The following is a 55,320-nucleotide window of genomic DNA, read 5'->3' on the forward strand; positions in this document are numbered from 1 at the left end:
CGTAGAACTCGGTCGCCTTCTGGCTGCCGACCGGCAGATAGTTCATCAGCACATCGGCCTTGCTCTCGCGCAGCGCGGCGACGACTTCGGCCTTGGTCGGTTGCGGCAGGTCGGCGACGATGAAGGTGCGGTCATCGGCATAATCGGCCATATGGTCGGCGACGCCGTCCAGGACATTGCCCATCTTCACCTTGACGCCGCTCGGCGGGACGTCCGCACAGAACACCGCGGTGCAATTCGGCTTGGCGAAGATCGCGTCGGACACGTCCACGCCGACCTTGCGCGTATCAACGTCCCATGCGGCGACGACCTTGATATCGCTCGGCTTGTAGCCGCCCAGATCCCAATGCATCAGACCGACATGGTCGTTCGATCCCTTGTGGTAGAAAGCGAGACCCTGGACCAGCGAGCTGGCGCAGTTGCCGATGCCGATCACTGCGACATTGATGGTTTTCATGGTTGAGGTAGCCCCTTCGATATTCAAATGATGGTGTGGCGGATGGCGACCATATAGGTGCCGATGGTCATGTATTCACGGGTGCGGCGCCGCCCGGATGCACCAGGTCAGCCTCGACGCGCCGATGCCAGACGAGCGTGGCAATGATCAAGAGGGTTAACGGCACGATCTCGAACCACCAGAACAGGCGGGGATTCCCCACCAGACAAGCGACGAAGATCGCCAGAACGCGCATATTGGCGCTTTCCAGCGCCATCAATTTCATCACCGGCGCGGCGCGCAGGCCATAATCCAGGCCGAAGCGTGCCGGATCGCGGCTTGAGCGGAGCGCCTGATCGAACCGGCCCGCGACCCGGTCGACTCCATGCGAGATCGCGTCATAGCAACGTTCGAGCAGGCCACCGGTCCGTGCCGGTGGCGACTCGCCCGAATCTCCCCGCACGCGGCGATGGAAACGGGCGCGTTCCGCCTCATACAGGCTCGACTGGACGATGTGCGCGGCGCCCGCGACGATCGCCAGCGCCCAGCCTTCGCCGGTGCCGATCGACGTCGCGATCACGATATAGATGAGGATGAAGACGCCATGGTCGCAAATGCCGTCGAGCAGGCGGCCAAAGGCGCTGGCGGTCTGAGTCGCGCGCGCCACCATGCCGTCCAGACCATCGGCGATCAGCCAGCCGATCGACAGGATCAGGCCGATGACCGCAGCGATCGGCGTATCCCAGTTCCAATAGGCGATGGCGGCGCCGATGCCGAGGGCAAGGCCAATGAATGACACCGCATTGGCGGACACGCGCCATGCAAGCGCTACCGGGAGGAGCCGCCGAGCGGTGGGATGGATCAGCCAGAGATTGGTTGGATCTTCTATCCGCCTGTCTCGGGTGCCGTCAGGCGTTGGGGGTGTCATCGGATCGCCGTCATGCCGACATGACAGTGTTTTTGCAAGAGACGACGCGACGAACGGTGACGTAGCCGGTACGCCACCGCCGTAACGTCTTTTTGCAGGACAGCGCTACAGGCTGCGTCCGATCAACTCTTTCATAATCTCGTTGGTTCCGCCGTAAATCCGGCTGACCCGCGCTGCGCGCCACATCCTGGCGATGGGATATTCGTTCATATAGCCGGCCCCGCCATGCAGCTGCAGGCATTTGTCCATCACCTCCCATTGCAGTTCGGTGTGCCATAATTTCGCGGCGGCGCCCTCGGTCGGCGTCAGCTCGCCCCTCAGGTGGCGCGCGATCGCCCAGTCGAGATGCGCCCAGCCGACCTGCAGCTTGGATTTCAGATCGGCGAGCACGAAGCGGGTGTTCTGGAAATCGAACACCATGCCGGCAAAGGCCTTGCGGGTCTTGGTGAATTCGACCGTCTCGTCGAACGCCTTTTGCGCCGATGACTGAGTCCCGACCGCGATCGACAGCCGTTCCTGCGGCAACTGGCTCATCAGGTAGATGAAGCCCTTGCCCTCCTCGCCCAGGCAATTGGTCATCGGCACCCGGACATCCTCGAAGAACAGTTCCGACGTGTCGGCGGCGTCCTGGCCGATCTTGTCGAGCTTGCGACCGCGCTTGAACCCCTCGCGATCGCTTTCGATCAGCAGGATCGACATGCCCTTATAGGCCGGCTTGGCATCGGGATCGGTCTTGGCGACGACCAGGATCAGGTCGGCATTCTGGCCATTGGTGATATAGGTCTTGGATCCGTTGACGACATAATGATTGCCGTCCTTCTTGGCCGAGGTGCGGATCGCCTGCAGGTCGGATCCGGTGCCCGGCTCGGTCATCGCGATCGCCGTGATCGTCTCGCCCGACACGAAGCGCGGCAGCCACTGCTTCTTCTGCTCCTCCGATCCGTAGGCGACGATATAGTCGCACACGATGTCGCTGTGCAGCGTGAAGCCGGCCGGCACGCCATTATAGGCGAGCTCTTCATTGACGATCGAATTATAGCCGAAATCGAGGCCCAGCCCGCCATATTCCTCCGGCACGGTCGGGCACAGCATGCCGATCTCGCCCGCCTTGCGCCAGAATTCCTTGGGGACGAGTCGCTTCTCCTCCCACTCGCCGACATTGGGCACGCCTTCCTTTTGCAGGAAGCTGCGCACCGTCTGGCGAAACGCTTCATGATCTTCGTTATAGGCGAAGCGGCCGGGGATGGCGTCGAGCATCGGTTAAGTCCTCTCTTGCAACCTTTTCCCCGGTTTGAGCGGCCTTGACGTTTAGGTCAAGGCGCGTTTGCCGTCTCCGGCGAAGCCGACAAAGACTCTCTAACGCTCGACAGCGCGGGTTAGGGGGGTATGCTTAGCCAAAACCTAGGAGACCCCATGAAACTGGCCAGCCTCAAGCACGGGCGCGACGGAAAACTCGTCATCGTCTCCAATGATCTCGCCTGGTATGCCGATGCCAGCCATATCGTCCCCACGCTGCAAGGGGCGCTCGATGACTGGGACCGGTTGCTGCCCGACCTGCAGAATCTCGCCACCGATCTCGAACATGAGATGATCCCGATGCGGCGCTTCCACGAAAAGGACGCCGCTTCGCCGCTGCCGCGCGCCTATCAATGGGCGGATGGCTCGGCTTATGTGAACCATGTCGCTTTGGTGCGTCAGGCGCGCAATGCCGAGATGCCGGAGACCTTCTGGCACGATCCGCTGATGTATCAGGGCGGCTCGGACGGCTTTCTCGGGCCGCGCGATCCGATCCCGCTCGCTGACGAAGCCTGGGGCTGCGACCTGGAAGGCGAAGTGGTGGTGGTGACCGGCGATGTGCCGCTCGGCGCGAGTCGCGACGAGGCACTGGCGGCGGTGCGGCTGGTCGGGCTGACCAACGACGTGTCGCTGCGCAATCTGATTCCGGGTGAACTCGCCAAGGGCTTCGGCTTCTTCCAGTCCAAGCCGGCCAGCGCCTTCTCGCCGGTGTTCGTCACCCCCGACGCGCTCGGTGACTGGTGGAAGGACGGCAAGCTCCACCGCAAGCTGATGGTCGATCTCAACGGCAAGCCGTTCGGCCGTGCCGAGGCGGGCGTGGACATGACATTCGATTTCGGCACGCTGATCGCGCATGCCGCCAAGTCGCGCGCTCTGGGTGCGGGCACGATCATCGGCTCGGGTACGGTGTCGAATCGCGACAGCGACGGCGGCCCGGGCAAGCCGATCGCCGAGGGCGGTGTGGGCTATTCCTGCCTCGCCGAAGTGCGCACGGTCGAAACGATCAAGGGCGGCAAGCCGGTCACGCCGTTCCTGACCAAGGGCGACACGGTGCGCATCTGGGCCGAGGACGACAAGCATCACGCGATCTTCGGCGTGATCGAACAGACCGTCGGCGGCTAACGCGTTCCTCCCCGGCACGGGGAGGGGGACCAGCGAAGCAGGTGGAGGGGGTGTGCCGGGAGTGCCGCCCGCGGCGAGCCCCCTCCACCATTCGCCGGAAGAGGCGAATGGTCCCCCTCCCCGTGCCGGGGAGGAGTGTCTTTGACTTCGGGTGACCCAATTGGTGAACCGAACGGTACGATGGGCACAGTCGGCCCCTCGCCAAGCGCGTTGAAATTTTATAACAAGGGGACGATCATCGATTCCACGCGTTTGCCCGGATTGGGGCGGCGCTGAAAAGACTGGAGAGGCCATGGCAAGCGACATTCCGCGCGCCAATCTGAAACCTTTGTCGCTGTACGTGCCGGAGCCCAAGTTCCGCCCCGGCGACGTGGTCGACTTTACCGAAGTGGCGATCCCTGCGGCCGGCTCGGTCCGCCGCCCCGACACTGCCGATCCCGCCGACAGCTTCATCGATCTCGCTTATGAGCTGGTCCGCGTGCTCGACCATGAAAATCAGGCGGTCGGCCCATGGAATCCGCGCCTGTCGCCCGACACGCTGCGCGCGATGCTTCGCAGCATGGCACTGGTTCGCGCGTTCGACGAACGCATGTTCCGGGCACAGCGCCAGGGCAAGACCAGCTTCTACATGAAATGCACCGGGGAGGAGGCGGTCGCCGTCTCCGCTGCCTATGCGCTCGATTATGAAGACATGTGCTTCCCGTCCTACCGTCAGCAGGGTCTGCTGATCGCGCGCGGCTGGGACATGGTCGACATGATGAACCAGATCTATTCGAACCGCGGCGACCGGCTGCAGGGCAAGCAGCTGCCGATCATGTATTCGGTCAAGGAAGCCGGCTTCTTCTCGATCTCTGGCAATCTCACCACGCAATATCCCCAGGCGGTGGGCTGGGCGATGGCGAGCGCCGCCAAGGGCGATACGCGCATCGCCGCGACCTGGTGCGGCGAGGGCTCGACCGCGGAGGGCGATTTCCACTCCGCCTGCACCTTCGCCAGCGTCTATCGCGCGCCGGTGATCTTCAACGTGGTCAACAATCAATGGGCGATTTCGAGCTTTTCCGGCTTTGCCGGCGCTGAATCGACCACCTTTGCGGCGCGCGCGGTCGGTTACGGCATTGCCGGCCTTCGGGTCGATGGTAACGACGCACTCGCCGTCTATGCCGCGACCGCCTGGGCGGCGGAGCGCGCGCGCACCAATCAGGGCCCGACCCTGATCGAGCATTTCACCTATCGCGCCGAGGGGCACTCGACCTCCGACGACCCCGGCCAGTACCGCTCCGAGGGCGAGCCGACCGCCTGGCCGCTCGGCGACCCGATCAAGCGGCTGAAGGACCATCTCATCGCGATCGGCGAATGGGATGAGGACCGCCATGCCGCACAGGACAAGGCGCTCGCGGAGGAGGTGAAGGCGGCACAGAAGGAAGCCGAAAAGAACGGCATTCTCGGCCACGGCCTGCATCAGCCGCTCGATTCGCTGTTCGACGGCGTGTTCGAGGAAATGCCGTGGCACCTGAGGGAGCAGCAGGCGCAGATGATCGCTGAAGAAACGGCCTCGGGACGCCCATGGGCACGCAAGTCATGAGTGAGACGATCGAAACCATCGCCGCGGACGCCGGCGAGCCTGCCCTTGGCGGTGAAACCACCCGCATGAACATGATCCAGGCGATCAACTCCGCGATGGAAGTGGTGATGGCGCGCGATCCGAACGTGATCGTGATGGGTGAGGATGTCGGCTATTTCGGCGGCGTGTTCCGCGCCACCGCCGGCCTGCAGGAAAAATTCGGCAAGACCCGCGTGTTCGACACGCCGATCACCGAATGCGGCATCATCGGCGTCGCGGTCGGCATGGGCGCCTATGGCCTGCGCCCGGTGCCGGAGATCCAGTTCGCCGACTATATCTATCCCGCGCTCGACCAGCTCGTGTCGGAAGCGGCGCGGCTGCGCTATCGCTCGGACGGCGAATTCACCGCGCCGATCACGGTGCGCTCGCCGTTCGGCGGCGGCATTTTCGGCGGCCAGACGCATTCGCAGAGCCCGGAGGGCATCTTCACGCACGTGTCGGGCATCAAGACGGTAATCCCGTCGACGCCCTATGACGCAAAGGGACTGCTGATCGCCGCGATCGAGGATAATGATCCGACGCTCTTCTTCGAACCCAAGCGCATCTATAACGGCCCGTTCGACGGTCATTGGGATCGCCCGTCGCAGAACTGGTCGAAACATCCTGCCGGCGAAGTGCCGACCGGCTATTACAAGATCGAACTGGGCAAGGCGAACATCGTCCGCGCCGGCGACGCGCTGACCATCCTCGCTTACGGCACCATGGTGCATGTCTGCATGGCGGTGGTGACCGATTCCGGCGTCGATGCCGAAATCATCGACCTGCGCACCCTGGTGCCGCTCGACATCGAGACGATCGAGGCGTCGGTGAAGAAGACCGGCCGCTGCATGATCGTGCATGAGGCGACGCGCACCGGCGGCTTTGGTGCGGAGCTGTCGGCGCTGGTGCAGGAACGCTGCTTCTATCATCTCGAAGCACCGATCGAGCGCGTGACCGGCTTCGACACGCCGTATCCGCACAGCCTGGAATGGGCGTATTTCCCAGGTCCTGTGCGGATTGGTGAGGCGCTGAAGAAAGTGATGCGGGACTAGCTTCCCGGACGACCCACCCCGCGCGCTGATGCCGCGAAGTCGAAAGGCGGGGCTGGATACAGGTTTTTCGACTTCGCTCGAAACGAACGGATGACTGGGATGGCACGCTTCGAATTCAAACTGCCCGATATCGGCGAAGGCATTTCCGAGGCGGAGATCGTCGCGTGGCACGTCAAGGTCGGCGACCGGGTCGAGGAAGACCAGGGCCTGGCCGACATGATGACCGACAAGGCGACGGTCGAGATGGAATCGCCCGTCTCCGGCACGGTGATCGCGCTGGCCGGCGAAGTCGGCGACCAGGTGTCGATCGGCTCGCCTCTGGTGGTGATCGAGACCGACGCGGCCGAGGATCACGCCCCGGCAAGCGATGCGGCGGCCCGCGCCGAACTGGCGCAGGATGTCGCCGAGCAGATGGGCGCGGAAAACCCCGGTGCGGAAGAAGTGCAGATCCTCCCCGGTACGGGGAGGGGCATCAGCGAAGCTGGTGGAGGGGGTGTGCCAAGCAGCGTTCCGCCTGCGGAAGCCCTCCTCCACCATTCGCCGGAAGAGGCGAATGGTCCCCCTCCCCGTGCCGGGGAGGAGCCTAAGGCCGTTCTCCACGCCCTCGCATCCCCCGCGGTCCGCGCCCGCGCGGTCGATCTCGGCATCGACCTCACGCAGGTGAAGACCGAGGGCGACCGCGTGCGCCATGCCGATCTCGACGCGTTCCTGCGCTATGGTGCGGGCCAGGGCTATCAAGCGCCGCACGCCAGCAATGCGCGCGCCGATGAGCCGATCAAGGTTATCGGCATGCGCCGCAAGATCGCGGAGAATATGGCCGCGTCGAAGCGCGCCATCCCGCACTTCACTTATGTCGACGAAATCGACGTGACGGCACTCGAGGAGATGCGCGCCGATCTCAACAATAATCGCGGCGGCCGGCCCAAGCTGACCATGTTGCCGCTGCTGATCGTCGCGATCTGCAAGACCATCCCCGATTTCCCGATGATCAACGCGCGCTATGACGACGAAGCGGGCGTGGTCACGCGCCACGGCCAGATCCATCTCGGCATGGCGACTCAGACTCCGGCCGGCCTGATGGTCCCGGTGATCCGCGATGCGCAGGACCGCAATGTCTGGCAGCTCGCGACCGAGATCGCTCGCCTTGCCGAGGCGGCGCGCGCCGGCAAGGCCAAGGTCGAGGAATTGTCGGGCTCGACCCTGACCATCACCTCGCTTGGCCCGCTCGGCGGCATTGCCACCACGCCGGTGATCAACCGCCCGGAAGTTGCGATCATCGGCCCCAACAAGATTGTCGAACGGCCGGTCTTCGACGGTGACGAGATTCGCCGTGCCAAGCTGATGAACCTGTCGATCAGCTGCGACCACCGCGTCGTCGATGGCTGGGACGCGGCAAGCTTCGTCCAGGGGCTGAAGAAATATCTCGAAACCCCGGTGCTGCTTTTCGCCAATTGATCCCGCGCAACGCGGAAACCGGCCGGGGATGAGGGGCGAGCCAGCTGTCTTCTACAGCCCGAGCTTTTTCTCCAGCCAGCGCGCAGCCTCTTCCGGTGACGCCTTGTCGGTATCGCGGTCGACCATATAGTTCGCCTCGCGCATCGCCTCGACCGGCACCTTGCCGATCAGCGGCTGCAGCGCGGCGGCGAAGCGCGCATCCTGCGCGCGGCGCGGCGCAAGCAGCAGGATCGCGTCATAACCGGGGATCGCGCCCTTGGGGTCGGTCAGCACGGTCAATTTGTCCGCCGCGATCCGCCCGTCCGAGGAAAAGGCGGGAATGACGTCGGCAGTGCCGCTGGCCAACGCGCGGTACATGAAGGTCGGCTGATAGGGCTGCGCCGAGGCGAAGCGCAGGCCGTACGCCTTGCGCACGGCCGTCCATTCGGGCCGTTCGAGGAACTCGATATCGGTGGCAAGCTTCAGTCTGGGCGCGATCGCGGTCAGGTCGGCAATGCTCGTCACGCTGCGCCGCGTCGCATCGGCGCCACGCATCGCAAAGGCATAGCTGTTCTCGAAGCCGAGGCTGCCGAGCAGCCGCACGCCATGCTGCTTCGTCGCCCAGGCGCTGACCCCGGCGATGATCGCGGCGCGCGGCGGCACGTCGCTGCGCTTCATCTCGTTGGTCCAGATCGTGCCTGAATAATCGACATAGACATCGACATCGCCGCCCGCGGTCGCGTTGAACGCGACCACCGATCCCAGCCCCTCGCGATACTCGACGCGGTATCCGGCCTGTTCCAGCCGGTGGCCGACCAGCCGGGCGAGGATATATTGCTCCGAAAAGCCCTTCGCCCCGACCACCACCGTCTCGCCGCCACGCGGCCACATCGGTGCCAGCGCCGCGATCACGCCAAGCGCGAGCACGCCGCCGGCGATCCATACGCGCAGCCGCTTGCGCACCGCGATGCCGTGCTCGATCACCCCGAGCAGCGCATCGACCGCCAGCGCCAGCGCTGCCGCGCTGAGACAACCGGCCAGCACCAGTGCCCAGTTCTGCGTCTGCAGCCCGGCAAAGATCATGTCGCCAAGGCTCGGCTGCCCGACCGTGGTCGACAGCGTGGCGGCGCCGATCGTCCACACCGCGGCAGTACGGATACCGGCCATCAGCACCGGCGCGACCAACGGCGCTTCGACCAGCCGCAATTTCTGCCACGCGGTCATACCGACCCCGTCCGCTGCCTCGATCACCGCCGGATCGAGTCCGATCAGCCCGGTGACGCCGTTCCGAAGGATCGGCAGCAGTGCATAAAGGGTGAGTGCAAGCAGCGAGGGCAGAAAGCCCAAGGCAGGAATGCCGCCGCCGATCAGCGTCGAGAGCGACAACAGCAAGGGATAGAAGAGCGCGAGCAGCGCCAGCGACGGGATCGTCTGGACCAGGCTGGCGAAGCCCAGCGCGACGCGCGCGACCAATGGACGGCGCGCCGACCAGATCGCCAGCGGCAGGCTGATCACCAGCCCGAGCGCAAGCGCGGATGCGGCGAGCAGCAGATGCGCGGCAAGCAGGTCGGGCACCCGCGCGAACGCCGCGAAGAACGGGCCGCTCAAGCGCCGCGCTCCAGTGCGATCAGCCGGCGGCTCTGCTCGCGCGGCACCGCGACCAGCGCATCGGCCGCCGCACCGCCCTGGCCGGCAAGCAGCTCACGCGGGCTTGCGTCAGCGACGATCTTCCCCGCCTCCATCACCAGCACTCGGTCAGCGAGCAGCAGTGCTTCGGCCATATCGTGCGTGACCATGATCGTGGTCAGCCCCAACCGGTCATGCAGCGCGCGGATCGCCGTGCCGAGCTGGTCGCGCGTCACCGGATCGAGCGCACCGAACGGTTCGTCCATCAGCATCAGCCCCGGCGCGGTGGCCAGCGCGCGCGCGACACCGACCCGCTGGCGCTGCCCGCCCGACAGTTCGTCGGGCATGCGTGCGGCAAAACCGGCGGGCAGGTCGACCAGGTCGAGCAGTTCGGCCACACGCGCCACCTGGCTTGCCTTGTCGCCCGCGTTCGACAGTTTCAGGCCGATCGCGATATTGTCCGCCACGCTCAGATGCGGGAACAGGCCGATATTCTGGAAGACATAGCCGATCCGGCGGCGCAGCGCGTGCGGCTCGACCGACAGCACCGCTTCACCAGCGATGGCGACGGTGCCCGCGCTTGGTTCGATCAGCCGGTTGATCATCTTGAGCAGAGTCGATTTGCCCGATCCCGATGCGCCGACCAGCGCGACGAAACTGCCCGCGGCGATCACCACCGACACCGAATCGACCGCGGTCGTTCCGCCCGGATAGGATTTGGTGACGCCGTCGAACGCGACCGAAGGACCTGGCTTGGTGTCTGGCATCGGCGGCAACTGTGCGGGAGGAGCGGCGGCGCGTCAACGAAGCGTGATTCAACCTCGGCGTCGATTGTGCCAGCACGATGACGGATGGTCGCGATTCGGCGGCCATTCACGCTCTTTCTCAGGAGGACCTGTCCGATGCTGTGGCGCTCGCTGTTCCGGCAAAACAGGGAGGACGATCTCCCTGTTACGCGGTCGTCGCTCCCTGTTATGCGAATAACAGGGAGATTGCCGATCAAGTGACGGAAAATGCTTCATTATTTTTCCGGAGATTTCCAACATAACAGGGAGAAAACCGGCAAAAAATATTATCCGGCGATAACAGGGAGGATCAGGGAGTAACAGGGAGACCCCCGGCACTGGTGAAGACCGGGCGGTGCAATCCCCGGCTTGTCCAACGCGCTCCCGTTCCGCATAGATCGCGGCGAAATTGACACGATGGGTGCCGGAACTGGCCCGACATCGACAGCGAAGAGGGAAACAGGATGGCGGACGGCGTGCAGCAGGCGATCTTCATCACTGGCGGCGGATCGGGAATCGGGCGGGCGACGGCGATCCTGTTCGCGTCGCGCGGCTGGCGGGTCGGGCTCGCCGACGTCAACACGACGGGCCTGTCCGATACCGCGGCGATGCTGCCGGCGGGCATGGTCTCGACTTATCAGATGGACGTGCGCGACCGTGATGCCTGGGTCGCCAGCCTCGATGCCTTCACCGCGACCAGTGGCGGGCGGCTCGATGTGCTGTTCAACAATGCCGGGATCGGCACCGGCGGGCCGATCGCGCAGATGAGCTTCGACGATATGGACCGCACCGTCTCGATCAACCTGATGGGGGTGCTGAACGGCGCGAAGATCGGCCATGCCTATCTCGCAAAGACACCCGGCTCCTGCCTGCTCAACACCGCATCGGCTTCGGCCATCTATGGCTCGGCCGGCCTCGCGCCCTATTCCGCGACCAAGTTCGGCGTGCGCGCACTGACTGAGGCGCTCGACGGCGAATGGGCGGCCGACGGGATCAAGGTCCGCGCGATCGTCCCGGCCTTTATCGAAACCCCGCTGCTCAACTCGCCCGCCGGCGGCTCGAACCGCTCGATCCGCGAAACCGTGACTGGCGCGGGTCTCGAACTGACCTCGGCCGATGTGGTGGCGCAGGCCGCCTGGGACGCGGTGCATGGCGACAAGGTCCACACCTATGTCGGCAAGACCGCCCACCGCATGGCCTTTGCCGCCCGCTGGATGCCCGGCAAGCTGCGCAAGATGATGCGCCGCGGCGTCGGCGCGGCAGCGGAGTAAAAGCTCCTCCCCGGTACGGGGAGGGGGACCAGCGCAGCTGGTGGAGGGGGCGTGCCGGCAGCGCTACGCTTGGGGAGGTTCCCCTCCACCATTCGCCTGAAGAAGGCGAACGGTCCCCCTCCCCGTTCCGGAGAGGATTAAGAAACCAATCCGTCGATCGCCTCGGCCATGTCCACGTCACGGTGCGACAAGCCGCCGGCGTCGTGCGTGGTCAGCAAGATCTCGACCCGGTTCCACACATTCGACCATTCGGGGTGATGGTCGGCCTTTTCGGCGAGCAGGGCGACGCGCGTCATGAACGCGAACGCCTCGCTGAAATCGGCGAAGGTGATGGTGCGCGTGATCGCGTCGCGCGCCTCGTCATAATCCCACTCGTCCAGCGCATCGAGCGCTTCGGCGCGGTCTTCTTCGCTGAGCGGTTCGATCGTCACGGCGTCCTCCTGCTGGCGCCACTTGCGCCTTGGCCTTATGGCATAGCCGATGGCCACACCCGATCAACCCAACCGAAGAGAATCCCGCGCACCCGACGCGCAAGCGATCGAAGACATCGCGCTGCGCACGCTGGAAAGCCTGCCGGCCGAGTTCCGCGCGCATCTCGGCGATGTCGTGCTGATCGTTGAGGATCTCGCCGATGAGGAGACGCTCGACGCGCTCGGCATCGAACATCCGCTTGACCTGACCGGCCTTTATCATGGCCGGCCGCTGGGCGAGAAATCGTCGATGGAATCGGGGTCGCTGCCCGACCGCATCCATCTCTATCGCCGCGCGATCCTGGAGGAATGGGTCGAGACCGGGGTCGGGCTCGACGCGCTGGTGAGCCATGTCATGATCCATGAGATCGGCCATCATTTCGGCCTGTCCGACGCGGACATGCATGCGCTGGAGGACGCGGCCAGTTGAGCCTGTCCGGCCAGGATGACGGGCTCGCCTTCCATGCTGTGGCGTGCGCGCGAGGCGGGCGGACCTTGTTCGAGGACCTCTCGTTCGCGCTGAAGCCGGGCGCGGCGCTGCTCGTCACCGGCCCCAATGGCGTGGGCAAGTCGAGCCTGGTGCGCGTCGCCGCGGGCCTGCTGCAACCGGCTTCGGGCCGGATCGATGTGCGTGGTGACCGGGCTTTGCTGACCGAGGCAAGCGCGCTCGATCAGGATCTGACATTGGGTCGGGCGCTGGGTTTCTGGGCGTCGATCGACGGACGGCCCCAGGCGGTGAGCGACGCGCTCGCGGCCTTTGATCTCGGCGCCCTGCACGATGTGCCGGTCCGCCTGCTCTCGACCGGCCAGCGCCGGCGCGCCGCACTGGCACGGGTCGCGGCGAGCGGGGCGGGGATCTGGCTGCTCGACGAGCCCGCCAATGGCCTCGATACCGCGGCAGTCGGCCTGCTCGAAGCGGCGATCGCCGCGCACCGAGCACAGGGCGGTCTCGCGCTGGTCGCAACGCATCTGCCGATCGCCGTGCCTGGTGCGCAGTCGATCGTGCTGGAGGGGCGGGTATGATCGGCGCGCTGGTCCGGCGCGACCTGCGCCGCGCCTGGGCCGGCGGCGGGGTGACGCTGGTGGTCGCGTTCTTCCTGCTCGTCGCGATCCTCTTTCCCTTTGCGGTCGGGCCCGATGCGGTGCTGCTCGCCAGGGTCGGCGGCGGAGTGATCTGGGCCGCGGCGCTGCTCGCGGCACTGCTGCCGGTCGAGCGGCTGGTCGGCCCCGACGCCGATGCCGGCGTGCTCGATCAGCTGGCGGTGCGCGGCGTGAGCATGGCGAGCGTCGCTGCGGCCAAGATCGCCGCGCACTGGCTGAGCTTCGGGCCGCCGCTGATGCTCGCCGCGATCATTGCCGCGGGCCTGCTTGGGCTGCCGCTCGACACATTGCTTGCGGTCGAGCTCGGGCTGCTGATCGGCACGCCCGGCCTCGCGGCGCTGGCGGTCGCGACCTCGGCGCTGGTCACCGGCGTGCGCGGCGCGAGCGCGGTCGCCGGGCTGGTGATGCTGCCGCTGGCCGTGCCGCTGCTGATCTTCGGCGCCGGGTCGATCGAGGGTGGCGCGGGCGCAGTGAAGCTGCTCGCCGCGGTCAGCCTGGTGTTGCTCGCCGGCGCGCCGTTCGTGGCCGGGGCGGCGATTCGCGCCGGAATGGACTGAGGCGAGCCTGTTACCGGCTCCACCGCGCAAAGATCGCGGTCGGCAGCAACAGCCCGCGCGCTTCCTCGCGCACCACCAGTTCGCCCGCCTCGACCGTACCGCCAAGATCGGCCAGGGCCTGGCGCAGCAGCTCGCCGATCGCCAGCGCCGACATGCGCACGGCATAGACGGTGAGGAACAGGAAGCGCGAATCCGCGTCGAGCAGTTTGCGGCAATCGGCGATCAGGCCGGGCAGGCCTTCCTCCAGCTTCCACATTTCGCCTTCCGGCCCGCGGCCATATTTGGGCGGGTCGAGCAGGATGCCGTCGTAACGCCGGCCACGCCGCACCTCGCGCGCGACGAATTTGGTGCAATCGTCGATCATCCAGCGCACCGGCTTGTCGCTCATTCCCGACAGCGCGGCATTGGCGCGTGCTGCCTCGACCGATTTCTTCGATGCATCGACATGGACCATCTTCACGCCCTTGTCGGCCATCGCCAGCGTGCCGACGCCGGTATAGCCGAACAGATTGAGGCACTCCGGCGCTTCGACACCGGCCACGCGCTCGCGCATCCAGCTCCACACCGGCGCCATGTCGGGGAAGAAGCCGAGATGGCGGAACGGCGTGTTCTGCGCGGTAAAGGTCACGCCATCCCATTTGAGCGGCCAGCCTTCGCGCGGTACCGGCTCATTATACTCCCAGCGTCCGCCGCCATCCTCGTCGGATCCGGGCACGAACTCGCCCTGCGCGCGCCAGTCGGGATTGGCCGGCGCCCACAGCGCCTGGCCTTCGGGCCGGATGAAGCGGAAGCGACCATAGCGCTCAAGCTTGCGGCCATGACCCGAATCGATCAGGCCATAATCCGCCCAGGGCTCGCCGATCAGGGTCTGGAGCTCCATGCGCCTAAACTGCCACCGCCCGCTCGGCGATATAGGCGGTCACGGCGTCGAACGTGCCGGGCAGGCTGTCATAGCGTTCCTGCCGCTCGAACAGATCGCCGATCCGCGCTGGCAGTGTCGGTCGCACGCCCGTCGCGCGCTCGACCGCATCGTCGAACTTGGCCGGATGCGCCGTCGCCAGCGTGACCACGGGGATCTCGCCAAGATCGGCACGCCGCGCGGCGGCCAGGCCGATCGCGGTATGCGGGTCGATCACTTCGCCCGACGTCTCGCACGCCCAGCGCATCGCCAGCGCCATGTCGTCCAGGTCGATCCGGTCGCTGCCGAACAGTCCTGCCGCACCCTCGCGCTGCGCATTGGTCAGGCGCATGGCCTTGCTCGATTCAAAGCCGGCCATCTGTGCGGCAAGAGCAATGCCGTCGCGACCGCCGAGATCGAACAGCAAGCGCTCGAAATTGCTCGAGACCTGGATGTCCATCGACGGGCTCGGCGTTGGCACCACGGTGCCTTGCGAATAATCGCCATCGGCGAGCGCGCGGTGGAGGATGTCGTTGACGTTGGTCGCGACGATCAGCTTCGCGACCGGCAGGCCCATCTTCGCCGCGACATAGCCGGCAAAGACATCGCCGAAATTGCCCGTCGGCACGGAGAAGGCAACGGGCCGCTCGGGCGCGCCGAGCCGGACGGCGGCGTAGAAATAATACACCACCTGCGCCATCAGTCGCGCCCAGTTGATCGAATTGACCGCCGACAGCGCGAAGCGGCCGGAGAAGTCGGAGGAGTTGAACATCGCCTTCACCAGCGCCTGGGCGTCGTCGAAGCTGCCGTCGATCGCGATATTGTGGATGTTGGGCGCCAGCACCGTGGTCATCTGGCGCCGCTGCACGTCGGACACGCGGCCCTTGGGATGGAGCATGAAGACATCGACGCCCTCGCGCCCGGCCAGCGCATCGATCGCCGCCGAGCCGGTATCGCCCGAGGTCGCGCCGACGATGGTGACATGCTTGCCCGACCCGCTGAGGAAGCGTTCGAACAGCAGCCCGAGCAGCTGCAGCGCGACATCCTTGAAGGCGAGCGTCGGCCCATGGAACAGTTCTAGCAACCAGTGGCGCTGGTCGAGCTGGACCAATGGGGTCACGGCGGCATGCGAGAAGCGGCCATAGGCTTCGGTGCACAGCGCGCGCAGCTCATCGTCGCTCAGCACCCCGGCAACGAACGGCGCCATAACCGTGACGGCAGTGTCGACATAGGACATGCCGCGCATCGCCGCGATCGTCTCGGTCGAGAGCGTCGGCCAGCTCTCGGGCAGATAGAGCCCACCATCGCTGGCGAGGCCGGCCAGGGTGACCTGCTGGAAATCGAGGATAGGCGCGGTGCCGCGGGTGCTGATGTAACGCATGGCCTTGGCGACTAGCGGCGTGGGCGCAGAGTCACAAGCCAGTCGTCTCGGTGCGCGTCCGCCGCCTGAGCGCGAGCGCATAGATGATCCCGGCAATGGTCGCGAACACGAACCATTGCACGGCATAAGCGAGATGATTGTTGGGCACCGCCGACAAATCGGGCTCGGGGTTGGCGTCGAGCCCGGCAAGCGGCGTATCGGTGACCAGCATCAGCGTCTTGGGATGTCCGAGACCGACCAGCGAGGCAATCAGCGGCTGATCGTCGGGCGCGTGCGTGATATAGCCATGCACGTCGCCACCGGTCCATGTCGGCTTGGCGTCGGGCGCCCGCGCCAGGCCGATCTGCACGGTCATGCCGGGACCTTCGGCGCCGGTGCGGCACTGCGCGATCTGCCGCCAGCCGGTCGCGCCCTTGGCGTTGCGCCCGGCGCGGTTGCTCCAGCCGACCGGCTGCAGGCAAAAGGCGCCGGCCTTGCGGAACAGCAGCGACTCATCGACCGGAATGGCGGGAAAGGCGATCGGCGGCAGCGTGCGGTTCGCGGCATATTGCGCGATCAGCGCTTCCTTCTCGCCCTTGCGCTGCAACTGCCAAATGCCGAGCGCGATCATGATCGCGATGGCGAGGCCGACGATGATCGTCGCAACGATCGGAATCCGCTTCACGCGTCTTCGCCCTTCAGCCGGCCCTCGCGCGCGGCATTGCGATATTCGAGCGCGATCAGCACGCCCTTGGCGGCACGCAGCGATCCGACCACGCCGGCCGCGGTCACCGGGATCCAGATCAGCATGTGCAGCCAGAGCGGCGGATGCAGCGTCAGCTCGGTGGTGATCGCCATCGCGACGACGATTGCGCCGAGGATCAGGGTCAGGAATGCGGCGGGGCCATCGCCGACGTTGAAGCTGTCGAAATCGAGGCCGCAACTGGGGCAATTCGGCGCGAAGGCGGCAAGGCCGGCGAACAGCGTCTTTGCGCCGCACCGCGGGCAAAGTCCCTTGATTGCGACCTGGGTCGGCGTCGGCGCCGTGGCAAGGTCAGGCGCGGCCGACACACCATGGATCGGGTTGATGGTCGACCGGAACGCCGGACTCGTCGGGCGCCGGGAAGCGCGCCTTGAAGGTGAAGGCCTGAGCCGTCGGGCCATAGCGGTCGAGCCGCCACAGCCGTCCCAGCGCTTCGTCGATCGTCGGGATATGGCCGGCGGGAATCCACCACAGCGCCTGATAGGCGCCGTCGAAGCGATCGAAGAATTCGCGCCGCCGCGCCATGATCGGCGTGTGTGCGCTGCGATAGACGAAGTCGAACAGCGCATCGGCATCGCGCCACACCGACATGTTGACCGCGAACAGCGGGTCGGATGTCGGCCGGATCGCGGTCGCGTTGCCGCTATCGTCCTGCAGCCGCCAGATGAAGCCCGGCGACGCGTCGGCAATGGTGTTGACCCGGTCGAGTGCGGCCATGAACGGCTCGACGCGCGGGTCGCCGGGCGGTGCAACGAACCGCCCGACATTGACCTGTGCGAGATGCCAGGCCTCGCTCACCCGCCGTGGACCGGCGCGCCCCAGCCGCCCCAGACATAGATGGTGACGAACAGGAACAGCCACACCACGTCGACGAAGTGCCAATACCAGGCGGCGGCTTCGAAGCCGAAATGCTGGCGAGGCGTGAAGTCGCCCTTATAGGCGCGCACCAGGCAGACGATCAGGAAGATCGTGCCGATCAGGACGTGGAAGCCGTGAAAGCCCGTCGCCATGAAGAACGATGCGCCATAGTTGATGCCCTTGAACGGGAACGGCGCGTGCATGTATTCATACGCCTGGATCGAGGTGAACAGCGAGCCGAGCAGGATGGTCAGCCACAGACCCTTGAGCACGCCGTCGCGGTCGCCCACGCCGAGCAGGCCCCACAGGCCGGTTTTCTCGCCGCCGCGCTGACCATGGATCAGTGCATGATGCGCCCAGGTCACGGTCGTACCCGAGGTTAGCAGGATGATCGTGTTGAGCAGCGGCAATTCGAAGGCGTTGATCACTTCGATGCCCTTGGGCGGCCATTGCGCGGCTCCCGCCACGGCATCGGCGATCACGCTCGTCGCACCATCCGCATACTGGATCGCGGCCGGGAAGAGCGAGAAGTCGAAGAACGCCCAGAACCAGCCGACGAAGAACATCACTTCCGAAGCGATGAACAGGATCATGCCGTAGCGCAGGTGAAGCTGCACCACCGGGGTATGGTCGCCGGCATGCGCTTCCTTGATCACGTTCGCCCACCAGCTGAACATGGTGGTCAGCACGCCCGCCACGCCGAGGAAGAAGACGATCCCGCCGCCGTTCGGCTTGCCGACATGGCCGCCATGCATCCACATGATGCCGCCTGCCGCCATCGCCAGCGCCGAAAAGGCGCCGATGATCGGCCAGATGTCCGGTGCGAGGATGTGGTAGTCGTGGTTCTTGGCGCCGGCCATGCGTCGGTCCCTTGTTGAGATAGGCTGTTCGTAGGTGCTCTAGCTTGCGACGTCGCCGGAATCCACCGGGTAAAATGTGTAGCTGAGCGTGATCGTCTTGATGTCCTTCGCGTCGGGATCATCGAGCATTTTCGGATCGACGAAGAAGATCACCGGCATGCGCGCGGTTTCGCCCGGCTTCAATGTCTGCTGGGTGAAGCAGAAGCACTGGATCTTGGTGAAATACTTGCCCGCCTGGGCCGGGGTGACGTTGAAGGTCGCGGTCCCCGTGACCGGCTTGTCCGAGGTGTTGGTTGCGGTGAAGAAAGCCATGTCGCGCGCGCCGACATCGACCGTCTCGGACGGATGCTCGGCGGCGAACTTCCATGGCAGCTTTGCGCTGACATTGGTGTCGAAGTCGATCTGCACCCGGCCCGCACCGGCGACGGCGCCCGGCGCGACCAGGCCGCGCTGCGTCGTGCCGTTGAGCCCGGTCGCCGCGCAGAACATACTGTAGAGCGGCACGCTGGCAAAGCCGAGCCCGGTCATGAAGCAGACGCCGAGTACGGCGAGCAATGCGGTGCGGACCGGCGGGGTCAATGCGCGATTCCCGCCTTGATCTTCACGATGGTGATCGCGAACACCAGGATGACCAGTGCGCCGAGGATCAGCCCCATCACGGTCGCGCGCGAACGCTGGCGTGCGCGGATCAGTTTTTCGGTGTCGGGCTTGAGGTCGGGCATGATGTCAGATCCAGTGATCGACGACGAGCGCGCCGAAGAGAATGAAGAGATAGAGGATCGAATAGGCGAACAGGCGCTTTTCCGGGCGCATCGCGTCGTCGGCGCCGGTGATGCGCAGCGCCACATTCAATGCCATCGCGCTGAACACCGCGGTCGTGACGATCGCGACGAGGCCGTAAAGCGCGCCCGCTAGGCCAAGCGGCCAGGGTGCGATCGCTGCGGCGGCCATCGGCAGGGTGTAGAGCCCGATCTGCACCCGGGTGGTGCGCTCGCCCGCGACGACCGGCAGCATCGGCACGCCGGCGGCGGCGTAATCGGTCTTCATGAACAGCGCGAGCGCCCAGAAATGCGGTGGCGTCCACAGGAAGATCAGCGCGAACAACAGGATCGGCAGGGTCGCGACGTCACCGGTCGCGGCGGCCCAGCCGATCAGCGGGGGAAAGGCGCCGGCGGCGCCGCCGATAACGATGTTCTGCGGCGTGCGGCGCTTCAGCCAGATGGTGTAGACGAAGACATAGAACAGGATCGACGCAGTCAGGATCGCCGCGGCAACGAGATTGAGCGCCAGGCCCATCAGAATCACCGAAAAGGCGGCAAGGCCGACGCCGAAATGCAGTGCCGACTGGCGGTCCATCCGCCCGGCGGGAAGCGGCCGGCCGGCGGTGCGCTTCATCACTTGGTCGATATCGGATTCATACCATTGGTTGAGTGCGCCTGCCGCACCCGCGCCAAGCGCAATGCACAGGATCGCGGTGAAGCCGAGCACCGGGTCGATCGTCACCGGCGCGGCGAGCATGCCGCACAGCCCGGTGAACACGACAAGGCTCATCACCCGGGGTTTGGTCAGGGCAAGAAAGTCGCGCCAGTCGGCGGGCAAGGTGAGAGTCGCGGAGGTCATGATTGCCAGCGCCTATAGGCCGCTGTGACGGCTGGGGAAAGTGCCCTCTATGGGCCTCTATGCCGCTACGCCACCGCACTCCATTCCGGCATGGGAGTCTGGTGCCGCCAGCGCGTGCTGGCGGGCAGCGGCAAGCTCACCATTTTCGCGCCGCTGTGGAAGATCAGGCCCTGGTCGGACAATCGCTTGAGTGCGTCCGCGATCGCCGCCGACCCAATCGCCACCGACTCGATGGCGCCCGATAAGGCGTCGATCGTTTGCGGTGTCCGCAATGCCCTGATGATGGCGCTGTCGTGCGCATCCAGCAGATAGGTCAGTGCGGTTTCCCCGCGCGTATCGACGATCCGCGTCTCGGGGCCCTCATCGGCATAGGACAGAATGACGTCGCGCGTGCGGTGAAGCGATTTCCAGTGATCGACGATGCGATCAATCTCGCGGTGCGCGGCGCGCAGTTGCGGCGCGTTTTCGAACGGGCGCTCGAAATAATAGCAATAGCGGTCGAGGTCGAAGCGGCTTTGCTGCAGGAAGGACTCGCCGAAGATCAGGCCATAGCTCGAGTCATGCGTCGCCGTCGGCAAGCCGAAGCGTTCGGGGGCTTCCTGCAACGGTGCGTAGCGGGTGATCTGAACCGGCAGCCGCGTCGATGGCGCATCCAGGTGAAACAGGGTCGGCAGCACCGCGATCATCCGGCGATAATCGTCGATATCCTCATCGGGAAAACCGTAGATCAAATTGTAATGGACCAGGACGCCGGCGGCCTTGCCGAGCAGCATCGTGTGGACATTCTGTGTCGCGGTCACGCCTTTGCGCATGGTCTGGAGAACGGTGTCGGAAAGCGATTCGATGCCGGGCTGCACCTCGGTGAAACCGGCATCGCGCAGCAGGTCGACCCATTCGGGTTTGACGTTCGCCTTGATCTCGCCGGTCAGCGTATATTTCTGGCTGCGGGACGCCAGCAGCGGCAATAGCGTGCGATAATAGGTCTGCGGCAGGATATAGTCGGAGAAACGGAATGCGGTGATGCCGTATCGCTTCGATGTTTCGTCAAGCGCACGGATCACATTGTCGGGATGCTTTGCGCGAAACGCCATGTCGCTGTCGGCGATGCCGCAAAATATGCAGTGGCTTTTTGCGCCCCACCAGCATCCCCGGGCATTTTCCAGCGGCAATCGCTCGACCTCGATCTCGACTTGGTGATCGCGCTGCAAGGCGGCGACATCGCTGAAGAAATCGTCATAATCCGGGATCGGCGAGCTGTTGATATCGATCAGCGTCGCTGCCGCCGTCTGCACCACAGCGCCCTGATCGTCGCGGATCGACAAACCGGGGATTTCGGAAAGCGCCTTCTCGCCGATCGAGCTGCGCGCCAGATCGGCGATCGCCGGTTCGCCTTCGCCGTCGCAAATCGCATCGATCCAGGGAAATGCGTCGAGGATCGTGCCCGCCGTCGGCGATCGGACGGCATAGCCGCCAAGCGCCACAAGGATATCCGGGGCACGCTGCTTGATCAGCCTGGCCAGCGCAACGGAAGCGATCGTCTGGTCGAACATGCAGGTGAAGCCGACGAACGTTGCGCCGTCATCGACGATCGCATCGGCGCATTCGTCGAGCCAGGCGGGAATGGTTTCACGCCGCAGGATCAGTAACTGCTCGATCACACCGTCCTCGCCGCCCCATTCGGCTGCGTCGATAACGCCGAGGCTCAGCAGGCGTTTTGTCGCCGCGCGCAGCAGACGGGTCTGGCGCGGCGTAAGCTCGGGATCGATCACGCCACTGAACAGGAAATCATTGAGCGCGAACACATTGGCGAGGGCATAATAGGTCTTGGCTTGCAGGAAGCGCAGCGCGAACAGATTCAGGTGCCGGACGCGCGCCCGAATCCCCGCCGCGTTTAGCACTGCCTTCAGGACGCCCAACCCCAGGCTGGGCTCGGTAAGCGTTGTCCAGGGCATGCTGACCAGCACCGCATAGGGTGCTGGCCGCTGCTCGAACAGTTTGACGACGTTCAAAACTTCGCGACTCGCGACAGGTCGCGGACCGAAAGGCGTGCGCGGCCCGCCTCGGTCGGAACCAGCATGATGACCACGGCGACAACCACGCCGACGACAATCGCCGCGTTGCTCACCGGACCACCCGGATCGCCGATCGGATTGCCGCCACCGCCTGCCACGATCACGCGGTCAAGTGCTTCGGGTGACAGTACGACGCCGATCGCGTGGCCAATCTCGGCCGGGCGCAGCGCCCAGTTTCTGACGAAACGACCATCGGCCATGACCTTGTGGAAATATTCCAACACTTCCCGATCGACCGGGTCAGCCACCTGCCCAAGCTGCGATGGTGCGACCGATTTCAACGCGGCGGCGGTTTCGCTGCTGATCGGTACGTTGAGGCGCTTGGCCAGGGCTTCGGGGTTCTCGAAAGCGTCCACCAGATTGGCGCCTTTTTCGCGGACTGCACGGCCGAAGCTGATGATGTCATCGTTCAACTGTCCATTGGCGAACATATCGGCTGCGACGGGCGGCAGGAAATGGGGTTGCGGAATGGGGATGGGCGGCTTGCCGGTGCTGCCGCAGGTGAAGCCCCCATCAGGGTCATCGAAAATGATCGAAGAAGTCTTGTCGAGCGGTCCGAAAATCCCCTCGATCTGCTCGACGACAAAATTCGCGGCCTTGGTGGTGATGCTTCGCAGTTCGCCCTGGCTAACCTTGTCGCCGTCACTGTCGATCGAATTGACCAGCAATGATACGCCGCGCAGCTGTGCAAGCAATGCCGGATCAAAGGGCGGTATGCGACGCACGCCATGCGCAGTGATAATAATACCGCCACCATCGCCGCCACCAAAGAGGATAATATGAGCCATAGTCGTTCTCCCACAGGTCTAGCTTTCCGGCGAGCTGTGCAGAGCCGGATGCGAATCTAGGGCGACCATTTATTATGCTCATTCATATAACAGGGTGCGAAACGGAACACAAATGCCTTACCACGGTGGGATTCTGGATTTTCCGAGCTGTTAAAGACGGAAGTAACTATACGAAACTTGTATTGACCTGCAGCAGATCGCGGAATTCGGGCGGGAAATGGCCGAATTTGCGCGCGCCTACGCAAAAATGCCTTGGTCTATCACTGAGACATTTCGTTGTTGGATGCTCGGTTGATCTCATCGATGGCCGAAGTCGAACCGTGCATTGCATCGGATGATGCGTGATTCTAGCCTTGGGTATGCAATCCGAACCTGCCGCAGCGATCGACCCCGCGCTGATCGAACCCTGGTTGCGCGCCCGATCCGTGGCACGAGGCCTCCCCCAGCCCGTCCGTGACCGGGGCGGCCTGAGACTCGATACTAATCTGCCGGCTGAGTTGCGGCGATATGTCTTCGCCCGAGCCGGGCCCGGCCTGATCGAACTGGGCCGATCGATTACGGCACCGCTCGTTTTTCTGAAGCTGTGCGGACCCCCGGAACAGCTCGCATCACTGCTTCCCGCGTATTGGTGCCTGTCCCCGGTCGGCTATGTGATGACCTGCGATGCGCCGCCCGCCACTATTGGGTTATCGCCGGAGTATCGGATGGAGACTCATGCCGACGGCCCGACCACTGAAATCCGCATCCTTGACGATCGCGACGCTCTCGCGGCGAGCGGCTTTGCCGCCGAATGGGATGGGCTATTTGTGTACGACCGGATCGTGACGGATGCCGGGCACCGCCGGAAAGGCCTTGGCCGCGCCGTCATGGCCGCGCTTGGCGCGGTGCGACGATCACCGCAATCGCGCCAGCTGCTCGTGGCCACCGAAGAGGGACGGGCGCTTTACGCTATGATGGGCTGGGAAGTGGGACAGCTCTTCTCCTCCGCCAGCATTGTCGATGGCACCGGAACGCCGGCCAAGGGCGATTCAACACTGCGGGATGCGGCACTGTGACGGTCGGGTGAGAGCCGGCCAAGTGCTCCTGTTCCGCTCCTGTTATCAATAACAGGAGCGGAAAAATAATGCCGAAAACAGGAGATAACAGGGCGAGACGCCGGGCGATCAGGAGGCGCGGCAAGCCATGAGTTCGACCCTAGAATATCTCCCCCGTCGCTTGAGCGATCGCGTCGGCAATATCCTCGCCCGACATCTCCCCTGTGCGAAATGCGCGGGCGGTCGCGTCTGCCCAGAGTGTCGGCGGATCGGAATTGTTGCGCGAGAGGCTGCCGACCGCCGACGCCTCCTGCCGCGCCCAATGCGCGAGCGGGGCGGCGAGGGCCGGGTCCGGCTGAGGCGAATCGCGCCGGGTCAGGCAGGCGCCCCAGCGATGCGGCGCGTCGCACACCATGCTGACCAGCGCGCGGTCGAACCGCCGGCGGACTTCGTAATGGCCGAAATCGACCATATGGGCGCGAACCCCCGGCTGCCGGTCGAGGCGTGCGAGTTGAATGTTGATGCCGTCGCACGTGGCGTCGCCCGATCCGTCGAGCATGGCTTCGACCTCGGACCGGACGCGTGGATCGACCGGCTCGAAGGCGCTGTCGACATAGGCAATGCGCGGCCCATCCGCCGCCGCGCGCAGATGATAGCGCGATCCGGCATTGCTGCTGGTCAGGCCATAAGCGCGCAGCAGCAGCTCGATCTCCAGCCGGACGCGCTCGCCGGCCGAGCCGCGCCACGGCAGCACCGGCTCGTCCTGGTCGCGGGCATGGGCACGGCGCACCAGCACGGCAGCGGGCAGCTGCTCGCCGCGATGAGTCAGGGCATCGAAACCGAGATCGAGTACGGCATAGGCCGGCACGGTCCACAGATCCGGTGCGGCGCGGGCCAGGATCGCGGCGATGATCGCTTCCATCAGCACCTCGCGCAGCGCCTCGCGAAGCGAACAGAGTCCCGATGAATGATGCGCGCGTGCCGGGACATGTCCCGCACCGCGACCGACGCCCTTCAGGTCGAGCAGCAGATGCCCGCTGTTCCCCGGCCAATCGGCCCGCAGTACCGCCGCGCGACCATAGCGCGGCGGCCGCCATACCAGGCGCGGTTCGCCGATCGTGGCAATCGGGGTGTTGACCTCGGCCTGTGCGGCCTGAGTCAGCGACACCAGACCGGCCTGTTCCAGCATCCAGGCTTCGCGTGTCACGACTGGATCCAGACCAGCGGCGCCAAGTGCTTCGTCCGACAGCGCCGGCATGTCGTGCGCAAGCAGGGCGTGATCGAGCAGGACGACCCGCGCTGTGGCCACTCGCACGAGCTGATCGGCAACGCCGTCCGGGGCATCGATCTCGGCCAGGTCGCGCTTCGGCGGATCGACCGGCAGGCGCGGCGGCACGATGCGGCACATCGAGGGTGGCGGGTTCATCTATGACTCGATTGGTGCCGGAACATTGTCTATGCGTAACGAACCGCCGGAATGAGTACAAACATGTACCGATGGCGGCGGCAACCAGGGGGGATGCAGGCCATGAACAGCGACGACCCGAAGCCATCGACCGACCCGCACGCCACGGCCGCGAACCTCGCGTCGCAACAGGCCGGGCAAGCCGTGCCCGCCGATGGCGGCTTGAGCGACGAGCTGAACGAGGTGCTGCTCGGCCTCAAGCGCAAGATCGCGGCCAGCCCGGCATTGCAGAGCGTGCTCCACGCCGCCGACGATGCCGAGGATTTCTTCAAGCGTCTGGTCGGGATCGGCGCCGATCACGGCGTCGATTTCACCCCGGAACAGGGCAAGGCATTCGTGCAGCGCCGCAACGATGTGGTTGCCGCCAATCTCGGCGCCGAAGCGCCGCCCAGTTCGCAGACCAACAACTGCACTCAGGGCAATACCTGCCAGACGCTGTGCACCAACAATCCCTATAATTCGTCCTGCTGACGATAGCATTGGACGAAGGACTGGGTGTCGGCGGATCGCTCCCGATGCGGCAAAATGCATCGGGAGCGGTTCCATCTATGACTCGCCCGGCCGGTGAACATTGTCTATGCGTAACGAACTGCCATACCGGGCGAAGCGACCCGGGTCGGCATTGGGGCAATGGGGATGCACGATGAGTAGTGACGAAAAAAATCCTTCGACCGATCCGCATGCGAGCGCCGCAAGCGCCGCGTCGCAACAGGCTGGGCAAGCCGTGCCGGGCAGTGAAGGCCTGAGCGACGAATTGAACGCCTTGCTGCTCGACCTGAAGCGCAAGATCGCAGCGAGCCCGCCGCTACAGAACATGCTGCACGCCGCTGAGGATGTCGAAGACTTCTTCAAGCGCCTGATCGGCATCGGCGCGGCTCACAGCATCGAGATCACCCCGGAGCAGTGCAAGGCCTTCATTCAGCGCCGCAACGATGTGGTTGCCGCCAATGTCGGCACTGAACCCCCGCCCAGTTCGCAGACCAATGGCTGCACCGAGGGCAATACATGCCAGTCGCTGTGCACGGTAAACCCCTATAATTCGGGTTGCTGACGGCGGATTGGTTTGGCCCGTCATGCCCGCCATGACATGGGCACAATGATGCACTGGCATTGTCCGGGTGAAGACGGCAACTAGAGGAGGCAAGCGATGAGTGGCGACGACCAGAATCCTTCCGATCCGCATGCCGGCGCCGCGAGCGCCGCGTCGCAACAGGCTGGGCAAGCCGTGCCGGCCAGAGAAGGCCTGAGCGACGAATTGAACACCTTGCTGCTTGACCTGAAGCGCAAGATTGCGGCCAGCCCGCCGCTGCAGAACGTGCTGCACGCCGCCGAGGATGTCGAAGACTTCTTCAAGCGCCTGATCGGCATCGGCGCGGCTCACAGCATCGAGGTCACCCCGGAGCAGTGCAAGGCCTTCATTCAGCGCCGCAACGATGTGGTTGCCGCCAATGTGGGTACCGAGCCTCCGAGCAGCAGTTCGGAAACGCTGGGTAACACTTGCCAGTCGCTGTGCACGGCGAACCCTTATAATTCGAGCTGCCGTTGACCGCGAGAGTTGGTTTGGCCCGTCATGGCGGGATGGCGTTGTCCGATCGCCGCTGGTGATGTCGTCATTGCATGTCCAAAGATCGGCCGGCGCAAGTCCCTCGGCTCGATCATCGACCGGTCATGCCTGACATGATGACGCAGGCGCCGGCGATGTCCGTCTCCGCTCGCTCGGCCGGCGTGTCGCCGGGCGTCGATCCCGCGACGCCGCTGCCGTTCGAGGAGGTGCTTGCACCGTTGGTCGGCCGGACGATGGATGCGCTGCTGGCGGCGCTTGGGCAGACGTACCCCGCTTTCCTCGCCCGGCTGTCGCCAGCCGCGACCGGGATGATCGAACGCTCGCTGCTCCACCGTCTGGTGTCATGCAGTGTGCCGATGCTGTTGGGCGCGTTCAACCAGTGCCGGCCGCCGGGCTTCACTTTGCTGTCACGCTTCCTTGATGGCGAGGTGCGGGCGGCCAATCCCGATGAAGGCGCGTCGCGCGTTCGCTATGACGGCTTTGTCGCCGATATGCTGGCGGGCGGTTTCGAACGTCTGCGGCACAGCCATCCGGTGTTCGCGCATGTGCTTGACACCGAGGTCCGCCATTTCCACGGCCATCTCGTCGAGGCGGCGGGGCGCCTGCTCGCCGATCTGCCGGCGATCGGCCGGACACTGGGCCGGCAGGGAGACCCCGGTGCGATCCGCTCGCTCTATCTGACCTTGTCCGATCCGCACCGGCACGGCCGCGCGGTGATGATCTTCGCGTTCCAATCGGGCCTATCGATCGTCTACAAGCCGCGCGACCTGACGCTGGATGCCGCGTTTCACGCCTTTTGGCAGTGCTGCGAACCGTTAGCGGCCAGGCCCGCCTTTCTGCCGTGCGGCGACTATGGCTGGATGGAGGCGGTCGAGCCGGTCGCGCCGGCCACGCCCGGGGAGCAGCGACAGCTCGACTTCGCCTCGGGCCGGCTGCTGGCGGTGCTCTATCTGCTCGGCGCGACCGATTGCCATTTTGAGAATTTCATCGTGCGCGGCGGCGAACTGGTGATGATCGATGCCGAGACCGCACTGCATCCGGCATTGTCGGACCGGCCGGTCGACCGCGCGCATCTCGGAGACCCCTGGGCTTGGGACAGCGTGATGCGACCAGGGCTCCTGCCTTATTGGATCCATGCGCCCGATGGCGACGGGGCCTGCGATGTCAGCGCACTTGGCCGGCGCGGCGCAGTACGCGGCAATTTCGCACGCCAGCGGTGGCGCGCGATCAACACCGATGCGATGACGCTGGCGAGCGAGCCGGCAACACTCGATGCCGAGGCTTCCGAGAGTCGAGAGATCGACCTCAACGCATTGAGCGACGGCTTCGCCACGATGTACCGGAGTCTGGTCGAGCGGCGCGATGCCTTGAAGGAATCGGCCGAACTCCGCGCCCTGGGCGCGGCACGGGCGCGCTTCGTGGTGCGCGGGACGATGCAATACGGCACCATGCTGCAGAAGAGCCTCGTGCCCCATTGCCTTGAAAGCTTCGCTGCGTACCGCGCGCATTTCGAGCAGTTGCCGGCGCTGGTCAATGCGGCCGACCCGCATTGGGCCCAGCTGCGCGAGGCCGAGATCGCGGCGCTGGAACGGCGCGACATTCCCTATTTCGCGGTTGATACTTCGGGCGTGACGGTAACCGCATGCGATGGCGCAACGGTCGATGCGCCAGGGCTGCGCTGTGCCTATCCCGATATGCTCGAACGGTTCGACCGGCTCGGCGCGCCCGATCTCGCGCGGCAAGTCGCGTTGATTGGCGCGAGCATCGCTGCGGCCCGCACCCGGCGCGGGACGACCGATGGCGACCGCGTGCCGGTGCCGGTGCCGGGTGCGGGCGATCCGGCGGATGCGCTGATGCAGGCCGCGCTGGAGATCGCCGACCGGATCGCCGCCACCGCCCACGGCGTCGACCGGGGGACTGCGCAGTGGATCGGCCTGCATTATTACAAGGCTGCCGATTGCTACGCACCACAACGGCTCGGCCATGGGTTTTATGAGGGCAATGCCGGCATCGCACTGTTCCTCGCCGCGGCCGCGGCGCTGGGCGCGCGCGACGATCTGCGCGACGCGGCCCATGCGGCACTGGCACCGATCCGCACGTTCGATCTGCGTGCGCCGGATGCGGCGGCGGGACGGATCATCGGGATCGGCGCCGGCGATGGTCTCGGGTCGCTGGTTTATGCGCTGACACGCTGTGCCGATCTGCTTGGCGACGAGTCGCTGCTGGCCAATGCGGCGCGGATCGCCCGCGACATCGACGATGCAGCGATTGCCGCCGATCCTCATGCCGACATATTGTACGGCACCGCCGGCGCGATCGTGTCGCTGCTGGCGCTTCATCGGCGTACCGGCGCGCCGGACCTGATCGATCGGGCGACCGCCGCCGGCCGGCGTCTGATGCAGCAATGGGCCGAGCTGCCGCGCACGCTGGGCATGTCGCATGGTGCTGCCGGATTCGCTCTGGCGCTCGCCCGCCTCGAGCGTGCGACCGGCGATGCGGCATTCGGACGGACGGCCGGCGAGGCGATCGCGTTCGAGCGCGGCCTGTTCGATCCGGCGGCAGGCAATTGGCCCGACCTGCGCTTCCCGCCCGAGCCGGAAACCGGTCGGCTGCCCTGTTCGGTGATGTGGTGCCACGGCGCGCCGGGCATCGGCGCGGCGCGCCTCGCCATGCTCGACCTCTATGCCGATCCGCAGGTGCTGGAGGATGTCGAAACCGCGATCGCGGCGACGCTGAGCAATGGCGTCGGTCCGATTGACCATCTGTGCTGCGGTAATTTCGGGCGAATCGATTTCCTGACCGAGGCGGGACGCGTGCTCGATCGGCCCATGCTTCATGCGCAGGCAAGCGCAATTGCACTTGCCCGTCTTGCACGCTGGCGCGAAACGGGATCGTTCGCGCTCGACGTCAATGACGCGCCCGACCGTCTGAAGCCTGGCCTGTTCAGTGGCCTGGCCGGAATTGGTTATACATTGCTGCGCCTCGCCGCGCCGGGGCGGCTGCCGACGGTCCTGACATGGAATTGAGCCCGGATGAATTGAGTCCGGGCGAATTGAGCGCAGGCGTGACGCCGACGGTCGGCGTGATGCTCGACCGTCTGGCACCGGCGCTGGTACCGCCTTTGTTCGATGCAGCGGCGATCGACCGGTTGCGTGCCTTATGCCATCGCCTGCCGTCGGCGCGCTTCCTGTTGTTCGAGCGTCATCTGGGGCCAGGGTCGGGGTGTGTCGATCTCAGCATCGGTCACCCGGCCCGCCTGCCTGCGGAGCTCGATCTGGCAGCGATTCCTGCCGCGTCAGGTGCGCTGTGCCTGGAATATGATCTGGGCCTGGAATATGATCCGGACGGCGACACGGCGGCGCCCGCCTTATTCTTCACCGTACCGCTCAGCCCGGCGCTGACCGATGCGGCGCTGGTTGCGTTGGCGGCCGGGCTGCTTGGACATATGCCGGCATCGATGCGCGACTGGCTCAAGTGTGCCGCTGCGGCGCAGGTGCCGGACGAAAGCTGGATCACTCATGTCGGCGCGATGCTGGGCCGGGAAGGTCGGCCGATCCGTGTCAATATCGGCGCCTCGTCCGCCGCGCCGCTGCGCCGTTATGCGGTGGCGGCGGGGTGCGGCGCCGGGCCGCTGGCCGCGCTCGATCGCCTGTTGTCGATCATCGACGGCCTTCCCCTGTCGCTGATCCTTGCGCTCGAATTCGGCACCGCATTGTCGCCGCGGATCGGGATCGAGCTCTATATGCCGCCGCCCGAACAAGCGGTGGCCGCGCTGCTTCACCGCCTCGAAGCATATGACCTGTGTAGTGCCGCCGAAGCCGCTGCGATCCTGATCTGGGCCGACGAGACGGATACGGATGGGCCGCCCTGGCCGGAACCGCTGCGCAGTCTCGATGCGCTACTCGGCCCGGCCGCACGAGGGCGGGCGATGCGGTCGGTTGCGCATCTCAAGCTGGTCGCCGAACCAGAGGGCGAGGTGCGGGCAAAGGCATATCTTGCGGCATTCTATGTGCGCGGCGATCCACGGTCAGCGCGGTGGATATGAGCGACGCGCGGATCGAGTGGCGTGGCGACCTGTTCGCGGCTGACCTGGCCGCGGCGCGCACCGGGCTCGCTCGTTTCCCGCTCATCGCGCGTCCGTTCAGGCACACCATGACCGCATTCCTGCACCCCGCGGGGGAGGAGGAGATCGATCTCGGCGCGATCATCCGCCTGCGCGCCTATGGCGACCTGGCGACCGTCTCGGCCGGGGCGATTGCCGTGCTGTTGCAGGGCGGGCTGCACGGCAAGCTCCAGCGCAAGGCGCAATCCGGAGCGATGCGTTCGCTCGGGTCCGCGATGCTGCGCTGGCCAGACGGCGAACTGCTGGTCGCTGGCACGCGTTATCGGCCGCTATCGGTGCGGGTTTCGGAGCGGCTCCATCACAGCCTGGCCGATGCCGCATCGTCCGGACCGGAGGCCGAGGCGCGGCGTGTGACGGTCGATCTCGACCGGCACCTGTTCCGGCTCGCTGCGGATGGCGAGGTCAGGCTGCTTGGGCAATTGGGGCCGCGGATCGAATTCAAGGGACCGACACAAGCTTGGGTCGATGATGTGCGCATCGCGGTCGATGCCGATCATCTGGTTAGGCGCCGGCCCAATCGCGCACTCGAACTGCTGTTCCAGGATATGCTGCGCGACAAGCTCGTCTCCGCACCTGGGGGTTTTCCCGAAGCCGAGCTCAAATTCGACCTGCAGGGCGGGATCGACGACACCGTGATCGACGCCGTGGTGCTGGCGCTCGGCGATGTGCGGCCGCTTCTCCCGCCGCCGCACCGGATCGAGCGGGTGCGCCGCTATCATCTCTGTCGCGACCGCCTGAGCAGCGACGCCTGCACTGTGGTCGAAACGCCGTCTGGGCGATTGTCCGAAAAGCGCAAGCGCAACAGCCGCGCCCTCGGCGGAGTGTTGTTGCGCGATACCATCGCCTCGCGCACCACCGACCGTGATGGTGTTGCGGTGCCGATCGCCGATTTTCTGGCTGATCGCGGCTGGACGTGCCTCGCCATGTTCGAAAAGACCCAGACCAAGCTGCCCTTCGCCCTGCCCGGTGGCCGCGCCTATCTGATCAGCGTCGACCAATGCTTCGCACCTGATGGGCGCACGCTCGATCAGATCGAGCTAGAATTCATCGGGTCTGTGGATGGTGCGCTGGTCGATCCGGCGAATGTGGTTGCGGAGCTTCAGGAACTGGGGCGGCGGTTACAGCGCAGCGCGCTGGGTCGGCGTCTCACGCCCAGTACGCTCACCAAGCACGGGTTTTTCAGCGCCGCTGCTACGCTGGTCGCCTGACGCGGCAAGTGCCAGGTCGAGCACGGCGTGAAAGGCGCGCCGCTCCGCCGGCATGGAATGACGGGACGCCATTTCTCGTCCGTTGCGTATCAGGCGAGCGCGCAAGCCCCGATCGTCAATTGCACGCAACACTGCCCTGACATGCGCATCGAGATCGCCGAACGGTGGCTGAAGGCAGGTCTCCGCCGCGATGCAATGGCCGTAAGTGCCGGCCACGTCGCTGCAAATGACGATGCATCCGGCCGCCATGCCTTCCAGCGCCGGCAGATAGAAACCCTCGACCCGGTTGGGCAGCGCGACCAGCACATCGGTGGCGCGGATGATGCCGACCTGCTCGGCATGCGGGCGCCAGCGACCATCGAGCAACTCAGGCTCATGACCGAGTGCACGCAGTCGCTTGTCCAATCGCGCCGCGAACTCCGGCTGCTTCGCGCCGAGGATGGTGATGCGGTGGCGCTTGCGTGGACGGTGCGCCGCGGCGCAGGCAGGGTGAAGGCCGATCGGCACGACATGGATGGGCCCGTTCGCCACCGGCGCGATCTGATCGGCCAGTATGGGGGTGGTGCAGATCCGCCGTGCCGGCCGCTCGAGATAGCCGCGCAGCACCGGGTCGGCGAGATAGCCGGGATGCTGGACGAAATGGATGATCTCCGCTGCAGCGGTATCGTCAGGGAGCAGCGGCCAGTCCTTGCCGTTGATGCAGACAAAGCTGATGCCGCTCATATCCGGTGTCGCGGCAAGGTGATCGGCCGGCAGCCCCGCCCAGATGTCATTCGACTGATGGTTCGAGCCTGGCGGAAACCAGACCGTCGCGTCGATGCCGGGATGCGCCGCTGCGTGTCCGAAATAATCGCGCACCTTGATATTGCCGCCGGTCGGCCGCCGCACCTCACGGATGAACAACATCCTGCTCTGGTTGTGCGGGCGCGGGGTCATTGGCGCACCGTAGCTGTCCAGCCGGCTTCCGCAAACGCCCCATAAGCAAAACGCCCCGGCTCATCACCGGGGCGTTTCGTTGTTCGTAGATCGTTAGCCTCAGTGATGACCGCCGTCGTCGATCACCGGGAGCGTCTCGAACTGGTGATAGGGCGGCGGGCTGGACAGCGTCCATTCCAGCGTCGTCGCACCTTCGCCCCAGGGATTGTCGGCCGCCTTGCTGCCCTTGGCCAGCGACCAGAACAGATTGACGAAGAAGATAATCATCGAGGCAGCCATGATCATGTAGCCGACCGTCGCGATATGGTTCCAATAGGCGAGGCCGTCGGTATAATCGGGCATACGGCGCGGCATACCCTGCAGGCCGAGGAAGTGCATCGGGAAGAACATCACGTTCACGCCGATGAAGAATATCCAGAAGTGCAGCTGGCCGAGGAGCTCGTTATAGTTCCGGCCCGACATTTTCGGGAACCAGTAATAGAAGCCCGCGAACAGGCTGAACACCGCGCCGAGGCTCAGAACGTAGTGGAAATGCGCCACCACATAATAGGTGTCCTGCATGTAATCGTCGACGCCGCCATTGGCGAGCACGACGCCGGTCACGCCGCCGACCGTGAACATGAAGATGAAGCCGATCGCCCAGACCATCGGCGTCTTGAAGCTCAGCGAGCCGCCCCACATCGTCGCGATCCAGGAGAAGATCTTGATGCCGGTCGGCACCGCGATGACCATCGTCGCGGCGGTGAAGTACATCTTGGTGTTTACGCTGAGGCCGGTGGTGAACATGTGGTGCGCCCACACGACGAAACCGACCACGCCGATCGCGACCATCGCATAGGCCATGCCGAGATAGCCGAAGACCGGCTTTTTCGAGAAGGTCGCGATGACCTGGCTGACAATGCCGAAGCCCGGCAGGATCATGATGTACACTTCGGGGTGACCGAAGAACCAGAACAGATGCTGGTAGAGGATCGGGTCGCCGCCGCCGGCCGGATCGAAGAAGGTCGTGCCAAAATTGCGATCTGTCAGCAACATGGTGATGGCGGCCGCGAGCACCGGCAGCGCGAGCAGCAGCAGGAAGGCGGTGACCAGCACCGACCACACGAAAAGCGGCATCTTGTGCAGGGTCATGCCCGGCGCGCGCATGTTGAAGATGGTAGTGATGAAGTTGATCGCGCCGAGGATCGAGCTCGCGCCGGCGAGATGGAGCGACAGGATCGCCATGTCGGTCGACGGCCCGGGCTCGCCATAGGTGGAGAGCGGCGCATAGAGCGTCCAGCCATTGCCGGCGCCGCCGAAGAAGGGTGAGGCGAGCAGCAGCGAGAAGGCGGGCACCAGCAGCCAGAACGAGATGTTGTTCATGCGCGGAAAGGCCATGTCCGGCGCGCCGATCATGATCGGTACGAACCAGTTGCCGAAGCCGCCGATCATCGCCGGCATGACCATGAAGAACACCATGATCAGGCCGTGCGCGGTAACCAGCACGTTCCACAGATGGAGCGAGTGGTCGAGACCGGCCTCGCCGCCGGGCAGATAATGGACCCAGGTGCCGAGATACTGGATGCCCGGATGCATCAGCTCCGCGCGCATCAGGCCCGAGATCGAGCCGCCGACGATCCCCGCGAAGATCGCGAAGATCAGGTACAGCGTGCCGATATCCTTGTGGTTGGTCGACATGAACCAGCGCGCGAAGAAGCCGGGCTTGTGATCGCCGTCGTGCGCGTGATCATGGCCATGGCTGTGGCCATGCGCGTCGAATGCGGATGAGTGAATGGCGGTATCGGTCATGTCTTAGTGTCCGGTGCCGGCGGCGGCGGTGTTAGCCGTCGCGCCCTGAGTGGTGGTGGGGGCGGCGCTGGTCGCATTCTCGACCGGACCTGTGGTGTTGGCGATTGGCGCTGTACCGGCTGCAGCCGGGGCGGCTACTGGAGCCGCGGCTGCGGGAGCAGCATCCGGCTTCGCGCCCTTGGGCGTGCCGCCCTTAGCCTTGACCCATTTTGCGAAGTCTGCCGGCGACACCGCCTCGACCGCGATCGGCATATAGCCGTGACGCGCGCCGCACAGTTCCGAACACTGGCCGAAATAGACGCCTGGCTTGTCGATGGTGAAGCTGGTCTCGTTGAGGCGGCCGGGGACCGCGTCGAGCTTGATCCAGAAGGCGGGAACCGCCCAGCTGTGGATCACGTCGTTGGCGGTGGTGATCAGGCGGATCGGCACGCCGACCGGCAGGACGACACGGTTGTCGGCGGCGAGCAGGCGGGGGCCGTCCGCATCGGTGCGGAACCGCTCGCCCGGGGCGACCTGATCCTTTTCCTTGAGCATATTGGCGGTCACTTCGAATCCGCCATTATCGGGATACTGATACGACCAATACCATTGGTTGCCGATCGCCTTGAGTGTGATCGCATTGGTCGGGGCCGGCTTATACTGTGCCTGAAGCAGGCCGATCGACGGTACCGCGAGCAGCACCAGGATGACCACCGGCGCCAGCGTCCAGACGATCTCGATAAAAGTATTGTGTGAGGTCTTCGACGCCACCGGGTTGGCGGCGGCGCGGTAGCGGTACATCACCCAGAACAGCAGGAAGAGGACGAACAGCGAAATCACCGTAATCACGGGGACCAGGATCGCGTCGTGGAACCAGTGCGCGCGCTCACCATTCTTGGTGACCTGCGGCTGAATGCCCCAATGGCCGTCAACCGGTTGGCCGATGCCCGCTTTCGGAGCCAGCGCAGGTGCGCCATCCTGTGCAAGGGCCGGATCGGCCGGCTTGGCAGTCGCAGGGGCAGCCGCAGCGGGCGCCGCGACCGTCGTAGCCTGGGGCGCGGTGGCAGCCGGTGCGGTGACCGTCGGTGCGGCAGGCACCGTTGCAACTGGCGCCGTTGCGGTCGGCGGCGCGGCATGGCCAGCCCCTGCCAGCAGCAAGCCTGCCGCCAGTACGATCGATTTCAACCCCGTTATACGCATCAGTGTCGTCATCCCCGAAATCTTGGCCTAAAAATCTTGGCCCCGCGACTACGCCACCCCTTGTTGGACAGGGTGACGCTGGGCGGAAATACGCCCGTTTGTGACGGGCCTATACGCGTGACCCTCGCGTGTCTCAAGCTTGCGAGCGGCTTTTTTGCCCATGACGTTGCGCTTGGGGTGTCCGCCCCCCTATTTGAGCCCCGACGAAAGGGCCCCACCATGACCAAAGCCATGACCGAAGACCAGGTTCTCGCAGAATTCCGTGCCGCGGAAGCACTGCTTGAGGGGCATTTCATCTTGTCGTCCGGTTTGCGCTCGTCGCGCTACCTGCAATGCGCGCGCGTGCTGATGGACCCGGCGCGCGGCGCGCGGCTGGCCGAAGCGGTTGCCGCGCAACTCCCTGGCGATGTTCGCGACTCGATTCAGGCGGTGGTCTCGCCGGCGATGGGCGGGGTGATCGCCGGGCATGAGATGGCGCGCGCGCTGGGGGTCGAGGCGATGTTCCTGGAGCGGCCCGAGGGCGTGTTCGAGCTGCGCCGCGGATTCCGCCTTGCGCCCGGCACACGCGTGCTGATGATGGAGGATGTGGTGACCACCGGCCTTTCGTCGCGCGAAGCGATCGCCGCGATCGGTCGGGCCGGCGGCGTGACCGTCGCGGCTGCCGCCTTGGTCGATCGCTCGAACGGCAGCGCGGATCTCGGCGTGCCCTTCTACCCGTTGATCCGGCTCGACGTGCCGACCTATGCCGCCGATGCGCTGCCTCCCGAACTGGCGGCGGTCACGGCGATCAAACCGGGAAGCCGCGCAGCATGACCGATCAGCTCCGGTTGGGGGTCAATATCGACCATGTCGCAACGGTCAGGAACGCGCGCGGCGCGGGCTATCCCGATCCGGTGCGCGCGGCGTTGCTTGCGGCCGAGGCCGGCGCGGACGGGATCACGGCGCATCTACGCGAGGACCGGCGGCACATCACCGACGACGATATTGCGCGGCTGTCCGATGCGTTGACCATTCCGCTCAACCTGGAAATGGCCGCGACCGATGAGATGCTGGCCATCGCCCTGCGCCACCGGCCGCACGCCGCCTGCATTGTGCCAGAAAAGCGTGAAGAGCGTACCACCGAGGGCGGGCTCGACGCGGCCGGCCAGCACAACCATCTCGCGCCGCTGGTTGCGAGCCTCGGAAACGCGAACATCCGGGTCAGCCTGTTCGTCGAGCCCGATGCCCGGCAGATCGATGCCGCGCTCCGGCTCGGCGCTCCCGTCGTCGAACTGCACACCGGGCGCTATGCCGAACTGGCCGGCGAAGCGCAGGCCGAGGAGTTGCGCCGCCTGGCGGATGCAGCAGCACTGGCGGCGAAGAACGGGATCGAGGTCCATGCCGGCCATGGCCTGACCTACGACAATGTCGCCCCGATTGCTGCGATCCGGCAGGTGCGCGAGCTGAACATCGGTCATTTTTTGGTCGGCGAGGCGATGTTCGTCGGACTGGGCGAAGCGGTCCGCGCCATGCGCGCAGCGATGGACGCGGCACGGTGAGGGGCTTTCTTCATTCTCCCTGGACCAGGGAGGATTGAGATGATCATCGGGCTCGGTTCCGATCTGTGCAGCATCGAGCGGATCCAGGCGTCGCTCGACCGGTTCGGCGAGCGGTTCGAGCTGCGCGTCTTCACTGAGGTCGAGCGCGCCAAGGCGGCGCGGCGTCCCTTCACCAAGGCTGGTACGCTGGCCAAGCGCTTCGCCGCCAAGGAGGCCTATTCCAAGGCGGTCGGCACCGGCTTCAAGGCCGGCGTGTTCATGAAGGACATCGGCGTGGTCAATGCGCGGTCGGGTGCGCCGACGCTCGCGTTGACCGGCGGGGCCAAGGCGAGACTTGACGCCTTAACCCCTGCGGGCCACGTCGCGACAGTACATTTGACGATGACCGACGATCATCCCTGGGCGCAGGCCTTTGTGATCATCGAGGCCATCGCCATCCAAGACGATAATGGCAAGGAAAAGTAATGGCGGCCGAGGATTTGGCGTTGGACGCAAACCAGCCGGTAGAGGAAGCTGGGACGGAACCGCCGTCAAAGGCCGGCAAGCCGCAGACCAGCTGGTGGGACGAGGCCAAGGGCATCGTCTGGCTGGTGCTGGCGGTGCTCGGCTTCCACAGCTTCATCGCCAAGCCCTTCTATATCCCGTCCGAATCGATGCTGCCGGGCCTGCTTGTCGGCGACCGGCTGGTGGTGACCAAATATCCCTATGGCTGGTCGTTCGTGTCGCCGACCTTCCATTTGCTGCCCTTCTTCCCCGGGCGATTGTTCGGCCGCATGCCGGAACGCGGCGATGTCGTCATCGTTACCCCGCCGGGGACCAAGACCGATTATATCAAGCGCATCATCGGCCTGCCCGGCGATCGGCTGCAGGTACGCGGCGGCGTGGTGTTTCTGAACGGCGTCGCGATCAAGCGCGGGCCGCTGCATGAGGCGCGCATCCCGGTCGATCCCAACGCGACCTGCGACCCCGGCCAATATCCCGGCGCGCTCGAGACCGACAAGGACGGCAAGAGCTTCTGCCGCCTGCCGCTCGTCACCGAGACATTGCCCAATGGCCGCAGCTACGAAACGGTCGATCTGCAACCTGACAGCCCGGGCGACAATTACGGCCCGATCACCATTCCCGACAAACATGTCTTCCTGATGGGCGACAATCGCGATCGCAGTTCGGACAGCCGCTTCCGGCTCGGCGAACCCGATCTCGGCCTTGGTGGCCCGGTGCCATGGGAATATGTCGGCGGCCGTGCCGAATTCATCACCTTCTCGCTGGATGGCGCGGCGTCCTGGAACCCGCTGACCTGGTGGGGGTCACTGCGGTCGGGCCGCGCCGGCACATCGCTGCATCCGCGGGAAGAAAAGAAATGACCGATCAGCGCCCTCATGACGGTATCGACCTGGTCACCGGGGCCAGCCCGCATGAGGTGCGCGATCCGATCATTCGTGCAGAACTGAAGCGCGCGACGGTCTGGCTGAGCCTTGCCGCGGCCATGGCATTGGTCGTCCTGCTGATTCAGCCATTGTTGATCATCTTTGCCGGGCTGGTGTTCGCGTCGATGCTCGATGGCGGTGTGCGCCTGCTCGGGCGGGTGCTCAAGATCGGGCGCGGCTGGCGGCTGCTGATCGTCGTCGTGCTGGTCGTCGCCTTCCTCGGCGGAACATTTTACATGACCGGCGTCCAGGTCGTGCAGCAGGTCACACAGCTGCAATCGACGCTGGTCGAACAGTTCAACCGCGTTACCCACTGGCTGTCGCAAATGGGCGTCATGCCCGGCCGGTCCGACCTCAACAGTATCCTGCAACAGGCGATGGGGTCGGTCGGCCGGCTCACCTCCTTTGTCGGCACGGCGGCGGGCGCCATGACCAGCCTGTTCATGGTGCTGATCATTGGCCTGTTCCTGGCGATGGACCCCCGGGTCTATGAACGCGGCGTGCAGTGGATGATCCCGATGGACAGCCGTCGCGAGTTCGCCATCACGCTGCAGCGCATGGGCGTGACAATGCGCCGCCTGCTCGCCGGGCGGCTTGCCGGCATGGCGTTCGAAGGTGTGCTGACCTGGATCGTGCTGGCGATCGGCGGCGTGCCGATGGCGATGCTGCTCGGCATCATCACCGGCATCCTTGCCTTCATCCCCAATATCGGCGCGTTCGTCAGCGGCGTGCTGATGGTCTCGGTCGGCTTCAGCGCCGGGGTGGATACCGGGCTATGGGCGATCTTCACCTATTTCGCGGTGCAGACGTTCGACGGCTATGTCGTCATTCCAATGGTCGCGAAACGTACGGTCGATCTGCCGCCGGCGCTGACCCTCGGTGCGCAGATCCTCGCCAGCGCGCTGTTCGGCGTGATGGGACTGGCGCTGGCCGATCCGATGACGGCGATGATCAAGGTCGCGCTCGAACGCAGCTCCGAACGCTCCGAGGAGGAAGATGCGGAATCGGCGGGAACGACGGTGGTATGATCCTGCTGCACGATTATTGGCGGTCCTCGGCCTCCTACCGTGTGCGCATCGCGCTCGAATTGAAGCATGTCGCTTATGAGCGCCACGACATCGCCCTGCTCGAAGGGGCACAGCGGGCGCCCGAGCATTTGGCGCGCAACCCGCAAGGGTTCGTGCCGACGCTCGAAATCGACGGCGCGGTGCTGACGCAAAGTCTTGCGATCATCGATTATCTCGACGCGACGCGGCCCGATCCGCTGCTGGTGCCACGCGACGCACTGGCGCGGTCGCATGTCCTTGCTCAGGCGCTGATCATCGCCGCCGACATCCATCCGATCGACAATCTGCGCGTGATGAAACGGCTGCAGAGCCAGTTCGGCGCTGACCAAGCCGCGCGCGACGACTGGTACCGGCACTGGATTTATGAGGGATTCAACGCGCTCGAACTGCTGGCGGGGGATGGGCGGCATCTCGGCGGTGAATCGCCCAATCTCGCCGATGTCTGCCTGGTGCCGCAGATGTACAATGCGCGGCGGCTGGAGATGGATCTCGCGGCCTATCCAAAACTGGTGGCGGCGGATGCCGCGGCGGCCACCGTGCCGGAGATTGCGGCGGCGCATCCAGACCGGGTCAAGCCGCCCGCCTGAACGCTATCGTTCGACCAGCCGGTCGAACAGCGCCAGATAGTCGCTCCCGGCATTTTCGCCCGGCTGCGGTACGGCGACAGGGCGGGCGCGGCCCGGCGCGAGCCAGTGACCGAGCGCGGCGATCAACGCTGCCGGATCGCCCGCCGGCACGATCGTGCCGAGCGCCGGGCCGGTCACGATCTCGTGCACCGCGATGCTCGAGTCGGTCGTGACCACCGGCGTGCCGAGCGCCAGCGCTTCGCGCAGCACGCCCGGCACGCCTTCGAAATCCGAAACCAATGCCGCCACGGCCGCGCGCGCGATGACGGGAAGCGGATCAGCGGCGTGGCCGGGCAGGCTGACCCGATTGCTCAGGCCAAGAGCCGCGATCTGTGCCTCCAGCGCCGGCCGCTGGCCGCCTTCGCCGAGAATGACGAGCGCGATTGTCGGGTCTAGCTGCGGCATGGCATCGATCAGCCGCTCCCAGCGCTTCTGGGGCTCGAGCCGTCCGACACCGAGCAGGAAACGCCCGTTGGGCAAAGCAGGCGTGACCGCACCCGGAATGGCGCGCGCCGGGGGATTGGCAATGACGCTAATCCGGCCGGCGGGCATGCCCATCGCGGTAGTGGCCTCGCTGGCCATTGCCGGGGTCATCGCCACGACATGGGTGATGAAGTACGGATGCAGCCGCAACCACGCACGATAGCCCTGCGCGACAGGGAAATGCTGATCGGGGCGAACCATCGCGTTCGACACTTTGGCGACGATCGGCGGACAAACGCTGCCGAGCCGCAGCCGGGTCGCGGCGGCGACGCTGGTATAATGATTGCCGGGACAGAAGATCAGATCCGGCCGCAGCCGCGCGACTTGCCGCGGCACGGCGGTCAGCAGACGGCGATACCCGGCGGACCCGAGGGCGATCGTCTCGACCCCGTCGGGCAGTTCGGCGGCAAGCGGCCCGTTCGGATCGCCGATCACCAATGTCGCCCGCCGCCCTGCCGCGACCCAGTCGCGCAACAGCCGCAACTGTACGCGCTCCACCCCGCCGCCGCGCCAGGACTGGGCATAGGTCAGTATGTGTCGGGCGGTGGTGGATGGCGAAGTGGGCATGAATCGGGACAGTTCCCGACGCGCTGCCGTGCGTCAAAGGAAATCCCCAATCCAACCACTGCTTGAATTCGCTTTGCCGCATACCATGTTGCGGTGCGGCAATTTTGCGGCTATGCGCGCGGTGCTCCGTCTTGGAACTGTGCGATAACAGCGGACGTTTTCCCCAGTGACCATCCCCACAAGTGGAGCTTCCATGAGCACGAGCATCGCCGAGGCTTCCCTACCGCTTGCCCCTGATCTCGCGGGGCTTGAGCCGCTGCAGACGATCAAGAGCCGCTGGCCGACGATCATCGGCGCGGTATTGACGGTGGCGATGGTCGTCGGGCTGGGCCACGAATTGTTCGGGTCGGGACTGGCCGGGCTGAGCCGGATGGTCCCCGCGAGTCCCTTATTCTACCTGTTCTTCGGCTTGCTCTACATGTCGCCGCCGACCGGCGATCTGATCATCTTCCGCAAATTATGGGGTATTCCGGTCGGGCAAGGCTATGCCGCATTGCTCAAGAAGCGGATCGCGAACGAAGTCGTGATCGGCTATTCGGGCGATGCCTATTTCTACACCTGGGCACGGCAGCGCGCGCAGATGATCGCGGCGCCGTTCGGTGCAGTGAAGGACGTCACCATCCTGTCGGCGATCGCCGGTAACGGCATCACCTTGCTGATGATCGCGCTGGCCCTGCCGCTCGGCATCAACCTGCTCAGCGAAGCGCAGTTGCAGACGCTGGGCGGCTCAGCGGCAGTCGTCTTCGCGATTTCACTGCCCTTCCTGGTCTTTTCCAAAAAAGTCTTCTCGCTGCCGCGTCGGACCCTGTGGTGGGTCTTCATGATCCATTGCCTCCGCCTGACCGCGGGCTCAGTGCTGATCGCGCTGGCCTGGCATTTCGCGCTGCCGACGGTGTCGGTCTGGATGTGGCTATTCCTCGCCGCTGCGCGCCTGCTGGTGTCGCGCTTGCCGCTGGTGCCGAACAAAGACCTTCTTTTCGCCAACTTCGCGATCATATTCATCGGCCAGGATCAGGCCCTGTCGGAACTGGTGGCGTTCAGCGCGGCGTTGACGCTGCTGGTCCATGTCGTTCTGATCGGATCGTTCGGCCTGTACGGCCTGGTGAGGAAGAAGATATGAAGTCGCAATTGGCAGTCGCATTGACCGCGCTCGGCGTGGCGGCGACGGCCTTTCCTGCGAACGATGCGGATGCGCAGGCGAGCGTGATCGGCAGCGACGCTGCGGCCTGCATCGGCGGCGGCGGCCCGGCGATCCGCGCCAATATCATCGGGCTGAAGGATCGCATCGGCGAGCTCAAGCTCGAGCTCTATCCCGCGACCGAGGAGGATTTCCTCAAGGACGATCGCGACCTGATCAAGCAGGGCAAATTCTTTCGCCGCGTGCGCGTGGCAACCCCGCAAACGGGCGCGGTGTCGGTGTGCATCAGGGCGCCGCGCCCGGGCCGCTACGCCTTGCTCTTCACGCATAATCGCGACGGCAAGAACAAGTTCGACTTCTGGTCCGACGGTGCCGGCTTTCCAAGCAACCAGAAGCTCGGCCGGTCGCGCCCGAAATTGCCGCAGGCGCTGATCAACGTGCCCAATGGTGTGGTAACGACCGAGATCCGCGCGCAATACCTGCGCGGCCTGGGTGGTTTCTCGCCGATGAAGGGCGATTGAGCCAATGCGCATCGTCGACGTCAATGAGTTCTACTCGCCGACCGGTGGCGGGGTGCGCACCTATATCGATCGCAAGATGGGCATCATGGCTGATCTCGGGCATGAACTGATCGTCATTGCCGCGGGCCGCGAAGACCTGGTCGAGGAACGCCCCGGCGGCGGCAAGATCATCTATGTCAAGGCATCGCGCCTGCCGTTCGACAGCAATTACGGGTTGTTCTGGGACGCTGATCCGATTGTCCGGCTGCTCGACGAGCTGAAGCCCGACCTGGTCGAGGCGTCGTCGCCCTGGCGCCCGGCCTGGATCGTCGGGCAATGGCAACCCGATCCCGCGCATGACGCCGCCAAGGTGTTCTTCATGCACAACGACAATGTGGCAGCCTATGCGCTGCGCTGGTTCGAGGGGCTCGCGCCGCACGACCGGATCGAGCGCGCCTTTGCTTGGTACAGCCGGTATATGAGCCGCTTCCTCGACAATTATGACGCGGTCGTCACCAACGGGCCGGCACTGGAAAAGCGGTTAAGGGCGCGCGGGGTACGGATCGATGCGGCGATGCCGCTGGGGATCGAGCGCAGCCATTTCTCGCCCGATTTCCGCGACGAGAGGCTGCGCGAGCGGTTGCTTGCACAGTGCGACCTGCCGCCCGAGGGGCTGCTGCTGCTCGGGCTTGGCCGGCATCATCCGGAAAAGCGCTGGCAATTGGTCGCCGACGCGGTGGCACGCGCCGGATCGAGCATCCCGGTCGGCATGATCCTGCTCGGCACCGGCGTCGCCAGCCGCAAGATCGAAAAGACCATTGCGGGGAGCCCGCATATCCGCATGTTCCGCCCGGTCTATGACCGCGAGCGGCTCGCCCGGATCATGGCAAGCTGCGATGCGCTGATCCATGGATCGGAGGCCGAACCCTTTGGGTTGGTCGCGTCGGAGGCGATGGCGGCCGGCTTGCCGCTGATCGCACCCGATACCGGCGGCTGTGCCGAGATCGCCGATCCGCTGGCGTCGGAACTCTACACCGCGCGTGATGCGGCCGCCTGCGCCGCGGCGATCGAGCGTTTCTATGCGCGCGACCGCAAGCTGGTGCGCCGTGCGGCGGTGGTGGCCGCCGGCAAGGTACGCAGCGATCGCGAGCATACCGAGGAACTGATGGCCTATTATGCCGATCTGGTCGCGGCCAAGCGCGCTGGACCGGCGCTCAAGGCGGCTTGATATAAAGGCGGAAGCGTCCGCCCTCGACCGGCATCTGCCGCCAGCCGTTCCGCTTCGCCCAATCCTCCAGCGCCTGATCCTGGGCGGCCTCGCCGCTGGTCCATTTGCCCTCACCCCCGATCAGGATTGCAGCGGGCGGCCGGGCGAAATGCGCCGCCAGCGTGCCGCGCGACACGAGCCGGTCGACCGCTTCGATCTTCAACGCGACCGGATCATGGCTGCGGAAATAGAACGGGCCGGCGGCAAAGCGCGGGTCGGGCAGCCGCCGGGTCGCCGGCAGGAATTGCGGTGAGAGCGTCGCGACCGGGCCGGTCACGCCTCCCGCATCCATCGCCGCGCTGATCGCCTTGCCTTGCCGCATCGCCTCGATCATCGGCACGCCGGGTACTGCGCGAACGAGCGCCTCGACCGAGGGAGCAAGGCCGGCACAGGCGAACACCACCAGCGCGATCCGCGTCCGCTTGCCCGGCGGGCCGACGTGCCAGCCGATCGCAAGGCGCACGAACAGGGGCGGCAGGATCGGTAGCAGATATTGCCGCCAGGTCGGGAAAGGGAGGAGCGCGGCAAGGATCCCCGCCCAGAGCATCCAGTCGATCGCTCGTCCTGACCGAGCAAGCCCCCATTTTCCTCGCCAACGCACCCGGCTGGTCAGCAGCAACCCGATCAGGGCGGGGCCAAGCGCGAGGAATTTGAGCGTGTCGAGCAGCTTGGCCAGCCACGACATCTTCCACGGGCGGTCGCGATAATATTGACCCGGGGCAAAGGCGGGGAATTCGAACACCCCAAACATGAAGCCATGCGGATTCCAGCTGGCGCTGGCCGCCACGAATGCCATGATCGGCAGTGTGCCGACGGCAACCCAGAGCGGACGGTGACGACGATCCAGAAGCGCATAGATACCGTAAGCCGTCGCCGGCAGCGCATAGGAGATCTTCGCCGCCGCCGCCGCCGCCAGGAGCAATCCGGCGAGTAACGCGGCCCAGCGTGTCCCCCGATCGTTCGCGGCGCGCATGATCAGCGGCAACGCAGCGGCAAGCAAGGCGACCGGCAACGCGTCGTTGCGCGCCGTGCCGATGCTGAACAACATTATGTCGGTGCAGGCGAACAGGCCGGCACCGAGCAAGGCCGGGCGGACCGCCGCGCCGCCCTCGCGCGCGCCGCGATAGACGAATGCGATCGCGGCGGTGCCGAGCAGCGCATTGACGACGCGCAGGCCAGGCCAGGCCCATTCGCCGAACAGCCAGGCGAGCGGGGCGAACACGATCGGCTGCAACGGCACCTGCAGATAGGCGAAATCGCGATAGGGCAGATTGCCGTGCGCGGCGAGCACGGCTGCGGCGACATATTGGCTCTCGTCATGATCAAGCGGCCGGGCCAGCGCCAGAAGCACCAAGATCAGCGCAGCCGCGCTAAGCCACCCGCGTAGCGACATCAGGGGCGAAACCGGGCTGGGGCGCATGGCTCTTTCGTTTTATGAAGGACTGGCGCAGCCTTAGCCAGCGCGGCCGGGCATGTCACGACGACCATTGTCACGAACCCGCCATATCCGCGGCGCATCAGACGCCGGCAAAGCAGAAGAGGGCCGCCATGGAATTCACGATCGATCGCCGTTCACTGGTCCTGACGGGCGCTTTGGGGCTGGGCGCTTATGCGATCCCCGGCTTTGCCCAGACTGCGGCGCTCGCCACCGCGCGCGGCTTCACTCATTCGGTCGCGAGCGGTGAGCCGGCGAGCGATTCGATGCTGCTCTGGACGCGCTATGTCCCGGCCGATGGCGGCGCAGTCGAACTAAAGGCCGAGATATCGACCACGGCGGATTTCGCGAAGATCGTCAGCGGCGGGGTACAGATCACCGGCCCATGGCGCGATCATACCGCCAAGATCACCGTTGCGGGGCTGAAGCCCGGCACCGCCTATCATTATCGCTTCGTCGCGCCCGATGGCAGCCTGTCGCCGGTCGGCCGCACCAAAACTCTGCCCGAGGGACAGGTGGGCCATTTCCGCGCCGCGATCTTCTCCTGCTCGAACCTCGCATTCGGCTATTTCAACGCTTATGCTCATGCGGTGGCGCGTGACGATCTCGATCTCACCATCCATCTCGGCGACTATTTCTACGAATATAAGCCGGGCGATTACCCCTCGCTCAAGAATACGGTCGGCAACCGCCTGCCCCTCCCCGCGAGCGAGATCCTCCATCTTGCCGACTATCGGCTGCGCTATGGCAGCTACCGTGCCGATCCCGATCTGCAGGCGCTTCACGCCCGGCATCCGATGATCGTGCAATGGGACGACCATGAATCCGCCAATGACAGCTGGGAAGGCGGGGCGCAGAATCATCAGCCGGGCGAGGGCGACTGGAACGATCGTCGTGCCGCCTCGATCCAGGCTTATCGCGAATGGATGCCGGTCTCCGACGAGCCGTGGAAGGCCTATGACATCGGCACGCTGGCAACTCTGTTCCGCACCGAGACACGGTTGCTCGGGCGCACCAAACAGCCCGATATCGAGCCGCTGCTGAAGGGCGCCGATCCGGCCAAGGCGCTGGTCGATTTCCGCAACGGCGCCTGGATGGATCCGGGCGCGACGATGATGGGCACGCAGCAGGAATATTGGCTCGATCACGGTGTGCGCCAGTCGGTCAAGGCGGGGCAGAAATGGCAGGTGGTCGGCTTCGGCACGATCATGGGCGAGACAATGACACCGCCCGATGCGCTCGACTGGCTGGCGCCGGATGCGCCGTCTTATGTGCGCGGCTATATCAATGAAGGACTGGCGGCGGCGAAGGCGGGGCTGCCGTCCAATCTCGACAATTGGGGCGGCTATCCGGCGGCGCGTGCTCGCTTCCTGAAGAGCGCGCAAGGTGCTGGTGCGAATCTGGTGGTCATTTCCGGCGACAGCCATAATGCCTGGGCGTTCGACCTGGGTCAGGACGGCAAGCCCGCGGGCGTCGAGTTCGCCGGGCATTCGGTCACCTCGGGCGGCTATGAATCCGCGCTGGCGACTGATCCGAAAATCGTTGCGGCGGGGCTGGTCAGGGCCAATCGCGAGCTGAAATGGTGCGATACGTCGCGGCGCGGCTATATGGCGATGACGCTGACGCCCGATCGGGTGAGCAATGACTGGGTGATGGTCGACAGCGTGAAGATCCAATCGGCCGGCGGGGTGATCGGCCACAGCACAACGGTGGCGCGCGGCCGCAACGTGATGGCGTAATCGTCCTTTGTACCCCGCCATCTCTTGCACCCAGTTTATTGCAATATGCGTTGAGAGAGCGGCATCACCGGACGCGGATCGCGACGATTCGGGTCGCGGGTGCCGCTGGCGTTCAACGGTGACGGGAGTTGCGTGTGGGTATTCGGAAACAGGGCGCGTTCCATAAAGGCCTTTTCGGCCTCGCCGGCATGGCGCTGCTCGCAACGGCCGGCTGCAACGAACTGGGTCTCGGCGGCAATCAGACGATGCAGGCCGGTGGAGGACAGGTTGGCGATCAGGAGGCCCAGAAGAAATTCAACGCCTATGTGAAGGCGATGAACATGCTGATCGATTCGGGCAAATTCGAGGAGCGCGTCGACTATTTCGAGCGCCTCAATCCGCAGCTGAAGACAAACGCCCCGCTCACCGAAATGTACATGATGAACATCGGCGTCGACCATATCATCAACCAGCTCGACGAGGCGCAGAAGATCAGCGTCGTCATTCCCGGCGTGGATGAAAAGGCCAAGGCGCTGGTCCCGGTGCTGACTCAGCTCGATGCGATCAACACTGAGCTGAACGCCTATGTCTCGGCCAAGGAATTCACTGTCGATGGCGGCAAAAAGGGGCGGGAAATAGCGCCCCGCTATCTGGCGGCGCTGGCCGCGGCACGCGAAGCGCAGCAGCAATTCGCCGATGCGACCGCGGCCTATGAACAGCAGCGCGATCAGGCCGCGCTGGCCAAGGCCGGGCCGGATTCACTGCAATTCCACAGACTGACCGTCACCCTTGCCGCCCGCGCCGCGACACGCGAATTCGACAGGATCACAGCGCCGGGCGATGACAGCAGCGCCTTCACCGCAAGCCTGACCAGGCTTGGCAAGGCCAATGCAACGCTGGCGGGCTTTGTGGGCAAGGCGCCGAAATCCGGCGCCGGGTCGCTGACGCCCGAATGTCAGCGCTATGTCGACAAGATCAACTCGATGATCGGCACCGGTCGGACCTTTGCGGAGACACTCAAGAGCAAGCCGGCCGATGTTGCCGACGATGCGAAGGATTTTACCGAAGCATTTAATGACGGCGTTGGCGAAGCGTCGGACTGCGCGCTCGAGGATAATTTGAGCAGCTAATATCAAGGCTCGTTGATCCAGACTCTTTTCCTTGCCGCTTCCCCGGCGAAGGCCGCGCCCCAGTCGGGAAGGTCAATATGAAATGAGCGCAACGCCAGAGCCACAAATGCCTACCAACTGGACCCCGGCCTTCATCGGGGAAGCCGCAGGAAGCGGCAAGGATAGGTCAGAATCAATGCGATCCGGTATCAGGGCGACCTGATTCCTTTCGTGGCAACGGGAGCGATCAGCCTCGCACCGCGGTCACGAAATAATCCAGCTTGCGATCGTCGCTGAGCACGAAGCCCTTGGCGACCGAGAAGCCGAGGCCGCGCGTATCGACCAGCCTCAGCCCGGCCGCCTCGATCAGCGCGGTGAGCTCGTCGGGGGTTAGGAACTTGTTCCAGTCATGCGTGCCGCGCGGGATCTGACCCAGACCCTCCGCCACGGTGATCATGGCAAGATGCGACAGCGCGGTGCGGTTGGGGGTCGACAGGATCAGCAGCCCGTCCGGCGTCAGCGCGCGCGCCAGGCCGGCGACGAAGCCCGCCGGGTCGCTGACATGCTCGATCACCTCAAGCGAGGTGACGAGATCGAACCGCTCGGCCCCGAGCGATTCGATGCTGCCGGCGCGATAATCGATCGTCAGCCCCGACAGCGCCGCATGGGTCGCGGCAGCGGCGATATTCTCGGGCGCGGCATCGATGCCGGTGACTGCTGCGCCGAGCCGGGCGAGCGGCTCGCACAGCAATCCCGCGCCGCACCCGACATCAAGCGCGCGCTTGCCGGAAAGCGGGGTGAAGCTGGCCTCGTCGATCTGCCAATGGCGGTTCACCTGTTCGCGCAGATAGCCGAGCCGCACCGGGTTGAGCTTGTGCAACATCGCCGACGAGCCCTTGGGGTCCCACCACTCCGCCGCCATCGCGCCGAAATGCGCGGCCTCGGCCGGGTCGATCGTTGCCGCATATGTGTTTGAGGGCGTTGTTACGGGTGCGCTTGCGTTTGCCATGGCTGGTTCCTATCAGCACCCCCTCCGCAGCCCAAGGATTTCCCGACCCGCCATGCCCGATAACTCACCTCGTATCGTGATGAAATTCGGCGGCACATCGATGGCCGGCATCGAAAGGATCCGTACCGTCGCGGCGCGCATCAAGCGCGAGGTCGAGGCGGGCAACCAGGTTGCCGTGGTCGTTTCGGCGATGGCGGGGGAGACCGACCGGCTGGTCAATTTCTGCCGTGAGGCGTCGTCGCTTTACGATCCGCACGAATATGACGTGGTCGTCTCGTCGGGCGAGCAGGTGACCAGCGGGCTGCTGGCGATCGCGCTGCAGGCGATCGGCGTACCGGCGCGCAGCTGGCTCGGCTGGCAATTGCCGATCCGCACCTCGGACGGCCATGCCTCGGCGCGCATCGGCGAGATCGAGACGAGCCGCCTCAACGAATCGCTCGCGCGCGGCGAAGTCGCGGTGATCCCCGGTTTCCAGGGCGTCGCGGCGGGGGAGCGGGTGACCACGCTCGGGCGCGGCGGATCGGACACGTCTGCGGTGGCGATGGCGGCGGCAATGAACGCCGATCGCTGCGACATCTATACTGACGTCGACGGAGTCTACACGACTGATCCGCGGATCGTGCCGCGCGCGCGCAAACTGAAGCGCGTGACTTATGAGGAAATGCTGGAGCTGGCGAGCGTGGGCGCGAAAGTGCTCCAGACGCGCTCGGTCGGTCTGGCGATGAAGGAAAATGTCCGCGTTCAGGTGCTGTCGTCGTTCGTTGACGACGACGCGCCGCTCGGCAGCGCGGAGCCTGGCACGCTGATCGTCAGCGAAGAGGAATTGGGAACCATGGAACGGCAGCTCATCACCGGTATCGCACATGACAAGAATGAGGCGAAGATCACGCTGACCGCGGTGCCCGACCGGCCCGGCTCGGTCGCGTCGATCTTCTCGCCGCTGGCCGATGCCAATATCAATGTCGATATGATCGTGCAGAACGTCGCGCATTCGACCGGCTCGACCGACGTGACCTTCACCGTGCCCTCGGCCGATCTCGCCAAGTCGCTCGACGTGCTGGGCAAGGCGCAGGGCGATATCGGCTATACCGAACTGGTCCATGATACGCGCGTCGCGAAAATCTCGGTCGTTGGTGTGGGCATGCGCAGCCATGCCGGCGTGGCCTCGACCATGTTCAAGACGCTGGGCGAGCGCGGCATCAATATCCTCGCCATCACCACCTCGGAGATCAAGGTCAGCGTGCTGATCGAGGAGGACTATACCGAACTCGCGGTGCGTGTGCTGCACACGGCGTACGGGCTCGACGCCGAGGATGCGGCCTGACTTTATTGCACGGCGATCGCGTTTACCTCGCTCGCCGCGCGATAGCCTGAACGGACGGCGCCCTCGATCCAGGCGGCGTGGTTCGATGTGTGCTCACCCGCAAAGAACAGCCGGCCTTCCGGTTCGGCAATCCGGTCCTTCCAGAGCAGGGCGTCGCCGGGCAGCGGAATCCCATAGGCGCCGCGCGCCCAGGGATCCTGTTGCCACGAATGGCTCACACTGCCGGCGAAGATGTCGCGGGCTCCGGCGCCCGGGAAAACTCTTTCGATCATGCTGAGCGCAAAGCGCGTGCGATCCTCATCGTCCATGTCGTCGAGCATCAGCGCGCGATCGCCCTGCTGGTAGAATTGGAGGACGCCGCCTTCGCTCTCCCCCTCCCACCGCGAGCTCCAGATCTCCGCCGCGCTGTCGAGCTGGGCGAAGCCGCTCAGCCCTTCGTTCAGCCAGGGTCGCTTCCGGGTCCTGACCGCAATCTTGGTGGCGGCCACATAACGGATGCGCCGCAAGATGGCGCGTTTCGCTTCGCTCAGGCCCGGCTCGATCTCGATTGAGGGCAGAACCGAATAGGGGACGGTGCAGATCACGGCATCGCCGTGCAGTATATGCTGTGTCCCGTGCCGGGTCATCGTTACCGCAATCTCCGCGGGCGTCTGTCGGATCGCGTGGATCGGTGAGCCCAGCAGGATCTCGCCCTTCAGAAGAGCCGCAATGGCCTGCGGAAACCGGTCGTTCCCGCCGACGACGCGCTGGAGATTGTCGCGGTTATAATGGGCCAGCACATGCGCCAGGACCAATGGCGAAATGGTGGCGGGAAAGGCACCGAGCGTCAGGAGCGACACGGCGCGTTCGGATAGCCCCTGTTGTCGAAGATAGTCGGCGATCGACAGCGCATCCAGCGGCGCGAGGCTGGCGGGTGGCCAGTCGGCCGTGCCAAGCGCGCTGGAGTCGATAGCGCGGGCAACCAGCGGCGCCAGATAGTGCCCAGCCAGATCGCCATTGATTGCCTGCTCCTCTGCGGGAAGGCCGATCTCATGACCAGGATTGGTACCCGGGTGCAGCACGATGCGCTGCCCGCGAACGAATATGACCGGCAGCAAGCCTTGCGGATGCAGCGGCTCTAGCGCGACGCCGCTGTGCCGAATATAATGGTTGGCCCAGGCATGCGACGACGGAATGCGACCCGCACCTGCCTCCGCAAAGGCTGTGCCGGTAGCGTCTCTTTGCGTGAAGATCCTGCCACCGATTCGTTCCCGGGCTTCCACGATGGTGACGCGGTGGCCGGCACGCTCCAGCTCCAGTGCGGCAACCAGGCCGCTTATTCCGGCGCCAATGACGATGATGCGCTGGCTATCGCCTTTGCGGTCCAGCCGCTCGGGTATCGCGGGGTCTGGTGCGGGTGCTGAGGTCATGCGTCACCTTTCAAACATTATCCGCGGCCAGAATAGCCAAAAATGTGCGAGCGATGGTGCCAAACTCTCTACAAATACCACTGTTAATCGGCATTTATATCCAATAAACCGGGATATGATGAGCAGTCCTGCCAAACATGCACTTGATGCCATAGACGAGAAAATTCTCATCGAGCTCCAGGCGGACGCGCGCCTGCCCAATATCGTGCTTGCCGACAAAGTCGGCCTTTCACCCTCACCCTGTTCGCGGCGCGTGAAGATCCTTGAGGAGGCCGGCGTCGTGACCGGCTACCGCGCGGTCCTCAATCGCACGGCCATCGGCCTCGATCTCACCGTATTTGCCGGCGTGCGGGTCGAACGGCATTCCCATGAGAATGCCGATCTGTTCGTATCCGCCGTTCTGAAAATGCCCGAAGTCGTTGCCTGCCATCTGGTGTCGGGTGAGGTCGACTTCCTGATCGAGGTGGTGGCGCCGGACATGGCGACCTATGAGGAAACCGTCCTTCGTCGCTTGCTGTCGCTTCCGTCGGTCCGCGATATCCGCTCCAGCTTCGCGATGCGAAGCCATCTCGCCGCCGGCCCCTTGCCCGTTCGCCGCACCTGATGCGCACACCCTAATATGATAACAGTTTACCGGGTGTTTGATCCCCGCAATGTGGTGGTACGATTGGCCATGGCGCGCTCGCGCGCACCGTGATTTCCAAAATGCCGCCGAAATTCCCGAAGCGATCCGCTGCGAGATGGTTAAATCAACGTCGCTCGCGTTCCGGCAGATACGAGTGGCGCGATCCCGGCGTAGAAGAAAGGAATGCTGTCCTCCGGCCCGTTCACCGCGCGGCCCTGCACTTTGGACATGATGCACACTCCGACCTCGGTGGGCCCTTCGCCAATAACAAGCACAAAAGGGTTCTGCTGATCGCCGCGCAGATATCGCCCGCCGAACGCGCGGCGGGCGACCTCGAAGACGTAAGCCGATGTCAAAAAGTGAAGATCCTCCGGAAGAGGCGCCCCCTGGCGGTAAAAGTCGTCCAGCACCCGATCGACCAGTTCGAGCGATGCTTCGCTGTAATCGAGTTTGCTTCCGTCAATCGGTGACCCTGCAGGCGAAAATGCTGTTACGAAGTCCGCCGCCTGCCATTCCATTCCCTCTTCAAGGCTGGCCGGCAAGCCATCCGGTATATCGACCCGCCCATTGGCGGGGGGCATGGTCGAAACTTGCTCAGCCTGATCATTCCGAGCGCCAAACAGCCTTTTGAAAATACCGACCATCGCTTCGTTCTCCGCTTTGTGAGCGTTTGCACCTCTGGCTTTGCTGCTGGGTTATTCCCCTGCCCGGCGGATCGTCCGCTCTCTCGACTTTGGCGCCAAAAGCGGCATGTCGCAAATCCACCACAAGCGGATATTCGGTCACTGGCAACATAACCACATCCCGCTGCAGGCCGGCCCGATTCACAATGCTCGCCTGATGTCGTCATCTCTGCTTCCGTCGCGCATGGTGCGCGTCACGGATGAAAGCCCATTCGGCCGGAAGTTTGAATCGAGCAGACCGCAATGAAGCAGACGATCACCGCTCCCCAGTCAGTGCCGCCCGGGCATTTCCCGATAGCCCCGCAGCACCCCGAGAAATTCCCGTTTCGCTCCAACAAAATTCCCGCAGGATTTCCCGTAAATTCCCGTAACACGCGCAAAAATGCATATTCCCGCAGAAATTCCCGTAGCTATGGGAAAATAACCGCGATGGTGCTGCGCCAGAGCTTGGTGGTGAAGCCGCCGATTCAATTCCGCCGATCCCGCCGCGATCGTCAGTGCGAGTTGCGATAATGGACAACGAACCCTAAGCCCCCCGCCATGAATCAGAACTCATCGATCGGCGCCGAGCGCCTGCAGCGGCGCATGGCGCGGGGCGCCGAATTCCTGGGTGCGGAGGTCGCCATCCTGTGCGGCGCGATGTCCTGGGTCAGCGAGCGCAATCTTGTCTCGGCCATGTCCAATGCCGGCGGCTTCGGGCTGATCGCGTGCGGCGCGATGACCCCCGAACTGCTCGATGCCGAGATCGCCGGCACCAAAAAGCTGACCGACAAGCCGTTCGGCGTGAACCTGATCACCATGCATCCCGGCCTGTTCGACCTGATCGAAGTCTGCAACAGGCACGGCGTCAGCCATGTCGTGCTCGCCGGGGGCTTGCCGCCGACCGGCAGCATCGATGCGATCAAGCAGAATGGCGCGAAGCTGATCTGTTTCGCCCCGGCGCTCAGCCTGGCCAAGAAGCTGATCCGCTCCGGCGTCGATGCGCTGGTGGTCGAGGGCATGGAAGCGGGCGGGCATATCGGCCCGGTCTCGACCAGCGTGCTGGCGCAGGAAATCCTGCCCGAGGTGGCCCAGCAGGTCCCCGTGTTCGTCGCCGGCGGGATCGGCCGGGGCGAGGCGATCGCCGCCTATCTCGACATGGGGGCGGCGGGGGTGCAGCTCGGCACGCGTTTCGTCTGCGCGACCGAGAGCATTGCGCACG

Annotated in this window: 55 protein-coding genes and 1 pseudogene (1 of these 56 only partly in view); 30 read left to right on the forward strand and 26 right to left on the reverse strand. The window is 65.0% G+C overall.

The annotated features are described in order from the left end of the window. From ACRECS_RS15160 to ACRECS_RS15170, 3 genes and pseudogenes are all read right to left on the reverse strand, one after another. Positions 1-457 (reverse strand): annotated as a pseudogene (locus ACRECS_RS15160) (inositol-3-phosphate synthase); the annotation flags it as partial. Positions 458-524: 67 nt separating this feature from the next. Continuing rightward, positions 525-1,250, reverse strand: a complete 726-nt coding sequence (locus ACRECS_RS15165) for a CDP-alcohol phosphatidyltransferase family protein (protein WP_431583788.1) — start codon at positions 1,248-1,250, stop codon at positions 525-527. Between the two features lie 219 nt (positions 1,251-1,469). After that, complete coding sequence (locus tag ACRECS_RS15170; protein WP_431583789.1) at positions 1,470-2,621, reverse strand: acyl-CoA dehydrogenase family protein; 1,152 nt, start codon at positions 2,619-2,621, stop codon at positions 1,470-1,472. A gap of 156 nt (positions 2,622-2,777) precedes the next feature. Between ACRECS_RS15170 and ACRECS_RS15175 the strand changes: the two genes are divergently transcribed. The 4 genes from ACRECS_RS15175 to ACRECS_RS15190 all read left to right on the forward strand — a co-directional run bounded on the left by ACRECS_RS15175 (position 2,778) and on the right by ACRECS_RS15190 (position 7,889). After that, positions 2,778-3,782 carry a fumarylacetoacetate hydrolase family protein gene (locus ACRECS_RS15175; RefSeq protein ID WP_431583790.1) on the forward strand — a complete coding sequence of 335 codons (1,005 nt, stop codon included), beginning with the start codon at positions 2,778-2,780 and terminating at the stop codon, positions 3,780-3,782. Between the two features lie 292 nt (positions 3,783-4,074). Beyond that, positions 4,075-5,364 carry a 3-methyl-2-oxobutanoate dehydrogenase (2-methylpropanoyl-transferring) subunit alpha gene (locus tag ACRECS_RS15180; protein WP_431583791.1) on the forward strand — a complete coding sequence of 430 codons (1,290 nt, stop codon included), beginning with the start codon at positions 4,075-4,077 and terminating at the stop codon, positions 5,362-5,364. 65 nt (positions 5,365-5,429) lie between these two features. Further along, positions 5,430-6,434, forward strand: a complete 1,005-nt coding sequence (locus ACRECS_RS15185; protein ID WP_431583867.1) for an alpha-ketoacid dehydrogenase subunit beta — start codon at positions 5,430-5,432, stop codon at positions 6,432-6,434. Between the two features lie 99 nt (positions 6,435-6,533). Beyond that, positions 6,534-7,889 carry a dihydrolipoamide acetyltransferase family protein gene (locus ACRECS_RS15190; protein WP_431583792.1) on the forward strand — a complete coding sequence of 452 codons (1,356 nt, stop codon included), beginning with the start codon at positions 6,534-6,536 and terminating at the stop codon, positions 7,887-7,889. Between the two features lie 51 nt (positions 7,890-7,940). Here ACRECS_RS15190 and ACRECS_RS15195 read toward each other — a convergent pair whose 3' ends face one another. Beyond that, positions 7,941-9,476: an ABC transporter permease/substrate-binding protein gene (locus ACRECS_RS15195; RefSeq protein WP_431583793.1), complete on the reverse strand. Its 1,536-nt coding sequence runs from the start codon at positions 9,474-9,476 to the stop codon at positions 7,941-7,943. Then, on the reverse strand, positions 9,473-10,261 hold the full coding sequence (locus ACRECS_RS15200) for an ATP-binding cassette domain-containing protein (RefSeq protein WP_431583794.1): 789 nt from the start codon (positions 10,259-10,261) through the stop codon (positions 9,473-9,475). Before ACRECS_RS15200 ends, ACRECS_RS15195 begins: the two co-directional genes overlap by 4 nt. 482 nt (positions 10,262-10,743) lie before the next feature. Here ACRECS_RS15200 and ACRECS_RS15205 point away from each other — a divergent pair, with 482 nt between their 5' ends. Then, complete coding sequence (locus tag ACRECS_RS15205; RefSeq protein ID WP_431583795.1) at positions 10,744-11,550, forward strand: SDR family oxidoreductase; 807 nt, start codon at positions 10,744-10,746, stop codon at positions 11,548-11,550. Positions 11,551-11,687: 137 nt separating this feature from the next. Here ACRECS_RS15205 and ACRECS_RS15210 read toward each other — a convergent pair whose 3' ends face one another. Further along, the gene (locus ACRECS_RS15210) at positions 11,688-11,981 is read right to left on the reverse strand and encodes a 4a-hydroxytetrahydrobiopterin dehydratase (protein WP_431583796.1); all 294 of its coding nucleotides are present in this window, start codon (positions 11,979-11,981) and stop codon (positions 11,688-11,690) included. A 49-nt stretch (positions 11,982-12,030) separates the two neighbouring features. On the opposite strand from ACRECS_RS15210, the gene ACRECS_RS15215 reads away from it, so the two are divergent. Genes ACRECS_RS15215 through ACRECS_RS15225 form a run of 3 tightly spaced genes read left to right on the forward strand, consistent with a single transcriptional unit; the run spans position 12,031 to position 13,678 of the window. Next, a complete protein-coding gene (locus ACRECS_RS15215; RefSeq protein ID WP_431583797.1) occupies positions 12,031-12,450 on the forward strand; it encodes a metallopeptidase family protein in 420 nt (139 codons plus the stop codon). A 2-nt stretch (positions 12,451-12,452) separates the two neighbouring features. Further along, positions 12,453-13,043 (forward strand): heme ABC exporter ATP-binding protein CcmA, encoded by a 591-nt coding sequence (gene ccmA, locus ACRECS_RS15220; RefSeq protein ID WP_431583868.1) that lies wholly within the window; start codon positions 12,453-12,455, stop codon positions 13,041-13,043. Continuing rightward, the gene (locus tag ACRECS_RS15225; RefSeq protein ID WP_431583798.1) at positions 13,040-13,678 is read left to right on the forward strand and encodes a heme exporter protein CcmB; all 639 of its coding nucleotides are present in this window, start codon (positions 13,040-13,042) and stop codon (positions 13,676-13,678) included. Before ccmA ends, ACRECS_RS15225 begins: the two co-directional genes overlap by 4 nt. A 10-nt stretch (positions 13,679-13,688) precedes the next feature. On the opposite strand, the gene ACRECS_RS15230 is transcribed toward ACRECS_RS15225, so the two are convergent. From ACRECS_RS15230 to ACRECS_RS15280, 11 genes are all read right to left on the reverse strand, one after another. Continuing rightward, on the reverse strand, positions 13,689-14,558 hold the full coding sequence (locus ACRECS_RS15230) for a class I SAM-dependent methyltransferase (RefSeq protein ID WP_431583799.1): 870 nt from the start codon (positions 14,556-14,558) through the stop codon (positions 13,689-13,691). Between the two features lie 4 nt (positions 14,559-14,562). Continuing rightward, complete coding sequence (gene thrC, locus ACRECS_RS15235) at positions 14,563-15,957, reverse strand: threonine synthase (RefSeq protein WP_431583800.1); 1,395 nt, start codon at positions 15,955-15,957, stop codon at positions 14,563-14,565. Positions 15,958-15,988: 31 nt separating this feature from the next. Further along, complete coding sequence (locus ACRECS_RS15240) at positions 15,989-16,621, reverse strand: SURF1 family protein (protein WP_431583801.1); 633 nt, start codon at positions 16,619-16,621, stop codon at positions 15,989-15,991. Further along, entirely contained in the window at positions 16,618-17,007 is a 390-nt protein-coding gene (locus ACRECS_RS15245) for a DUF983 domain-containing protein (RefSeq protein ID WP_431583802.1), read from the reverse strand. Before ACRECS_RS15245 ends, ACRECS_RS15240 begins: the two co-directional genes overlap by 4 nt. Then, complete coding sequence (locus tag ACRECS_RS15250) at positions 16,991-17,497, reverse strand: DUF3291 domain-containing protein (RefSeq protein ID WP_431583803.1); 507 nt, start codon at positions 17,495-17,497, stop codon at positions 16,991-16,993. Before ACRECS_RS15250 ends, ACRECS_RS15245 begins: the two co-directional genes overlap by 17 nt. After that, complete coding sequence (locus ACRECS_RS15255; RefSeq protein ID WP_431583804.1) at positions 17,494-18,417, reverse strand: cytochrome c oxidase subunit 3; 924 nt, start codon at positions 18,415-18,417, stop codon at positions 17,494-17,496. Before ACRECS_RS15255 ends, ACRECS_RS15250 begins: the two co-directional genes overlap by 4 nt. Positions 18,418-18,456: 39 nt before the next feature. Beyond that, complete coding sequence (locus tag ACRECS_RS15260) at positions 18,457-18,996, reverse strand: cytochrome c oxidase assembly protein (protein WP_431583805.1); 540 nt, start codon at positions 18,994-18,996, stop codon at positions 18,457-18,459. Further along, a complete protein-coding gene (locus tag ACRECS_RS15265) occupies positions 18,993-19,139 on the reverse strand; it encodes a hypothetical protein (protein WP_431583806.1) in 147 nt (48 codons plus the stop codon). The genes ACRECS_RS15260 and ACRECS_RS15265 overlap by 4 nt, the downstream gene beginning before the upstream one ends. Before the next feature lie 4 nt (positions 19,140-19,143). After that, positions 19,144-20,037 carry a heme o synthase gene (locus ACRECS_RS15270; RefSeq protein WP_431583807.1) on the reverse strand — a complete coding sequence of 298 codons (894 nt, stop codon included), beginning with the start codon at positions 20,035-20,037 and terminating at the stop codon, positions 19,144-19,146. Between the two features lie 65 nt (positions 20,038-20,102). Continuing rightward, on the reverse strand, positions 20,103-22,046 hold the full coding sequence (locus ACRECS_RS15275; protein ID WP_431583808.1) for a RiPP maturation radical SAM C-methyltransferase: 1,944 nt from the start codon (positions 22,044-22,046) through the stop codon (positions 20,103-20,105). Continuing rightward, complete coding sequence (locus tag ACRECS_RS15280) at positions 22,043-22,897, reverse strand: hypothetical protein (RefSeq protein WP_431583809.1); 855 nt, start codon at positions 22,895-22,897, stop codon at positions 22,043-22,045. The genes ACRECS_RS15275 and ACRECS_RS15280 overlap by 4 nt, the downstream gene beginning before the upstream one ends. A 704-nt stretch (positions 22,898-23,601) precedes the next feature. On the opposite strand from ACRECS_RS15280, the gene ACRECS_RS15285 reads away from it, so the two are divergent. Beyond that, on the forward strand, positions 23,602-23,952 hold the full coding sequence (locus ACRECS_RS15285) for a GNAT family N-acetyltransferase (RefSeq protein ID WP_431583810.1): 351 nt from the start codon (positions 23,602-23,604) through the stop codon (positions 23,950-23,952). A gap of 139 nt (positions 23,953-24,091) precedes the next feature. Here the strand turns inward: ACRECS_RS15285 and ACRECS_RS15290 are convergent, their stop codons facing one another. Then, positions 24,092-25,357 (reverse strand): hypothetical protein, encoded by a 1,266-nt coding sequence (locus tag ACRECS_RS15290; RefSeq protein ID WP_431583811.1) that lies wholly within the window; start codon positions 25,355-25,357, stop codon positions 24,092-24,094. Between the two features lie 102 nt (positions 25,358-25,459). On the opposite strand from ACRECS_RS15290, the gene ACRECS_RS15295 reads away from it, so the two are divergent. From ACRECS_RS15295 to ACRECS_RS15320, 6 genes are all read left to right on the forward strand, one after another. Further along, positions 25,460-25,867, forward strand: coding sequence for a Nif11-like leader peptide family natural product precursor (locus ACRECS_RS15295; protein ID WP_431583812.1), 408 nt, complete (start codon positions 25,460-25,462; stop codon positions 25,865-25,867). 172 nt (positions 25,868-26,039) lie between these two features. Beyond that, positions 26,040-26,447: a hypothetical protein gene (locus ACRECS_RS15300; protein ID WP_431583813.1), complete on the forward strand. Its 408-nt coding sequence runs from the start codon at positions 26,040-26,042 to the stop codon at positions 26,445-26,447. A gap of 96 nt (positions 26,448-26,543) precedes the next feature. Continuing rightward, the gene (locus ACRECS_RS15305; protein ID WP_431583814.1) at positions 26,544-26,942 is read left to right on the forward strand and encodes a hypothetical protein; all 399 of its coding nucleotides are present in this window, start codon (positions 26,544-26,546) and stop codon (positions 26,940-26,942) included. 152 nt (positions 26,943-27,094) lie between these two features. Further along, the gene (gene lanM / locus ACRECS_RS15310) at positions 27,095-29,986 is read left to right on the forward strand and encodes a type 2 lanthipeptide synthetase LanM (protein ID WP_431583815.1); all 2,892 of its coding nucleotides are present in this window, start codon (positions 27,095-27,097) and stop codon (positions 29,984-29,986) included. Between the two features lie 38 nt (positions 29,987-30,024). Further along, positions 30,025-31,005, forward strand: coding sequence for a hypothetical protein (locus ACRECS_RS15315; RefSeq protein ID WP_431583816.1), 981 nt, complete (start codon positions 30,025-30,027; stop codon positions 31,003-31,005). After that, positions 31,002-32,291 (forward strand): hypothetical protein, encoded by a 1,290-nt coding sequence (locus ACRECS_RS15320; RefSeq protein WP_431583817.1) that lies wholly within the window; start codon positions 31,002-31,004, stop codon positions 32,289-32,291. The genes ACRECS_RS15315 and ACRECS_RS15320 overlap by 4 nt, the downstream gene beginning before the upstream one ends. On the opposite strand, the gene ACRECS_RS15325 is transcribed toward ACRECS_RS15320, so the two are convergent. The 3 genes from ACRECS_RS15325 to coxB all read right to left on the reverse strand — a co-directional run bounded on the left by ACRECS_RS15325 (position 32,202) and on the right by coxB (position 36,206). After that, on the reverse strand, positions 32,202-33,197 hold the full coding sequence (locus ACRECS_RS15325) for a glycosyltransferase (RefSeq protein WP_431583818.1): 996 nt from the start codon (positions 33,195-33,197) through the stop codon (positions 32,202-32,204). The two genes, ACRECS_RS15320 and ACRECS_RS15325, sit on opposite strands and share 90 nt — an antisense overlap. 129 nt (positions 33,198-33,326) lie before the next feature. Then, entirely contained in the window at positions 33,327-35,015 is a 1,689-nt protein-coding gene (ctaD, locus tag ACRECS_RS15330) for a cytochrome c oxidase subunit I (protein WP_431583819.1), read from the reverse strand. Positions 35,016-35,018: 3 nt separating this feature from the next. Then, positions 35,019-36,206 (reverse strand): cytochrome c oxidase subunit II, encoded by a 1,188-nt coding sequence (gene coxB, locus ACRECS_RS15335; protein ID WP_431583820.1) that lies wholly within the window; start codon positions 36,204-36,206, stop codon positions 35,019-35,021. Between the two features lie 219 nt (positions 36,207-36,425). On the opposite strand from coxB, the gene pyrE reads away from it, so the two are divergent. Genes pyrE through maiA form a run of 6 tightly spaced genes read left to right on the forward strand, consistent with a single transcriptional unit; the run spans position 36,426 to position 40,813 of the window. Next, complete coding sequence (pyrE, locus tag ACRECS_RS15340) at positions 36,426-37,007, forward strand: orotate phosphoribosyltransferase (protein ID WP_431583869.1); 582 nt, start codon at positions 36,426-36,428, stop codon at positions 37,005-37,007. Then, positions 37,004-37,732 carry a pyridoxine 5'-phosphate synthase gene (locus ACRECS_RS15345; RefSeq protein ID WP_431583821.1) on the forward strand — a complete coding sequence of 243 codons (729 nt, stop codon included), beginning with the start codon at positions 37,004-37,006 and terminating at the stop codon, positions 37,730-37,732. The genes pyrE and ACRECS_RS15345 overlap by 4 nt, the downstream gene beginning before the upstream one ends. A 39-nt stretch (positions 37,733-37,771) precedes the next feature. Then, a complete protein-coding gene (gene acpS / locus ACRECS_RS15350) occupies positions 37,772-38,197 on the forward strand; it encodes a holo-ACP synthase (RefSeq protein ID WP_431583822.1) in 426 nt (141 codons plus the stop codon). After that, positions 38,197-39,096: a signal peptidase I gene (lepB, locus tag ACRECS_RS15355; RefSeq protein WP_431583823.1), complete on the forward strand. Its 900-nt coding sequence runs from the start codon at positions 38,197-38,199 to the stop codon at positions 39,094-39,096. The genes acpS and lepB overlap by 1 nt, the downstream gene beginning before the upstream one ends. Then, positions 39,093-40,187 carry an AI-2E family transporter gene (locus tag ACRECS_RS15360; protein WP_431583824.1) on the forward strand — a complete coding sequence of 365 codons (1,095 nt, stop codon included), beginning with the start codon at positions 39,093-39,095 and terminating at the stop codon, positions 40,185-40,187. Before lepB ends, ACRECS_RS15360 begins: the two co-directional genes overlap by 4 nt. Then, entirely contained in the window at positions 40,184-40,813 is a 630-nt protein-coding gene (maiA, locus tag ACRECS_RS15365; RefSeq protein WP_431583825.1) for a maleylacetoacetate isomerase, read from the forward strand. Before ACRECS_RS15360 ends, maiA begins: the two co-directional genes overlap by 4 nt. Positions 40,814-40,816: 3 nt before the next feature. On the opposite strand, the gene ACRECS_RS15370 is transcribed toward maiA, so the two are convergent. Then, positions 40,817-41,902 (reverse strand): glycosyltransferase, encoded by a 1,086-nt coding sequence (locus tag ACRECS_RS15370; RefSeq protein WP_431583826.1) that lies wholly within the window; start codon positions 41,900-41,902, stop codon positions 40,817-40,819. 193 nt (positions 41,903-42,095) lie between these two features. Between ACRECS_RS15370 and ACRECS_RS15375 the strand changes: the two genes are divergently transcribed. From ACRECS_RS15375 to ACRECS_RS15385, 3 genes are read left to right on the forward strand one after another with little or no spacing between them, the layout of a single operon-like run. Further along, the gene (locus tag ACRECS_RS15375; RefSeq protein ID WP_431583827.1) at positions 42,096-43,022 is read left to right on the forward strand and encodes a hypothetical protein; all 927 of its coding nucleotides are present in this window, start codon (positions 42,096-42,098) and stop codon (positions 43,020-43,022) included. After that, on the forward strand, positions 43,019-43,561 hold the full coding sequence (locus ACRECS_RS15380) for a DUF2141 domain-containing protein (protein WP_431583828.1): 543 nt from the start codon (positions 43,019-43,021) through the stop codon (positions 43,559-43,561). Before ACRECS_RS15375 ends, ACRECS_RS15380 begins: the two co-directional genes overlap by 4 nt. Positions 43,562-43,565: 4 nt before the next feature. Continuing rightward, the gene (locus ACRECS_RS15385; RefSeq protein ID WP_431583829.1) at positions 43,566-44,768 is read left to right on the forward strand and encodes a glycosyltransferase; all 1,203 of its coding nucleotides are present in this window, start codon (positions 43,566-43,568) and stop codon (positions 44,766-44,768) included. On the opposite strand, the gene ACRECS_RS15390 is transcribed toward ACRECS_RS15385, so the two are convergent. After that, complete coding sequence (locus tag ACRECS_RS15390; RefSeq protein WP_431583830.1) at positions 44,755-46,227, reverse strand: glycosyltransferase family 39 protein; 1,473 nt, start codon at positions 46,225-46,227, stop codon at positions 44,755-44,757. The genes ACRECS_RS15385 and ACRECS_RS15390 overlap by 14 nt on opposite strands. A gap of 128 nt (positions 46,228-46,355) precedes the next feature. On the opposite strand from ACRECS_RS15390, the gene ACRECS_RS15395 reads away from it, so the two are divergent. Further along, positions 46,356-47,981 (forward strand): alkaline phosphatase D family protein, encoded by a 1,626-nt coding sequence (locus tag ACRECS_RS15395; protein WP_431583831.1) that lies wholly within the window; start codon positions 46,356-46,358, stop codon positions 47,979-47,981. A 134-nt stretch (positions 47,982-48,115) separates the two neighbouring features. Continuing rightward, positions 48,116-49,090, forward strand: a complete 975-nt coding sequence (locus tag ACRECS_RS15400; protein WP_431583832.1) for a DUF3829 domain-containing protein — start codon at positions 48,116-48,118, stop codon at positions 49,088-49,090. 226 nt (positions 49,091-49,316) lie between these two features. On the opposite strand, the gene ubiG is transcribed toward ACRECS_RS15400, so the two are convergent. Then, entirely contained in the window at positions 49,317-50,078 is a 762-nt protein-coding gene (gene ubiG, locus ACRECS_RS15405; RefSeq protein WP_431583833.1) for a bifunctional 2-polyprenyl-6-hydroxyphenol methylase/3-demethylubiquinol 3-O-methyltransferase UbiG, read from the reverse strand. Positions 50,079-50,130: 52 nt separating this feature from the next. Between ubiG and ACRECS_RS15410 the strand changes: the two genes are divergently transcribed. Next, entirely contained in the window at positions 50,131-51,402 is a 1,272-nt protein-coding gene (locus tag ACRECS_RS15410; protein ID WP_431583834.1) for an aspartate kinase, read from the forward strand. 2 nt (positions 51,403-51,404) lie between these two features. Here the strand turns inward: ACRECS_RS15410 and ACRECS_RS15415 are convergent, their stop codons facing one another. Then, the gene (locus tag ACRECS_RS15415; RefSeq protein ID WP_431583835.1) at positions 51,405-52,811 is read right to left on the reverse strand and encodes a flavin monoamine oxidase family protein; all 1,407 of its coding nucleotides are present in this window, start codon (positions 52,809-52,811) and stop codon (positions 51,405-51,407) included. Between ACRECS_RS15415 and ACRECS_RS15420 the strand changes: the two genes are divergently transcribed. Next, a complete protein-coding gene (locus ACRECS_RS15420; protein WP_431583836.1) occupies positions 52,810-53,415 on the forward strand; it encodes an Lrp/AsnC family transcriptional regulator in 606 nt (201 codons plus the stop codon). The two genes, ACRECS_RS15415 and ACRECS_RS15420, sit on opposite strands and share 2 nt — an antisense overlap. Positions 53,416-53,555: 140 nt before the next feature. Here the strand turns inward: ACRECS_RS15420 and ACRECS_RS15425 are convergent, their stop codons facing one another. After that, positions 53,556-54,080 (reverse strand): hypothetical protein, encoded by a 525-nt coding sequence (locus tag ACRECS_RS15425; RefSeq protein ID WP_431583837.1) that lies wholly within the window; start codon positions 54,078-54,080, stop codon positions 53,556-53,558. A gap of 282 nt (positions 54,081-54,362) precedes the next feature. Between ACRECS_RS15425 and ACRECS_RS15430 the strand changes: the two genes are divergently transcribed. Further along, a complete protein-coding gene (locus ACRECS_RS15430; RefSeq protein WP_431583838.1) occupies positions 54,363-54,632 on the forward strand; it encodes a hypothetical protein in 270 nt (89 codons plus the stop codon). A gap of 27 nt (positions 54,633-54,659) precedes the next feature. Beyond that, on the forward strand, positions 54,660-55,320 hold the 5' portion of the coding sequence (locus ACRECS_RS15435) for an NAD(P)H-dependent flavin oxidoreductase (protein WP_431583839.1). 371 nt of this gene lie beyond the right edge of the window; 661 of the gene's 1,032 nt are visible here — the first part of the coding sequence; the start codon lies at positions 54,660-54,662; the stop codon falls past the right edge of the window.

This window comes from Sphingomonas sp., assembly GCF_050725575.1.
Taxonomy (GTDB): Bacteria; Pseudomonadota; Alphaproteobacteria; order Sphingomonadales; family Sphingomonadaceae; genus Sphingomonas.

Excerpts from the sequence above, each read along its gene's own strand:
- ACRECS_RS15395 (WP_431583831.1), top strand. The coding sequence starts at position 46,356 with ATGGAATTCACGATCGATCGCCGTTCACTGGTCCTGACGGGCGCTTTG.
- ACRECS_RS15175 (WP_431583790.1), top strand. The coding sequence starts at position 2,778 with ATGAAACTGGCCAGCCTCAAGCACGGGCGCGACGGAAAACTCGTCATC.
- ACRECS_RS15190 (WP_431583792.1), top strand. The coding sequence starts at position 6,534 with ATGGCACGCTTCGAATTCAAACTGCCCGATATCGGCGAAGGCATTTCC.
- ACRECS_RS15300 (WP_431583813.1), top strand. The coding sequence starts at position 26,040 with ATGAGTAGTGACGAAAAAAATCCTTCGACCGATCCGCATGCGAGCGCC.
- lanM (WP_431583815.1), top strand. The coding sequence starts at position 27,095 with ATGTCCGTCTCCGCTCGCTCGGCCGGCGTGTCGCCGGGCGTCGATCCC.
- ACRECS_RS15265 (WP_431583806.1), bottom strand. The coding sequence starts at position 19,139 with ATGCCCGACCTCAAGCCCGACACCGAAAAACTGATCCGCGCACGCCAG.
- ubiG (WP_431583833.1), bottom strand. The coding sequence starts at position 50,078 with ATGGCAAACGCAAGCGCACCCGTAACAACGCCCTCAAACACATATGCG.
- ACRECS_RS15430 (WP_431583838.1), top strand. The coding sequence starts at position 54,363 with ATGAAGCAGACGATCACCGCTCCCCAGTCAGTGCCGCCCGGGCATTTC.
- ACRECS_RS15225 (WP_431583798.1), top strand. The coding sequence starts at position 13,040 with ATGATCGGCGCGCTGGTCCGGCGCGACCTGCGCCGCGCCTGGGCCGGC.
- pyrE (WP_431583869.1), top strand. The coding sequence starts at position 36,426 with ATGACCGAAGACCAGGTTCTCGCAGAATTCCGTGCCGCGGAAGCACTG.
- ACRECS_RS15255 (WP_431583804.1), bottom strand. The coding sequence starts at position 18,417 with ATGGCCGGCGCCAAGAACCACGACTACCACATCCTCGCACCGGACATC.
- ACRECS_RS15200 (WP_431583794.1), bottom strand. The coding sequence starts at position 10,261 with ATGCCAGACACCAAGCCAGGTCCTTCGGTCGCGTTCGACGGCGTCACC.
- ACRECS_RS15295 (WP_431583812.1), top strand. The coding sequence starts at position 25,460 with ATGAACAGCGACGACCCGAAGCCATCGACCGACCCGCACGCCACGGCC.
- ACRECS_RS15305 (WP_431583814.1), top strand. The coding sequence starts at position 26,544 with ATGAGTGGCGACGACCAGAATCCTTCCGATCCGCATGCCGGCGCCGCG.
- coxB (WP_431583820.1), bottom strand. The coding sequence starts at position 36,206 with ATGACGACACTGATGCGTATAACGGGGTTGAAATCGATCGTACTGGCG.
- ACRECS_RS15230 (WP_431583799.1), bottom strand. The coding sequence starts at position 14,558 with ATGGAGCTCCAGACCCTGATCGGCGAGCCCTGGGCGGATTATGGCCTG.
- ACRECS_RS15170 (WP_431583789.1), bottom strand. The coding sequence starts at position 2,621 with ATGCTCGACGCCATCCCCGGCCGCTTCGCCTATAACGAAGATCATGAA.
- ACRECS_RS15345 (WP_431583821.1), top strand. The coding sequence starts at position 37,004 with ATGACCGATCAGCTCCGGTTGGGGGTCAATATCGACCATGTCGCAACG.
- ACRECS_RS15390 (WP_431583830.1), bottom strand. The coding sequence starts at position 46,227 with ATGCGCCCCAGCCCGGTTTCGCCCCTGATGTCGCTACGCGGGTGGCTT.
- ACRECS_RS15370 (WP_431583826.1), bottom strand. The coding sequence starts at position 41,902 with ATGCCCACTTCGCCATCCACCACCGCCCGACACATACTGACCTATGCC.
- ACRECS_RS15425 (WP_431583837.1), bottom strand. The coding sequence starts at position 54,080 with ATGGTCGGTATTTTCAAAAGGCTGTTTGGCGCTCGGAATGATCAGGCT.
- thrC (WP_431583800.1), bottom strand. The coding sequence starts at position 15,957 with ATGCGTTACATCAGCACCCGCGGCACCGCGCCTATCCTCGATTTCCAG.
- ACRECS_RS15325 (WP_431583818.1), bottom strand. The coding sequence starts at position 33,197 with ATGTTGTTCATCCGTGAGGTGCGGCGGCCGACCGGCGGCAATATCAAG.
- ACRECS_RS15360 (WP_431583824.1), top strand. The coding sequence starts at position 39,093 with ATGACCGATCAGCGCCCTCATGACGGTATCGACCTGGTCACCGGGGCC.
- ACRECS_RS15380 (WP_431583828.1), top strand. The coding sequence starts at position 43,019 with ATGAAGTCGCAATTGGCAGTCGCATTGACCGCGCTCGGCGTGGCGGCG.
- ACRECS_RS15270 (WP_431583807.1), bottom strand. The coding sequence starts at position 20,037 with ATGACCTCCGCGACTCTCACCTTGCCCGCCGACTGGCGCGACTTTCTT.
- ctaD (WP_431583819.1), bottom strand. The coding sequence starts at position 35,015 with ATGACCGATACCGCCATTCACTCATCCGCATTCGACGCGCATGGCCAC.
- ACRECS_RS15185 (WP_431583867.1), top strand. The coding sequence starts at position 5,430 with ATGAACATGATCCAGGCGATCAACTCCGCGATGGAAGTGGTGATGGCG.
- ACRECS_RS15280 (WP_431583809.1), bottom strand. The coding sequence starts at position 22,897 with ATGGCTCATATTATCCTCTTTGGTGGCGGCGATGGTGGCGGTATTATT.
- ACRECS_RS15215 (WP_431583797.1), top strand. The coding sequence starts at position 12,031 with ATGGCCACACCCGATCAACCCAACCGAAGAGAATCCCGCGCACCCGAC.
- ACRECS_RS15415 (WP_431583835.1), bottom strand. The coding sequence starts at position 52,811 with ATGACCTCAGCACCCGCACCAGACCCCGCGATACCCGAGCGGCTGGAC.
- maiA (WP_431583825.1), top strand. The coding sequence starts at position 40,184 with ATGATCCTGCTGCACGATTATTGGCGGTCCTCGGCCTCCTACCGTGTG.
- ACRECS_RS15420 (WP_431583836.1), top strand. The coding sequence starts at position 52,810 with ATGCGTCACCTTTCAAACATTATCCGCGGCCAGAATAGCCAAAAATGT.
- ACRECS_RS15410 (WP_431583834.1), top strand. The coding sequence starts at position 50,131 with ATGCCCGATAACTCACCTCGTATCGTGATGAAATTCGGCGGCACATCG.
- ACRECS_RS15290 (WP_431583811.1), bottom strand. The coding sequence starts at position 25,357 with ATGAACCCGCCACCCTCGATGTGCCGCATCGTGCCGCCGCGCCTGCCG.
- acpS (WP_431583822.1), top strand. The coding sequence starts at position 37,772 with ATGATCATCGGGCTCGGTTCCGATCTGTGCAGCATCGAGCGGATCCAG.
- ACRECS_RS15180 (WP_431583791.1), top strand. The coding sequence starts at position 4,075 with ATGGCAAGCGACATTCCGCGCGCCAATCTGAAACCTTTGTCGCTGTAC.
- ACRECS_RS15385 (WP_431583829.1), top strand. The coding sequence starts at position 43,566 with ATGCGCATCGTCGACGTCAATGAGTTCTACTCGCCGACCGGTGGCGGG.
- ACRECS_RS15205 (WP_431583795.1), top strand. The coding sequence starts at position 10,744 with ATGGCGGACGGCGTGCAGCAGGCGATCTTCATCACTGGCGGCGGATCG.
- lepB (WP_431583823.1), top strand. The coding sequence starts at position 38,197 with ATGGCGGCCGAGGATTTGGCGTTGGACGCAAACCAGCCGGTAGAGGAA.
- ACRECS_RS15285 (WP_431583810.1), top strand. The coding sequence starts at position 23,602 with ATGGAGACTCATGCCGACGGCCCGACCACTGAAATCCGCATCCTTGAC.
- ACRECS_RS15375 (WP_431583827.1), top strand. The coding sequence starts at position 42,096 with ATGAGCACGAGCATCGCCGAGGCTTCCCTACCGCTTGCCCCTGATCTC.
- ACRECS_RS15320 (WP_431583817.1), top strand. The coding sequence starts at position 31,002 with ATGAGCGACGCGCGGATCGAGTGGCGTGGCGACCTGTTCGCGGCTGAC.